Here is a 43,920-nt window from a genome sequence, read left to right as displayed (position 1 = left end):
CCGCCACGACCCGCGCCCTGGTCGGCGGACGCAAGGGCTCGGCACGCCTGCCCCGCCCCACCCGCACGGGCCGGGCCGCCCCTGCCGGAACGGGCCCGGGGGAACTGGGCCGCACCAGTCCTCGATCGGCCAGAATCGACATCGGAACCTCCTCGCAGTCCTGCTGCACTCGCCGCCGGGCCGGGACCCGGCATCAAGATCGAACACGCGTTCTATCGAACGCCCGTGCGAATGTGTACCACCTTCCACCGACAAAAATCGAGCGACACGGCGTGTCCATCGAACAGATGTTTGAAATCGTCGTCCCGGCGGGCTAACGTCGTTGACCAGGGCGTCTGCTGCGCGGACGCCGCCGGTGCCGTGGGCGGGGAAGATCGTCCGCCACCGGCGAAGACACGCGAAGTCGGTCCGGGCGACCGGACGTACTGGGAGGCGACGCAGGAGATGAAGGAGCGAGACGGTGGCTAAGGAGAGCAAGGCGGGGAACGCGCCTAGGGGCTCGGGCAAGGTGCGCGCCTTGCCCGAGGTCTACGAGGTGGACGAGACCCTGACCGTGCGGCAGCAGCAGGTGCTCGACGTGATCAAACTGTGGGTGAGCCGGTTCGGCTACCCGCCGAGTGTGCGTGAGATCGGCGAGGCGGTCGGGCTGACCTCCACTTCGTCGGTGTCGCACCAGTTGCAGGCCCTGCAGCGCAAGGGTTATCTGCGACGCGACCCGAACCGCCCGCGTGCGGTGGGTGTGCTCGCCACGACGGACGACAACCCGATGGGCATCGACGTCGAGCAGCCGCAGTCGGCCGCGAAGGCCGCGTACGTGCCGCTCGTCGGCCGGATCGCGGCCGGTGGCCCGGTGCTGGCGGAGCAGGCGATCGAAGACGTCTTCCCGTTGCCGAGGGAGATCGTCGGCGAGGGCGAGCTGTTCCTGCTCAGCGTCACCGGCGACTCGATGGTCGACGCCGCCATCACCGATGGCGACTGGGTCGTCGTGCGCCAGCAGCCCACGGCGGACCCGGGCGAGATCGTGGCGGCGATGATCGACGGCGAAGCGACGGTCAAGACGTTCAAGCGCAAGGACGGCCACATCTGGCTGATGCCGCACAACGAGGCGTACGAGCCCATCCCGGGTGACGACGCCACGATCCTCGGCAAGGTCGTCGCCGTTCTTCGCAGGCTGTAGCCCAGAGCCGGAGCACGCCGGGATCCCGGGTCAGCCGACCCGGGTCAGGCTCGGCAGCTTCGGCAGCCCTTTCGCTTCCCGGTCAAGCACGCCGCTTGCGCAGCCTGCCGACCAGGAGAAGGCCGCCGATCACGACGACCGCGGCGATACCGACCTGCACGTACGGGAAGTCGGACCCCTGGCCCGTGCCACCGGCCGCGGAGGTCCCGCCCGACGTGCTGCCCTCGGATTTCGCCGCGTCCACGGCGAGTGCCGCCGCGCCCTTCACAGCCCGGATCTGCTCGCCGACGCCCTCCCCGCCGGACAGCAGCGTCCCGTCCGGATCGAAGGCGATCGCCTCCCCCTGCTTCTCGTTCGGCAGGGGTACCCGCACGGGCTCGCGCTGCAGCGCGCTCTTGAGGTCTCCGTCGGTGACGGCGTAGAGATAGGCGTCGGTGTAGGTGCGCAACGCGACCACCGAGCCGTCGGCCATCGACGCCGCGCCGGTGACGGTCATCGAACCGATCGGCCCGACAGGTCCGCCGGGTGTCGACGTCTCCTTGATCTGCAGTGACCCCACCCTCTCCAGCGGGGTCGGCCCGGGACTGGCGAGCGGCCCCGTCGGCCGGTACACCTTCGCGTCGCCGAAGACGTCTTTGGTGATCAGGTACGGCGTGCCGGAGCGGTCCATGATCAGCGCCTCGACGTCGTGCTGCCCATCCGGGTACGTGAGCCGGTGCAGCGTCGCTTTGCCTTGCGGCGTCAGCGAGATCAGCGCGACCGTGTCCCGCCGCTTGCGGTTGTCGCCGGTGTCGGAAAGCCAGAAGGTGCCGTCCGCGGTACGGGCGAGGTCTTCGGGGTCGTACGGGTCCGTGGGCGCGGAAATGACCTTTTGGACCTTGCAGTCGCGGCCGAGGACGAGGACCTGCGTCTTGGTCCCGCCGTCGTTGAGGGCGTACAGGTGCTCGCCGTCGGAAACCAGCCCGGAAAGCTCGCTGAGCCGGGAGTCGCTGTTCTTGCACACCGGCTGCGGTGCCGGGACCTCCTGCGCCAGGGCGGGAGCCGTCCCGCCGATGAACGCCGCCAGCACGACCGTCGCCGCGACAATCCCCCGCACATCCACCTCCGTACCGTGGAACCCCTGAAGCCCCACACTACGGAGACGTCCGGGACGGCGCGCAGTTCGGTGCGGACGCCGAGATGGGGCGGAATGTCGTGAAGGCCACTTCCAGTGACCGGCCGCGGCGCCCCAACGCCTGGGTACGCGAAGGCCCCCTTCACTGCGTCTAGCGCAGTGAAGGGGCCTTCACGTACTTGTCTCTACAGAGCCGAACCGTTCGTCTGGAAGTCGCTCAGCGCCGCGGCCAGTTCGGGCCTGCCGCGGACGACCAGCCGGGTACCGGTCTCGACGTGCTCTTCCTCCAGCACCTCGCCGTCGGCGTGGGCGCGGGAGACGAGCTCGCCCCGCGAGTACGGGATCAGCACCTCGACCACGACCTCCGGCCTCGGCAGCCGCTCCGCGATCACCTCGGCCAGCTCCGTGATCCCGGTGCCGGTCCGCGCCGACACCTGCACCGAACCGGCCAGCTGGTGCCGCAACCGGGCCAGCGACACCTCGTCGGCGGCGTCGGCCTTGTTGATCACCAGCAGCTCCGGCGGGAGCGGCTCGGAACGGCGCTTCGTGATCTCGGCGAGCACTTCGCGCACCGCGTTGACCTGCTCCTCCGGCGTCGGGTCGGCGCCGTCGACGACGTGCACGAGCAGGTCGGCGCTCGCCGCCTCCTCCAGCGTCGACCGGAACGCGTCCACCAGCTGGTGCGGCAGGTGCCGGACGAAACCGACGGTGTCGGTCAGCGTGTAGGTGCGGCCGTCGGGGGTCTGCGCCCGCCGGGTCGTCGGATCCAGCGTGGCGAACAGCGCGTCCTCGACGAGCACCCCGGCGCCGGTCAGCGCGTTGAGCAGGCTCGACTTGCCGGCGTTGGTGTAGCCGACGATCGCGACGCTCGGCACCTCGTTGGCCACCCGGCGACCGCGTTTGGTCTCGCGGATGGTGTCCATCGCGGCGATCTCGCGACGCAGCTTGGCCACGCGCTTGTTGATCCGGCGGCGGTCGGTTTCGAGCTTCGTCTCACCCGGACCACGCAGACCCACACCACCGTTGGCGCCACCCGCGCGGCCACCGGCCTGCCGGGACAGCGCCGCACCCCACCCGCGAAGCCGCGGGATCAGGTACTGCAGCTGGGCCAGCTCGACCTGCGCCTTGCCCTCCTTGGAGCGGGCGTGCTGCGCGAAGATGTCGAGGATCAGGGCGGTGCGGTCGATGACCTTCACCTTGACCTTCTCCTCCAGCTGACGCAGCTGGCCGGGCGAGAGCTCACCGTCGCAGATCACCGTGTCGGCACCGGTGGCCGTCACGATGTCCCGCAGTTCCTTGACCTTGCCCGAGCCGATGTAGGTGGCGGGATCCGGGCGGATCCGCCGCTGCACCAGGCCTTCCAGCACCTCGGAGCCCGCCGTTTCGGCGAGCCGCGCGAGTTCGGCGAGCGAGGCCTCGGACTGGAGGGCGCTGCCCTCGGTCCACACACCGACCAGAACGACGCGCTCCAGGCGCAACTGCCGGTATTCGACCTCGGTGACATCCGCGAGTTCGGTGGACAGGCCCGCTACCCGGCGGAGCGAGGCGCGGTCCTCGAGCTCCAGTTCGCCGGTCGAAGGGTCCATGTCGTTCAGATCGTTGTGTGTCAGTTCCGTCATCGTGCCTCCATGGTCCCACGTTTCGGCGGCGGGACCGAACTCATTACCTGCTGGGATACTTCGACAGGTAGATGGCCGTGCGTTTCGCTTCCGGGTCGACCGGCCGGGACATGAAGTCGTCGACGAGTTCCATCAGCCGTGTTTCGAACTCGGTGATCTGCTCGTCCGGCACCTGGACGACCAGGCGCGTCTGCTGCACCTCGTCGAATCCCACGTCGGCGATCTCGGCCAGATAAGCCTCGAAGATCGCCTGATCGATCCCCCTGTCGCGGGAATCAAGATGCCATGACAACCCGGTCGAGCGATACGGAATTTCTTTCGCACCGCGCGTGCCGCGTCGTGGCGGAAGCGCTTCGAGGAAGCCGGTGTCGACGAGCTTGCGCACGTGGTGCAGCGTCGTCGCCGGATCGCGATCGAGCCGTTCGGCGAGCTCCTTGTTGGTCAGCGCCTCGGAGTAGGTCAACCGGATGATGCGCAGCCTTATTCCGGAGGCCATCGCGGCGATCTCGGCCTCGGTGGCGGCGCGTCGTGGAGTGGGCACCGGGACAGCCTAGAGCGATTAGTGATTGACAGTTTCCAATCACTCGCGCCAAGGTGGCGTCGTGCGCAGAGACTCCCTCTTCTTCCACGCGGACTTCCGGCGGCTCTGGGCGGGTGACACGGCCAGCCAGGTGGGTGCTTTCGCCGGTCACACCGTGATTCCGCTGCTCGCGGCCACAGTGCTGGCCGCGACACCGTTCCAGATGGGGCTGCTGACCGCGGCCGAGACCATCGCGTTCCTGATCATCGGGCTGCCTGCCGGGGTGTGGGTCGACCGGATGCGCCGCCGGGTCTTGATGCTGCGAGCCGACTTCGTCCGCGCGGCGCTGCTGTTCACCATTCCACTCGCGTGGTGGGCGGGAGTCCTGTCGCTGACGCAGCTGATCATCGTCGCCACGCTCGTCGGCGTCGCGACGGTGTTCTTCGACGTCGCGTACCAGTCGTATCTGCCGTCGCTGGTCGGCCGCGAGCATCTCCTCGAGGGCAACGCGAAACTCCAGGCGAGCCAGTCGGTCGCGTTCCTGACCGGCCCGGGCATCGGCGGCGGGCTCGTACAGCTGGCGGGCGCGGCCAACGCCGTGCTGATGACCGGCCTGGGTTTCCTGACCTCGGCCCTGTGCCTGCTGCGGATCCGCACCGTCGAAGAAGTGCCCGAGCGAAACGAGGGTGCGAAGCTGCTCCCCCAGATCGCCGAGGGACTGCGATTCGTCTTCACCGACGCCGCCCTGCGATCGATCGTCGCCTGCACCGCGACCGCGAACCTGTTCAACGGCGCCTTCACCGCGGTGGAGATCCTGTTCCTGAACCGGGAACTGGGCCTGTCACCGGCGGTCGTCGGCGTCGTCCTGGCGACCGGCGGCGTGGGCGGGATCATCGGGGCGATCCTGGCCGGGCGCATCACCCGGCGGATCGGGCAGGCGCGGTCGATCTGGTTCGTCCCGCTGCTGACGTGGCCGTTCCAGCTGCTGCTGCCGCTCGCCGCGCCGGGCTGGCGGATCGTGCTGTTCCCCGCGGCGCTGGCGATCGCGGGGTTCGGGATCATCGTCTACAACGTCGCGCAGGTGTCCTACCGGCAGGCCGTCTGCCCGGACCGGCTGCTCGGCCGCATGAACGCCAGCGTGCGCTTCGTGGTGTGGGGGATGCTGCCGCTGGGCGGGCTGATCGGCGGCGTGCTGGGCGAGGCGATCGGGATCCGGGGGACGCTCTGGTTCGTCGCGGTCGGCGAGACGGCCGCGCTGCTGTGGGTGGTCTTCTCCCCGATCCGGAAACTTCGCGACCTTCCCAAGGAGCCGATCGCGGTCGGCTAACCGAGCCCCGCCCACCAGGTTTCGTCGAGTTCCCCGCGGGCGACGATCTCCGCCGGGCCGGTCAGCGTGGACCCGCCGCGGCGGATCCCGACCACCACGCGGCCGCCGGGGATGTCGACGGTCGCTTCGCCGGTGTCGGTGCCCGCGAGGTGCAGGGCGGCGGCGACCGCGGCGACCGTGCCGGTGCCGCAAGACCGCGTCTCGCCGACGCCGCGTTCGTGGACACGCATCTTCAGCGCGTTGTCGCCCAGCAGGTTGATGAACTCGAGGTTCACGCCGTCGGGGAACACGTCGGAGTCGAAGTCGGGCTGGTCGCGCAGGTCGAGCACGTCGACGTCGTCGTCGACGACCGACACCAGGTGCGGGTTGCCGACGTTCACCGCGACCCCGGAGAAAGGCTTGCCCGCGACCACGGTGACCGAGGTGCCGGTGATCGCCGCCGGTCCCATCTGCACGGTCACCGAGCCGTCGGCGTGCATCCGCACCGGCCGGTCACCGGCGCGGGTGCCGATGACGAACTCGCGTTCGGAAACGAGCCCGGAATCGACGAGGTGACGGACGAAGACCCGGACGCCGTTGCCGCACATCTCCGCGATGGATCCGTCGGCGTTGCGGTAGTCCATGAACCATTCGCCCGCCGAACCTTCAGCCTCCACGCCCAGCGCCGCCGAGCGCACGATGCGCAGCACACCGTCGGCGCCGAGGCCGCGCCGGCGGTCGCACAACGCGGCCACCCGCGCTTCGGTCAGCTCGAGGCGGCCGTCAGGGTCGGGAAGCAGCACGAAATCGTTCTGTGTGCCGTGTCCCTTGAGGAATTCGATGCCGCCCATGGCCCCAAGATTACTGGGCCACCGCTTCGAGGACGCGCTCGGCCAGCCGCTCCGAACCGCCGTCAAACCACCGGATGCGCTTGTCCCGCCGGAACCAGGAACGTTGTCTCCGCACGAACCTCCGGGTGGCCTGTGCGGTGGCCGCCGACGCGGCCGGGAAGTCGCCGTCGCCGTCGAGCGCGGCGATCACCTGTTGGTAGCCCAGCGCCCTCGAAGCGGTGAGTCCGTCGCGGAGTCCTTGCCCCAGCAACGTCCGGACCTCGTCGACGAGTCCGCCTTCGAACATGAGCTCCACGCGGCGGTCGACGCGGGCGTCGAGTTCCGCCGGTTCGCGGTCGATGCCGATCAAGACGGTGTCGTAGCGCGCGGGCCCCGGTTTCGGCAGGTTCGCCGAGAACGGTTCGCCGGTGATCTCGATGACCTCCAGCGCGCGCACGATCCGGCGGCCGTTGGTCGGCAGGATGGCCGTGGCGGCGACAGGGTCCAGTTCCGTGAGCCGGGCGTGCATCGCGGCGACGCCGATTTCGTCGGTCTCGGCGGTGAGCCGGGCGCGCACGTCCGGATCGGTACCAGGGAACTTGAGGTCGTCGAGCACGGCTTGGACGTACAGACCGGACCCGCCGGTGAGGATCGGCACGCGGCCGGCGCCGAGGAGTTCCTCGACGCGCTGGCGCGCATCACGCTGGTACGCGGCGACGGAGGCGGTCTCGGTGACGTCGAGGACGTCGAGCAGGTGATGCGGCACGCCTCGCCGCTCCTCGACGGTCGCCTTGGCCGTCCCGATGTCCATCCCCCGGTAGAGCTGCAACGCGTCCGCGTTGACCACCTCACCCCCGAGGGTGAGGGCGAGTTCGACCGCCAGCGCGGTCTTCCCGGTCGCCGTGGGCCCGACGACCGCGACCGGCCGGATCACGCGCGTTCCCAGACCGCGACGTGGTAGCCGACGCCGAACGGCGCGGCCGAGTAGAGGACCTCGGCGGTCCAGTCCCCGTCCGCCAGACCGGCGAGGACCTGCCAGGGCGCGCGGCCACCGGCCCCGAGTTCGGCGGCCAAGGCGGGGTCGAGCGCGGCCAGCGCTCCCGTGTCGGCCTTGGCCAGGGCGTCGCGGACCCCGGTGTCGAAACCCTCGGCGCGCGCGTCCTCACCTCCGGGGGAACGGGGGCCGTGCCTGCTCGAACCGTCGCCGAAAACGAGCACGGCGGGGTGGTCACCCACCGCGCGGGCGAACTGTTCGCACTGGTCGGAGGGGGTGGCGGGATCCACGAGATGGACGCGGACGGAGGACGCGCCGCCCTGCTCGCGAAGCCAGCCGGCGACGAGTGCGGGCAACGGCAGCTCGGTTTCGGGGGCCGTCACCCGGCTGAGTGAGACGCCGAGGTCGACGCCGAAACCGCGGAACGACCCGCTCGCGTGTTCCGGCACCTCGGGGGCGCCGGTGGCCGCGCCGATGACGACCCAGTCCGGCGAAGCACTGGTCAGGCGCCTCGCCGCGGCGAGGCAGGCTTCGCGCAGCTCGGCGCACTCGTCCGCCGCTCCGGCGGCCAGTTCGGGGATGAGCAGCGGGGGTTGCGGGAGCACGGCGACACGGCGGATCACGGCCGCCGACGTTACCTTCCCCGCCACCTACCACCCGCAACCGACCGACACGGAGGGTCCTCCGGAAGTAGGATCACTGCCCTCTGGTGGTTCATCCGGTTCCACGGTGGACGCTGAGCTGCTTGAATGCCGCAAGGGGTTGATGCCCCCGAAGCAAGACGGCAACGCATTACCCGGCCCCGCCGCTAGGCGGGGCGCCCGCGCCAGCGGGCGTACAGGCGATAAGGAGCCTGCGATGGCCCAGGAGAACACGTCCACCGGTACCCCGGCACCGCACCCGGTACCGCACGCGCTCGGTGGCGGGCATCCCGCACCCCCCGTGCCGCCCGCCGAGCCCAGCCCGTCCGCTTGGGGCAGGGTCGACGAAGAAGGAACGGTCTACGTCACCACGGCCGACGGCGAGCGCGCGGTCGGTGTCTGGCAGGCCGGGAGCCCGGACGAGGGTCTGCTCCACTACGCGCGCCGCTTCGACGACCTGCGCACCGAGGTCGAGCTGCTGGAGACCCGGCTGGAGTCCGGCGCCGGCGACCCCAAGCACGCGCTGGCGACGGCGACACAGCTGCGTGACGGCCTCGCCGAAGCCGCCGTCGTCGGCGACATCGCCGCGCTGAACGGCCGCATCGAGCAGGTCATCGCCCACGCGGAGAAGGCGCTGGCCTCGGCCAAGCAGGAGCGCGAGGAGGCCCGCGCGGCCGCCGTCGTCCGCAAGCAGGCCCTCGCCGACGAGGCCGAGAAGCTCGCCGCCGAGTCGACCCAGTGGAAGGCCGCGGGCGACCGGCTGCGCGCGATCCTGGACGAGTGGAAGACCGTCAAGGGCGTCGACCGCAAGACCGACGACGAGCTGTGGAAGCGGTTCTCCAAGGCCCGTGAGGCGTTCAACCGCCGCCGTGGCTCGCATTTCGCCGAGCTCGACAAGCAGCGCGCGGGAGCCAAGCACCGCAAGGAAGAGCTGATCGCCGAGGCCGAATCGCTCTCGGAGTCGTCGGACTGGGGCGACACGGCGGGTCGCTACAAGGACCTGATGACCGAGTGGAAGGCCGCCGGCCGCGCCCCCAAGGACAGCGACGAGGCGCTCTGGCAGCGGTTCCGCGCCGCGCAAGACAAGTTCTTCGCCCGGCGGTCCGCGGTGTTCTCCGAGCGGGACGCCGAGTTCGCGACCAACGCGCAGCAGAAGGAAGAACTCCTCGTCGAGGCCGAGAAGATCGACCCCGCCGCGAACCTGGAGGCGGCGAAGCAGCACATGCGCCGCATCCAGGACCAGTGGGACGAGATCGGCAAGGTCCCGCGCGAGCGCATCCGCGAGCTGGACGGGCGCCTGAAGGCCGTGCAGGACGCGATCAAGTCGGCCGAGGACAGCAAGTGGCGGCGGACCGACCCGGAGGCGCAGGCCAGGGCGGCGCAGTTCCGCGAGCGGGTCGAGCAGTTCGAGTCGCAGGCGGCCAAGGCCCGTGCGGCGGGCGACGAGCGGCGCGCGAAGAAGGCGGACGAGCAGGCCGCGCAGTGGCGTGAGTGGCTCGAGGCGGCGGAAGCGGCCATCGCGGACCGGTAGGACTTCGGCGTCCTGTAGTGCCATGAAAGGTCCTTTCCTTGCAAATTTCGCAAGGAAAGGACCTTTCATGGCGTTCGGGGGCGGGCGCGCGCGTCACTCCACTGTGGAGGGACGCCTAGCACCTTCGTGCGTATTCGGGCGCTCTCCGCGCTCAACCGTGGTCGACTTCGATCATGAACCAGACACTGATTCCCCCAGCACGCCGGGCGTTCGCCGCCCTGGCGATCAGTTGTGCTCTGGTGGCCGGGCTCGCCCCGGCCGCGTCGGCGACGGCCGCCCCGGCACCGGCCCCGGTCTCCGCCGAAGCGGGCAAGAAGAAGGTCAAACTCGACGCCTCGCTCAGCAAGAAGCAGGCGAAGGTCAACGAAAAGGTCACCCTCAAAGGAACGCTGCAAGCCGCGGAGGGCGCCGACGGGACGGAGAGCCTCGAAGCGATCATCGTCCAGCAGCTTCAGGGCAGCGTGTGGGTGAACATCGCCGACACGACCTGCCGGCCCAACTCGACGTTCTCCCTGAAGCTGAGTTTCTCCTTCAGCGCGGTGGTCACGCTGCGGGCCTACCACCCCGAAACGACGCTCTACGCGAGCGCGTACACGTCCAGCAACCTCACCCTGCGGGTCGGCTAGCTGCGGGAGAAGGCCGCACGCATCCAGTAGATGGCCAGCGCGACGGTGGCGATCCAGGCGACGATCAGCCCGAAGCCCGGACCGCCACCGGCCGCGCCGGTCGCGTGCGAGGACTGCTGGGACCAGATCGCGAGCATCCCGTCGACGGAGGCGAACCAGCCGCCCGCGGCGCAGACCCAGGCCAGCCACCAGCGCCGGGTCACCAGCGCGACGGCGCCGACGAACACCCCGATCCCGGTGGAGGTCGCGGCGAACAGCTGCGGGATCCCGCCGCCCCGGCCGAGCAGCACCTCCCAGCCGGCGTGCTCGCCTACCCAGGGCAGCAGCTGAGCGATCAGCAGCACGAACACCAGCACGGCGATGGAGAACCCGCGCCTGCCCAGCTCGATCGTCTTGGCCGCGCGCTCACCGACCTCGTCGATCTCGGCGGCGAGTTCGTCGATCTTCGGTTCGGTCACAGTGCACACCCGCTCACCGGTTCCGGCGTGACGGCCGGGGCGCCGAAGCCCGGCAGGCCCAGCGTCACGCCGTTGGTCTTCGGCCGCAGCCCGGCCTCGGAGTTGTCCCCCGCCTTGGTGCGGCGGTGCGACAGCAGGTCACCGTCGGCGACGAGGTGGTGCGGCGCGCCGTAGGTCACCACGGTCTCGACGACGTCGCCCGGCCGCACCAGGCGGTCCACGAGCGGCCCCGTCGGCGTGAAGTGGACGAGCCTGCCGTCACGGGCGCGGCCGCTCATGCGCCGCGTCTCGGTGTCCTTGCGGCCCTCGCCGGAGGCCACCAGCAGCTCGACCCGCCGTCCGACGATCTTCTTGTTCTCGTCCCAGGAGATGTCGTTCTGCAGTTTCACGAGCCGCTCGTAGCGCTCCTGCACGACCTCCTTCGGCAGCTGCCCGTCCATCTCGGCGGCGGGCGTGCCCGGCCGGATCGAGTACTGGAAGGTGAACGCGCTGGAGAACCGCGCCTGCGCGACGACGTCGAGCGTCGCCTGGAAGTCTTCCTCGGTCTCGCCGGGGAAACCGACGATGATGTCGGTGGTGATCGCGGCGTCGGGCATGGACTCGCGCACGCGGTCGAGGAGCTTGAGGTACCGCGCCGAACGGTAGGACCGCTTCATCTCGCGCAGCACCCGGTCCGAACCGGACTGCAGCGGCATGTGCAGCTGGTGGCACACGTTCGGCGTCTCGGCCATCGCGTCGATGACGTCCTCGGTGAACGCCGCCGGATGCGGCGAGGTGAACCGGACGCGCTCCAGCCCCTCCACCGAACCGCAGGCGCGCAGCAGCTTCCCGAACGCGAGCCGGTCGCCGAATTCGACGCCGTAGGAGTTCACGTTCTGACCGAGCAGGGTCACTTCCAGCACGCCTTCGGCGACGAGCGCCTCGACCTCGGCCAGGATCTCGCCGGGACGGCGGTCGCGTTCCTTGCCGCGCAGCGCCGGGACGATGCAGAACGTGCAGGTGTTGTTGCAGCCCACCGAAATCGACACCCAGCCCGCGTACGCCGAGTCGCGCTTCGCCGGGAGCGTCGAAGGGAAGGTCTCGAGCGATTCGAGGATCTCGACCTCGGCCTCGGCGTTGTGCCGCGCGCGCTCCAGCAGCGTCGGCAGCGAGCCGATGTTGTGCGTGCCGAAGACGACGTCCACCCACGGCGCGCGCTTGACGATCTCGCCGCGGTCCTTCTGCGCGAGGCAGCCCCCGACGGCGATCTGCATGTCCGGCTTCGCGGTCTTCTGCGGGCGCAGATGACCGAGGGTGCCGTACAGCTTGTTGTCCGCGTTCTCCCGCACCGCGCAGGTGTTGAACACGATCAGGTCGGGTGTGGCCTCGCCGTCACCCGGAACGTAGCCGGCGTCCTCGAGCTGCCCGGCAAGACGTTCGGAGTCATGCACGTTCATCTGGCAGCCGAAGGTGCGGATCTGGTAAGTGCGCGCGCTCATCTCGCCTTCGAGGGTACGCGGGCGGGGTTCCATGGCACGATCGACCCTCATGAGGAGACCAGGGGTGCTGGCGGCGGTGATCGCCGTGGTCTGTGCCCTGGTCACCGGGTGCGGACCCGATCTGTCCGGGACGAAGGTGCGGATCGCGGCGGGGCTCAACGGCGGCGTCTACGACAAACTGGCCGAGGCGCTGGCCGACGCGTGGGCCGCCCAGCTGGACACCGAGCGGCCCGAGATCCAGGAGACGCACGGCTCCCCGGACAACGTCGACCGGGTGCGCGCGGGGAAGGCCGACGTCGCGTTCGTGGCCGCCGACGTCGCCGCCGCCGACAAGAGCGCCGGCCTGGCCGCGCTGGCCCGCGTGCACGACGACTACCTGCACGTCATCGTGCGGGCCGACTCGTCGATCAAGTCGTTCGCGCAGTTGCGCGGCCGCAAGGTCGCGATCGGCTCGCCGGACTCGGGGGTCGAGTTCCTGTCGAAGCAGTTGCTGAAGGCGTCCGGGCTCACCGGCGCGATCGACCGGCGCAACCTGGGCCTTCCCGAGGCGCTGCCCGCGCTGGAGAACCGGCAGATCGACGCCGTCATCTGGTCGGGTGGCCTGCCGACGCCGTCGATCACCGAGAAGGTGCACACGGTCGGCCTGCGGCTGCTCGACATCACGGACCTCGCGGACGCGCTGCGCGCCACCAGCCCGGTGTACCGGACCGCGACCATCCCGGTGACCGCCTACAACCTGCCGTCGCCGGTGACCACGCTCGTGCTGCCGAACTTCCTGGTGGTGCCCACGTCGATGCGCGACGACGTCGCCGAGGCGCTGGTGCGCGGGCTGTTCGACGCACGGGACCAGCTGGTCAAGGCGGCGGGCGCGGCGTTGTCGATCGACGTCCACCCCGCCATCGAGACCGCTCCGCTGCCGCTGCACCCTGGGGCGCTGCGCTACTTCCGGTCACTCAAGGACTAGCACCGTTCAAGGGCAGGGTCACCGTCACCTGCAGACCGCCGCCTTCGGGTGAACCGAGCCGCAGCGAACCGTCCGACCTGGCCAGGATCTCGGTGACGATCGCCAGGCCGAGGCCGGAGCCGGGCACGTTCTGATGCGCGGTGCTGCGCCAGAACCGGTCCGCCGCGCGGTCCAGTTCGTCGTCGCGCAGGCCGGGGCCGTGATCGCGGACGGCGATGTCCACCTTCCCGTCCGCGGTGGTGACGTCGACCCGCACCTCGGTCCCCGGCTCGGTGAACTTGAGCGCGTTGTCCAGGAGCGCGTCGAGGACCACTTCGAGGCCGCGCGCGGGCGTGAGCACCCTCAGCCCGCCGCCCAGCCCGGACGCGACCAGGGTGATGTCGCGTGCCGCGCCGACGACGGTCCAGTCGGCGACCCGTGCGCCCACCATCTCGTCGAGGCCGACCGGCACCAGTTCGCCGCCCGAGGATTCGGCCCTGGCCAGCGAAAGGAGCTCGTCGAGGATCTGGTTGAGCCGTCGCGCGTCGACGAGGGCGGCTTCGAGATCGGCCGCGGCCAGGTCGTCATCGACGTGCCCGTCGAGGTTGCCGAGCCGGATCTTCAACGCGGTCAACGGGTTCCGCAGCTGGTGGGAGGCGTCGGCGACGAACGCGCGCTGTGCCGACAGCGCCTCGTCGACGCTGGCGGCCATCCGGTCGAAGGAGCGTTCGAGCTGCCGCAGTTCCGGCGGACCGCCCGTCTCCCCCACCCGTTTGACCTCGCGGCCGCTGACCACGGAGGCGACCAGTTCGCCGGTGGCGTCGTCCAGCCGGCGGACCGGGCCCAGGATCCAGCGCACCACCGGCACCGCGACCAGCAACGCGAGCCCGAACGCCAGCACCGCGCCCGCCGCGATGAGCAGCCACCACCACAGCAGCGCGGTGCGGGCCTTGTCCGTCGAGGAGACGGTGATCACCGCGCCTCGCACCTCGCCGTCGATCAGGATCGGCTCGGCCAGCACCAGCGGCTCGGTGGACCACGGCAGCAGCAGCGGACCGGGTTCCGAACGCCGCCCGGCCAGCGCCTGCTGCAGATGTGAGGCGATGACGGGATCCTTGAGATCGATCCCGGCCGTCTCGCCCGGCCCTCCGGCGACGGATTCGCCGTCCTGGTCGACGATTGCCACCGGCACCCCGTAGACCTCGGTGTAGCGGCGGAGCTCGTCCTCGATCAGATCCGGCCGGTTCTCCACCAGCGGGCGCTGGGCCAGCGACGCGAACCGGGAGGTGTCGGTGAGCCGGTCGAGGAAGAGGTCGAGCTGCGCACTGGCCGCCACGCTGAGCGAGAGCGGGATGCCGAGGCCGAACACGAGCGCCGCGACCAGCGTCAGCACGATCGCCTGGAGCCGGACGCGCACCGGCTCAGCCCTCCTCGGCCGGGCCGTAGGCGCCGCCGAGGCGGTACCCGACGCCGCGGACGGTCTCGATCAGCGCGGGCCTGCCGAGTTTGGTCCGCAGGGTAGCGACGTGGACGTCGAGCGACCGGCTCTCCGCGGGGCCACGATGGCCCCAGACCTCGTTCAGCACGTGGTCACGGGCGCAGACCGCGCCACGGGCGGTGACCACCAGCGCGAGCACCTGGAATTCCTTGCGGGACAACGAAACCGGCTGTCCGTCGACCTGCACCTCATGGCGCCCGATATCGACGGAGACGTCACCCGCCCGGATGACGCCCGCCGGTTCGGGCGCGGCGGGCCGCTCCCCGCGGCGACGGCGCACGGCCTCGACGCGGGCGACCAGTTCGTCGACGTCGTAGGGCTTCACCAGATAGTCGTCGGCGCCGGACCGCAATCCCTGGATCCGGTCGTCGACCTCGCCCCGCGCCGAAACGACGATCACCGCGACGTCGCTGACCGCGCGGATCCGGCGGCACAGCACGATCCCGTCGATATCGGGGAGCCCCAGGTCGAGCAGCACGACGTCGACCTCGTGCACCAGATCGAGCACCCCGGCGCCGGAGGCCAGGCGTTTGATCGTCAGGCCGCGCCGGGTCAGCGCGGGCGTCAAGGCACCCGCGACCCGGTCGTCGTCCTCCACCAGCAGTACCCGCACCCGTGTTTCCCTTTCACGTCGTCCCCGCACCGCGACGACTTGAGGAACGACTCTATGGGGTGAGTCACCACTCGCGCTGCCCGTACCGCTGGGCCGGATGGCCCTGTGAGGGACCAGCTGCACGCGGTAATGGTCACGATGCGTCACAGATCTTGTGTGACCCCGGTTACGGGATACCCCCGGCTTGTCTAGGCTGATCAGCGCCGGACGGCGGCGGATCGGGCCGTCCGGTGGCTTGAGAACGATACGGACTTGAAACCCTAAGTATTGGTCAAGCCGTCTTTACAAGCGGTCCGACGGGAGTAGGTTTCCGCCATCGCGTGGTGCCTGACCCCGCAGTCCCCTGCAAACGAACGCTCCTGGAGGCCAGATGACCGCGGAGGTGGCGGCGCCGATGATCAAGGCGGCCGCCGTGAACAAGTACTTCGGCGACCTGCACGTGCTCAAGGAGATCAACCTCGAGGTGCCGCGTGGGCAGGTCGTGGTCGTGCTCGGGCCGTCCGGGTCTGGCAAGTCGACGCTGTGCCGGGCGATCAACCGGCTGGAACCCATCAACTCCGGCGAGATCGCGGTGGACGGTGTTCCGCTGCCCGCCGAAGGGAAGGCGCTGGCCGCGCTGCGCGCCGACGTCGGCATGGTGTTCCAGTCGTTCAACCTGTTCGCGCACAAGACGATCGTCGAGAACGTCATGCTCGCGCCGATGAAGGTCCGCAAGGTCAACTCGGCCGAAGCCCGCAAGACCGCGATGGACCTGCTCGAACGTGTCGGCATCGCCAACCAGGCCGACAAGTACCCCGCCCAGCTCTCCGGCGGGCAGCAGCAGCGGGTGGCGATCGCCCGCGCGCTGGCCATGCGCCCCAAGGTGATGCTGTTCGACGAGCCGACCTCGGCGCTGGACCCGGAGATGGTCCAGGAGGTCCTCGACGTGATGACCACGCTCGCCAAGGACGGGATGACGATGCTCGTCGTCACCCACGAGATGGGCTTCGCGCGGCGCGCGGCGAACCGGGTGGTGTTCATGTCCGACGGCGAGATCGTCGAGGACTCCACCCCGGACGACTTCTTCACCAAGCCGAAGACGGATCGCGCCAAGGACTTCCTCGGCAAGATCCTGACCCACTGAGGTCTTCCCCGCCGGCCGGCAAGGCTGGACAAGATTCGGAAGGAAACTGAGAACAATGCGGTTGAACCGAGTTCTGCGTATGAGCGCGGCCGTCGTGGCGGCCGGTCTCGCCCTCTCCGCCTGTGGCGGTGGCGGCGGGTCCGACGCCGGCAGCGGCTCCGGCGCCAAGAACGTGGTGGCGAAGGCCAAGAACGACAAGAAGCTGACCATCGGCATCAAGTTCGACCAGCCCGGCCTCGGCCAGAAGCAGGCCGACGGCACCTACGCCGGGTTCGACGTCGACGTGGCGAAGTACATCGCCAAGGAGCTCGGCGTCGAAGAGTCGGGGATCACCTGGAAGGAAGCGCAGTCGGCGCAGCGCGAGGACCTGATCAAGAAGGGTGAGGTCGACTTCATCGTCGCCACCTACTCGATCACCGACAAGCGCAAGAACGAGGTCTCCTTCGCGGGCCCGTACTTCATCGCCCACCAGGACCTGCTGGTCCGCGCCGACTCCACCGACATCACCGGCCCGGAGTCGCTGACCGGCAACAAGAAGCTCTGCTCGGTCAAGGGTTCGACCCCGGCGCAGAACGTCAAGGAGAAGTACGCCAAGGAGGTTCAGCTCCAGGAAGTCGGCAAGTACACCGACTGCGTCACCGCACTGCTGAACAAGACCGTCGACGCGATGACCACCGACGACGTCATCCTGGGCGGCTACGCCGCGCAGCAGCCCGGCAAGCTGAAGCTGGTCGGCAAGGGCTTCACCGACGAGAAGTACGGCATCGGCCTGAAGAAGGACGACGCCGAGAGCATCACCGCGATCAACAACGCGATCAAGAAGATGCAGCAGGACGGCGCCTGGAAGGCCGCTCTGGAGAAGAACGTCGGTCCGTCGGGCTACAAGATCCCGGAGCCCCCGGCCATCTCCTGACACCCGGCTCGCTGAGCCGCTGAACTGAAGGAATCGAACGGTGCGCCGTGTACCGCGGCGCACCGTTCCCATACCGAGGCTGGGTTGAGCACCTTGTTCGATTTCCTCGACAATCCCAATTACGACTTGCTCGGCGCCTTCTGGATGACGATCAAGCTGACCTTCTTCTCCGCGATCGGCGCCCTGATCTGGGGCACCATCCTGGTGGGGATGCGGGTCAGCCCGGTTCCGATCATGCGGGCGTTCGGCACCGCCTACGTCAACATCTTCCGGAACACCCCGCTGACGGTGATCATCGTCTTCACCTCGCTGGGATTGTCCTCCACCCTGGGGATCAACCTGGCCTCGGCGGACTCGACGACGTCGCTGGAGGACAACGCCTTCCGGCTCGCGATCCTCGGCTTCATCGCCTACACCGCCACGTTCGTCTGTGAATCGCTGCGCTCGGGTATCAACACCGTCCCGGTCGGCCAGGCGGAAGCGGCCCGCGCGCTCGGTCTCGGCTTCCTCCAAGTGCTGACGCTGATCGTGCTGCCGCAGGCGTTCCGCTCGGTGATCGCGCCGCTGACCAACGTCATGATCGCCCTGCTGAAGAACACCACGGTCGCCTCGATCATCGGTGTCGCCGAAGCCTCGCTTCTGATGTCGGACATGATCGAGAACGAGTCCGACTCGCTGCTCCTGGTCTTCCTCATCTTCGCCGTCGGGTTCGTCATCCTGGTCCTCCCCCTCGGCCTGCTGCTGGGCTGGGTCGCCAAGAAGGTCGAGGTCAAGCGATGAGCAGCACGCAGACCGTTCTGTACGACATCCCGGGCCCCAAGGCGCGGGTCCGAAACTGGCTCTACAGCGTGCTTTTCGTGCTCGTCCTGGCGCTGGTGATCTACTTCGTCTACACCGGCTTCGACGAGAAGGGCCAGTGGGCGGGGGCGCTCTGGAAGCCCTTCGTCGACGGTGCGACCTGGACGCAGTTCCTGCTTCCCGGCTTGCTCAACACGCTTAAGGCGGCCGGACTCTCGATCGTGATCGCGCTGCCGATCGGTGCGCTGCTGGGCATCGGACGGCTGTCCGACCACAAGTGGATCCGGCTGCCGGTCGGCTGGATCGTCGAGTTCTTTCGCGCCATCCCGGTGCTGCTGCTGATGGTCTTCGCGGCCGCGTTCTACTCGTTCTACACGGGCATCGACGCGGAGATCCGCCCGCTGTTCGCCGCGGTGACCGGACTGGTGCTGTACAACGGTTCGGTCATGGCAGAGGTGTTCCGGGCGGGCATCCTCGCGCTGCCCAAGGGCCAGGCCGAGGCCTCGTCCGCACTCGGTCTCCGCAAGACCCAGACGATGATCAACGTCCTGCTCCCTCAGGCGGTCACGCTGATGCTGCCCGCGCTGGTGAGCCAACTGGTGGTGATCCTCAAGGACACCGCGCTGGCCGGACAGCTGACCATCGGCTTCGACGAGCTGATCCGGGCTTCCGGCCCGCTCACCGGTCTCTACAGCAACACGATCCCGACGCTCATCGTCGTCGCGATCATCTTCATCGTGCTGAACCTGCTCCTGACGAAGTTCGCGAGCTGGCTGGAGAACAAGCTGGCGCGGCGGAAGAAGGCGCCCAAGGGCGCCAAGCCGATGCACGACGCACCCGCGTCCGTCGTCGACGCCACCGACTTCAACACCGGTCGGTCGCTCTAGCTCCGTAAGTACATGAAGGCCCCCTTCCTTGCGCTGAAGCACAGGAAGGGGGCCTTCATGTATGTCGAGATAGGCCTCTTGGTCCTGTCGGGGCAGCAGCCGCTCGGCTAGCGTCGGCCGTATGGCGGACCAGGCCGCGACGCTGCTCGAAGCGCTGCCGGACCTGGCGGGCAGGGCGGTCCTGGTCGTCGGGTGCGGCGATGGCCGCTATCCGCGCCTGTTCCGGCGAGAGGGCGCGCGCCGCGTGGTCGGTGTCGACGCGGATCAGGCATCGATCGCGGTCGCGCAACGCGAAGAGGAACGCGATCCCGTCGGGATCTCGTACGAGGTCCACCAGATCGCCCGGCTGCCGGTGATGGGGGCCTTCGACATCGTCGTCGCCTTCCTGGAGTCACCGGCCCATCTCGGTCGCGTCGCCGCGAGCCTGGTGACGGGCGGGCTGCTGGTGGTCGTCGCCACGAACGGGCTCAACCTGGAAGAAGGTCTGCGGGACAACGGTTTCCAGGATCTCGTCCTGCGCCGTCACGAGAGCGGCGACGTGCACAGCGCCCGCAAGACGGGCTGAGTCGCGCACCCTGGTGTCGAGCCAGGCTGGCCGGGGCTATGAATCCCGGCCGGTCGCCGGACCGTGCGCGTCTGGCGGTATGGGACACACGGACCCCACACCGCCGCACCGGTACGACGGAACAGGTTTCCCCGCCGTGCCGGGGCGTAGCGCGTGTGGGAGTCGAACCCACGTCACCGGGGTGAAAACCCGGTATCCATTCCGCTGGACCAACGCGCCTTGGCCTGGAACACAGTCCGGCACGCATCGCGCACCGGACTGCTTCGTTCCAGAAATCAGGGTCACCGCAAAGAAAAAGCCGCCCGGTTCGGTTTCCCGAAGGGCGGCTCCACGTGTGCGACGTCGTGCTAGGACATCGGCCGGGAGCCGCGTTCTTCTTCCATACCAAGGGCCATGGCGTAACAACGTCGCGTCATGTGTCCTCCTCGGTCGGTGTGCGGGTAAGTGTGCGACAGGCATAGGAGCGGCGGCAACCGATTTAGGCTCGTGAGTGGCAAGGACGGTTAGAACCGTCCTTGCCACTCACGAGGCCTGCGCTACTTGTCTCGCCGGAACAGTTTGTTCCCCAGCCACACGATGGGGTCGTACTTCCGGTCCGCGACGCGTTCCTTCATCGGGATCAGCGCGTTGTCGGTGATGTGGATGCCCTCCGGGCACACGTCCGAGCAGCACTTGGTGATGTTGCAGTACCCGAGCCCGTGCTCCTCCTGCGCCTCGTCACGCCGGTCGGCGACGTCAAGGGGGTGCATTTCGAGTTCGGCGATCCGCATCAGGTACCGGGGCCCGGCGAAGGCCTCCTTGTTCTCCTCGTGGTCACGCACCACGTGGCAGGTGTTCTGGCACAGGAAGCATTCGATGCACTTGCGGAACTCCTGCGAGCGCTCGACGTCCACCTGCTGCATCCGGTACTCCCCCGGCTTCAGCTCCGGGGGCGGCGTGAACGACGGGATCTCGCGGGCCTTGGTGTAGTTGAACGACACGTCGGTCACCAGGTCGCGGATCACCGGGAACGTCCGCATCGGGGTCACGGTGATGACCTCGTCCTCGGTGAAGGTCGACATCCGCGTCATGCACAGCAACCGCGGTTTGCCGTTGATCTCCGCCGAGCACGAGCCGCATTTGCCCGCCTTGCAGTTCCACCGCACCGCCAGATCCGAGGCCTGGGTGGCCTGCAACCGGTGGATGATGTCGAGGACGACCTCGCCCTCGTTGACCTCGACGCTGTAGTCCTGCAGCTCACCCGAATCGGCGTCGCCGCGCCAGACCCGGAAACTCGCCTTGTAGCTCATGCCGGACTCCCGGGGTGCGAAGCCAGTTCTTCGTCGGTGTAGTACTTCCCCAGCTCGGACAGTTCGAACAGCTCCAGCAGGTCCTGCCGCAACGGCGTCTGCGCCTTGACCTCGACGCCGATGTCCGGCACCACCGGGTTGTCGCCCGCGGTGGCCGAGCAGACCAGGAGTTTGTTGCGCCACTGGGCGTCCATGCCCGGATGGTCGTCCCGCGTGTGCCCGCCCCGGCTCTCGGTCCTGGTGAGCGCGGCCCTGGCGACGCATTCGCTGACCATCAGCATGTTCCGCAGGTCGACGGCGAGATGCCAGCCGGGGTTGAACTGCCGGTGCCCTTCGACGGTGACCCGCTTGATCCGCTCGCGCAGCTCGCCGAGCTTCTCCAGCGCCCGCTCGATCTCCTCCGCCTTGCGGATGATGCCGACCAGGTCGTTCATCGACTGCTGCAGTTCGGTGTGCAGGCTGTACGGGTTCTCCTCGACGCCGTCACCCGGCGGGTCGAACGGCGCGAGCGCCATCGCCGCGGCGGCGTCCACATCGGACTGACTGACCTTCGGGCGATCCTTCAGCTCCGCGACATAGGACGCGGCGCCGAGGCCCGCACGACGGCCGAAGACGAGCAGATCCGAAAGGGAGTTGCCGCCGAGCCGGTTCGACCCGTGCATCCCGCCCGAGCACTCACCGGCGGCGAACAGCCCCGGCACGCTCGACGACGCGGTGTCCGGGTCGACCTCGATCCCGCCCATCACGTAGTGACAGGTGGGGCCGACCTCCATCGGTTCCTTCGTGATGTCGACGTCGGCGAGTTCCTTGAACTGGTGGTACATCGACGGCAGCCGCTTGCGGATCTCCTCCGCGGGCAGCCTGCTGGCGATGTCGAGGAAGACCCCGCCGTGCGGCGATCCCCGGCCCGCCTTGACCTCCGAGTTGATCGCGCGCGCCACCTCGTCGCGCGGCAGCAGATCCGGCGTGCGGCGGTTCTTCTCCTGGTCGGTGTACCAGCGGTCGGCTTCCTCTTCGCTGTCCGCGTACTGCCCCTTGAAGACGTCGGGGACGTACTCGAACATGAACCGCTTGTCCTCGGTGTTCTTGAGGACCCCGCCGTCACCTCGGACGCCTTCGGTGACCAGGATCCCCTTCACACTCGGCGGCCAGACCATGCCCGTCGGGTGGAACTGGACGAACTCCATGTTGATGAGCGTCGCCCCGGCCCGCAGCGCCAGCGCGTGCCCGTCACCGGTGTACTCCCACGAGTTCGAGGTGACCTTGAAGGATTTCCCGATGCCGCCGGTCGCCAGCACCACCGCCGGCGCCTCGAACAGGATGAACCGGCCGCTCTCGCGCCAGTATCCGAAGGCGCCGGAGATCCGGCCGTCTTCGGTCAGGAGCTCGGTGATCGTGCATTCGGCGAAGACCTTGATCCTCGCCTCGTAGTCACCGGTCTCCTTGAAGTCCTCTTGTTGCAGCGAAACGATTTTCTGCTGCATCGTGCGGATCAGTTCGAGCCCGGTGCGGTCGCCGACGTGCGCCAGCCGCGGGTACGTGTGCCCGCCGAAGTTGCGCTGGCTGATCCGGCCGTCGGCGGTGCGGTCGAACAGCGCGCCGTAGGTCTCCAGTTCCCAGACCCGGTCCGGCGCCTCCCTGGCGTGGAGTTCGGCCATCCGCCAGTTGTTGAGGAACTTCCCGCCACGCATGGTGTCGCGGAAGTGCACCTGCCAGTTGTCGTTCGAGTTCGCGTTGCCCATCGACGCCGCGCAGCCGCCTTCGGCCATCACGGTATGTGCCTTGCCGAAGAGCGATTTGCACACCACCGCGACGCTGAAGCCGCGTTCACGGGCTTCGATGACCGCGCGGAGGCCGGCACCGCCGGCACCGATCACCACCACGTCGTAGCTGAGCCGTTCGACCTCGGTCATGAAAAGAGCCACCTCGAAGCTTGTCGCCGGGGACGGGAGATTCCCGCGCCGCTAGTTGATGAACCGCAGATCCGAAATCGCACCGCTCGCCACGAGCATCACGTAGAGGTCGGTCAGCACGAGCGTGCCGAGCGTCGTCCACGCCAGCGCCATGTGGCGGGTGTTGAGTTTCGTCACCTGGGTCCAGATCCAGTAGCGGACCGGATGTTTGGAGAAGTGCTTGAGCCTGCCGCCGGTCACGTGACGGCACGAGTGGCACGACAACGTGTACGCCCACAACAGGATCACGTTGCCGAGCAGCACGATGTTGCCGAGCCCGAAACCGAATCCGCCGGTCTTGCCGTGGAAGGCGGTGATCGCGTCGTAGGTGTTGACCAGCGAGACGACCACGGCCACGTAGAAGAAGTAGCGGTGGGCGTTCTGGATGATCAGCGGCAGCCGGGTCTCCCCGGTGTACTTCGCGTGCGGTTCGGCGACCGCGCAGGCGGGCGGCGAGAACCAGACGGCCCGGTAGTAGGCCTTGCGGTAGTAGTAGCAGGTCAGCCGGAAGCCCAGCAGGAACGGCAGGACCAGGAAGCCGAGCGGGATGAAGCCCGGCAGTTCGCCGATCCAGGCCCCGAAATGCCGGGAGCCTTCGACGCAGGATTCCGAGACACAGGGCGAATAGAACGGCGTCAGGTAGTGGTACTCGGGCACCCAGTACGCGGTGCGCACGAAAGACCTGATCGTCGCGTAGATGATGAAGGCGGAAAGGCCGAGGACGGTCAGCAGCGGGGACAGCCACCATCGGTCGGTGCGCAGCGTTCTTTCGGCGATCCGGGCCCGCGACGGCGCGCGGACCCCCGTACCCCGTCCGGCTTCAAGCTCGCCGGGGGCGCTCACCGCTGGTCGCGCTTGTAGCCGCCGACGCCTTCGTCATCGGCGCCTTGCCAGAGCGCCGGGTCGTAGGGCGTATCGGGAACTTGGACACGATCGGCGGCCTTCGCCTGCGCGGGCACCGCGTTCGGGGTCGTGTCGAGGTCGGTCGCGTCGATGTCGAGGCGCTCGACGTCGTTCGCCAGGCGCCGTACCGCCGAGGCGTCGCCGTACCGGGACCGCAGCGCGCCGACGCACTGCCTCAACTGACCGATGGCTCGCCGAAGCTCGGCGATCTCTGTGGTGGACATCGGTACCTCCCGATGGTCGGTTCGGTTGGCCGCTTGAGCCTTCGAGGGCAAGCGATACCTCGCCATGCCGACTCTGCCGCGCGTTGTGCAATGTGACAAGTAGCACAGTAGACCTCAGTGGCGTGACGGAGGTCACGCGAGTCGATCTTCTGTATCGATTTTGATTCGGGCTTTCCCCTGGGTTACTGTGGCCACTGTCACGACCCAGCGACGTCAGCGTTGCCGTCCCGCGGACCACCACGACCAGTGATCCGGAGCCGGACAATGAGCACCGCCCCGAACGTCCACCCCATCATCGCCGAAGTCACCGAACGCGTCGCCGCCCGCAGCGCCGAAACCCGCGCCGCGTACCTCGAGCGCGTCGCCGCCGCCCACGAGGAAGGGCCGGTGCGGCGCGGCCTCGACTGCAGCAACCTCGCCCACGGCTTCGCCGCGATGGAAGGTGTCGACAAAGCGGCACTGCGCGCCGCGCGGGCGCCGGGCGTCGCGATCGTCTCCTCCTACAACGACATGCTTTCGGCGCACCAGCCGATGCAGGAGTACCCCGCGATGCTGAAGGGCTCGGTCCGCCAGGCGGGCGGCGTCGCCCAGTTCGCCGGCGGCGTGCCCGCGATGTGCGACGGCGTCACCCAGGGCCGCCCGGGCATGGAGCTGTCGCTGTTCAGCCGCGAGGTGATCGCGATGTCGACCGCGATCGCGCTGTCCCACGACATGTTCGACGCGGCGCTGCTGCTCGGCGTCTGCGACAAGATCGTGCCCGGCCTGCTGATCGGGGCGCTGTCCTTCGGGCACCTCCCGGCGATCCTGGTGCCCGCCGGGCCGATGAACTCGGGCCTGCCGAACAAGGAGAAGGCGCGCGTGCGCCAGCTCTACGCCGAGGGCAAGGCGACCCGCGAAGACCTGCTGGACGCCGAAGCGGCTTCGTACCACTCGGCGGGAACGTGCACGTTCTACGGCACGGCCAACTCGAACCAGATGGTCGTCGAGGTGATGGGCCTGCACCTGCCGGGCGCCAGCTTCGTGCAGCCGAACTCGCCGCTGCGGAAGGCGCTCACCGAGGAGGCCGGACGCCGTGTGGTGAAGTTGTCGCGCGGTGAGGAGTACACCCCGGTCTCGCGGGTGATCGACGAGAAGGCCGTCGTCAACGGTGTCATCGCACTGCTCGCCACGGGCGGTTCGACCAACCACACGATGCACCTCGTCGCGATCGCCGCCGCCGCGGGCATCCAGCTGACCTGGGACGACTTCTCCGATCTGTCGTCGGTGATCCCGCTGCTGGCCCGCGTGTACCCGAACGGCAGCGCGGACATCAACCACTTCCACGCCGCCGGGGGCATCCAGTTCCTGGTCGGCACGCTGCTCGAAGCGGGTCTGCTGCACGAGGACGTCCAGACCGTCGCCGGTCCGGGCCTGCACCGCTACCGGCAGGAGCCGATCCTTTCCGAGGGCGAACTGGTCTGGCGCGACGTCCCGACACGCAGCCTCGACGAGGACGTGCTGCGCCCCGCGTGGCGGCCGTTCGCCGCCGACGGCGGGCTGCGGATGGTCGCGGGCAACCTCGGCCGCGCGGTGATCAAAGTGTCCGCGGTGGCGCCGGAGCACCGGATCGTGCAGGCCCCGGCGCGGGTCTTCACCGACCAGAAGTCCTTCAAGGACGCTTTCGAGGCCGGCGATCTGGACCGCGACGTCGTCGTGGTCATCCGCCAGCAGGGCCCCCAGGCCAACGGCATGCCGGAACTGCACGGGCTCACTCCGGCGCTCGGGGTGCTGATGGACCGCGGGCACCAGGTGGCGTTGCTCACCGACGGCCGGATGTCGGGCGCGTCCGGCAAGATCCCCGCGGCGATCCAGGTGACCCCGGAAGCCGCCGCGGGCGGCCCGATCGCGCGGATCGCCGACGGCGACGTCGTCCGCCTCGACGCCAAGGCCGGGACGCTCGACGTCCTCGTGGGTGACGAAGAACTCGCCCGCCGTGAACTGGTGGATTCCCCGCCTTCGGAGGCATCCTGGACCGGCACCGGCCGGGAGCTGTTCGCGGCGCTGCGCCGCGCGGTCGGCCCCGCCGATCGGGGCGCGAGCGTGTTCGGACCGCTCACGCCGGAACACTTCGGCGCTCCGGCGCACACGTTGACCCCTGTGGAGGTAACCCAGTGACCACCGGCGCCGACCTGCTCGGCCTGTCCCCCGTGATGCCCGTCGTCGTGCTCGACGACGCCGCCGACGCCGTGCCCACCGCGCGGGCCCTGCTCGCGGGCGGGATCGGCGTGATCGAGCTGACCCTGCGCACCCCGGCGGCACTCGCCTCGATCGAGCGGATCGCCGCGGAGGTCCCGGAGATCGTCATCGGCGCCGGGACCGTCACGGCGCCCGAACACGCCAAGCAGGCGGCCGACGCCGGCGCGAAGTTCCTGGTGACCCCCGGCTGCACGGACGCCGTGCTGGACGCCGCGTTCGACACCGGCCTGCCGTTCCTGCCGGGCGCGAGCACGGTTTCGGAGGCGATGCGGCTGGCCGAACGTGGGCTGACCGCGCTGAAGTTCTTTCCCGCCGAGGCCAGCGGCGGCGTGGCGTACCTGAAGTCGATCGGCGGGCCGCTGCCCGGGCTGAAGTTCTGCCCGACCGGCGGGATCACCGTGAAGACCGCACCGGACTATCTCGCGCTGTCCAATGTGGGCTGTATCGGCGGTTCCTGGCTGACGCCGAAGGATGCCTTGGCCGCCAAGGACTTCGGGAAGATCGAGGCGTTCGCGGCGGAGGCTTCGAAGCTCTGATCCGACTCGGTGAGGGCCACTCGGGTGACGGGTGGCTCACTGTCTTCACAGTGGCAACTGGTACTGGATGAAGCCCCGGTTGACCGCGACCCGGTCGTACAGGCGGCGCGCCGTCGCGTTGGATTCCTTGGTGTGCCAGTAGACCCTGCCGCACTCGCGGGAACGCGCCCAGTCCGCGACGGCCTCGATCAGCGCCCGCGCAACCCCCTTGCCGCGGGCTTCCGGCGCGGTGAACAGATCCTGCAGGTAACAGACGTCGGTGAGCGCGGAAGTGCTGGGGTGCACCAGGAAATGCACGATCCCGGCGAGCTCGCCGCCCACGTGGGCACCGAGCGCGTGCATCCGCTCCCCCGTTTGGAACTCGCGCCAAGCCCGGTCGTAGACCTCTTGCGGCGCAACACGTTCGTAGAAGGCGATGTACGCGCGGAACAGGCCTTCCCAGGCTTCGCGGTCTTCAGGCTTCAAGGGCTCGATGGTGATCATGTGCGTCCTCCCAGTGATCACCCGAGCCTAGGGTTTCCCCTCCGTCCCGCGTGTGGCCACTCACGCGGTAAAGCGGGCTGCCACTCCCGTCAGCTGACGGCTTGCTTCAGCAGGCTGGCGATGCGCTGCTCCACATCGGGCGTGACGCCTGTCAGCGCGAAGGCGGTCGCCCACATCGCGCCGTCGTCCAGCTGAGCCGCGTCGTTGAAGCCGAGCGTCGCGTACCGCGTCTTGAACTTGGCCGCGGGCTGGAAGAAGCAGACGAGCTTGCCGTCCAGCGCGTAGGCGGGCTGGCCGTACCAGAGCTTCGGCGCGAGCATCGGGGCGTTGGCCTTCACGACGGTGTGGACCAGCTCCGCCAGCGCCCGGTCCTCATCGGACATCTCGGCGATCTTCGCGATCACGTCCTGTTCCGCGGCCGCCGCTTTGTCGGCGGCCGAGCTGCGACGCGCCGCCTTCTTCATGTCCTGGGCGTGTTCCTTCATCGCGGCCTTCTCTTCGGCCGAGAATCCTTCGTAGGTCGTGGTCATGGCGTTTTCTCCTTGATAAGCGGCGAGCGGGGGCATCCGGAAGTGGCACATCAGGACTGGGCGGCGAGCGCCGAGGTCTCCCAGGCGAATCCGTCCGGGTCGGTGAACGGGGCGGCGCCGCAGATCGCGATGCGGTGCGAGCCGGTGCCCTCGGGGGAGACGCCGGCGTCCTTGGCCAGCGCCTTGCGCTTGTACAGCGCCAGCTTCACCGGGCTCGAGCCGGCCTCGAACTCGACATACACGCGGCCGAAGCTCTTCCCGACCGTGAGCCCGTGCTCGACGTAGAACTTCTTGCTCGCGGCCACGTCGGCGACGCCCAGCAGCAGCACGATGGCGTCGATCTCGCGGGTGGCCGGCGCGGTGTTCTTCTTCGCCGAGGTGGCGATCTTCCAGATCGCGCCGTCCGGAGCCTGGACGGTTCCACCGTAACCCCACATCGACTTCGCGGCGGGCTTGATCACGGTCGCCCCGGCGGCGACGGCGGCGTCGATGAGCGCGTCCGCGTTGGCGGGCTGGGAAACCGTGAGGGAAAGGGTGTAGCCGCGGAAGCCGGTGGAGGGCTCCTGCGACGCCCGGAAGCGAAGCTCGGAGCCGAGCCCGAAGGCGGTGGTGTAGAAGCGTTCGGCGGCCTCGGTGTCGGCCACTTCGAGGGTGATGGCGTCGATGAAGTTCATGCCGGTAACGCTATTTCGCGGCGGGCTTCCGGCGCTTCTCGATTCCTGATCGGTCGTATCGGCGCTGTTCAGAGGCTTGGCGGAGGGTTGGCGGAGGGCGATCTGGGCCGCGCGGGGTTCCCGTGGCGGCAGGCCCGTGGTCACCGGGGTGCGCCCAGGCGGCACTTTCGCGTGACTGAGCGGACGGCGCGTGTGATCAGACGGACGACACACGTGATTGGACGGACGACACGCGCGTAGCCGGGATCTGTCCCGAGCCGTCCGTCTGGACACGCGTGTCGTCCGTCTGGACACGCGTGTCGTCCGTCTGGTCACGCGAAACCGCCCGGAAACGCAAACACCGGCCGCGCGGGCAGGTGTGCCCGTACGGCCGGTGAGCTGGTGTGGTGCGGAAGCTCAGTCGAGGGTGGCGTCGTCCAGCAGTACCGACTCGGCGCCGAACTCGCGGAGTTCGTCGCGGATCACGGTGTAGGCCAGCCCTTGGGGATAGCCCTTGCGGGCGAGGAAGCCCAGCAGGCGGCGGATCGCCGTCTGCTCGTCGACGTTGCCCAAGGAGCGCATGCGCTTCCGTACCAGCTCTCGGGCGCGCTGCTCCTCTGCCTCTCGGTCCACCTCTTCGGCGGCCTGGACGGCGATATCCCCATCGATTCCTTTGCGTTTGAGTTCGGCTACGAGGGCGGTCCGTGCCAGGCCCATGTTGGCATGACGGGAACGCACCCACATCTCGGCGAACTCGGCGTCGTTGATGAGCCCTGCCTGGTCCAGCTTACCGAGCAGGGTCTCCGTCGTCTCCTCGTCGAAGCCCTTGCGTTTGAGGGCCTGACGCAGTTCCTCCGTGGAACGCGGGCGCGCGGCCAGGAGATCGAAGCAGATCTCCTTGGCCTTCTTCCTCCGCTCGTCCGGCGGCAGCTCCGCCGGATCCACTTTGGGCGCACGCATTCAGCTCTCACTCCAGTCGAAACGGCCGATCGGCGACTTCACCCCGTCGGCGGGGCTCCGGAACTCAGAAGTCGACCGGCGCGGGGGCGGCTTCGGCGTCGACGGCGGCACCGATGCCGAGCTTCTCCTTGATGCGCTTCTCGATCTCGTTGGCGATGTCCGGGTTGTCCAGCAGGAACTTGCGGGCGTTCTCCTTACCCTGGCCCAGCTGGTCGCCCTCGTAGGTGTACCAGGCGCCGGACTTGCGCAGGATGCCCTGGTCGACACCCATGTCGATCAACGAACCCTCGCGGGAGACACCCTTGCCGTAGAGGATGTCGAACTCGGCCTGCTTGAAGGGCGGCGCGACCTTGTTCTTCACGACCTTGACGCGGGTGCGGTTGCCGACGGGCTCGCCGCCGTCCTTCAGCGTCTCGATCCGGCGGACGTCCAGGCGGACCGACGCGTAGAACTTCAGCGCCTTACCACCGGTCGTGGTCTCCGGGGAGCCGAACATGACGCCGATCTTCTCGCGCAGCTGGTTGATGAAGATCGCGGTGGTGCCGGAGTTGTTCATCGCACCGGTCATCTTCCGCAGCGCCTGGCTCATCAGCCGGGCCTGCAGACCGACGTGGTTGTCACCCATCTCGCCCTCGATCTCGGCGCGCGGCACGAGCGCGGCGACCGAGTCGATGACCAGGATGTCGAGCGCGCCGGAACGGATCAGCATGTCCGCGATCTCGAGCGCCTGCTCACCGGTGTCCGGCTGGGAGACCAGCAGCGCGTCGGTGTCGACGCCGAGCTTCTTGGCGTACTCCGGGTCCAGCGCGTGCTCCGCGTCGATGAACGCGGCGATGCCGCCGTTCTTCTGCGCGTTGGCGACCGCGTGCAGGGCGACGGTGGTCTTACCGGAGGACTCCGGACCGTAGATCTCGATGACCCGGCCGCGGGGCAGGCCGCCGATCCCGAGCGCGACGTCGAGTGCGATGGCACCGGTGGGGATGACCTCGATCGGCGCGCGGCCCTCTTCGCCGAGGCGCATGACCGAGCCCTTGCCGTACTGCTTGTCGATCTGGGCGAGGGCCAGTTCGAGCGCCTTGTCCTTGTCGGGTGCTGCTGGTGCCATGGAGTCCACCTCGTTGGTTGAGCCGGGTAGGGCTTGATTCAGTTCTGAGCTGTCGGGTCCGACGCTACGGGCGACCACCGACAATTCCAGGCCTCGCGCCCAAGCTGTGGATCGCTGACCCCGTTGTGGACAACACCATAGACGAACGTGTGTTCGAGGCCGTCTCCGACACGCCGTTGCGCTAAGGTTCTTGCCCGTTCTTCGAGGTCAGCGCCGCTCGGGTGGGACCTCGAAGGCGTCGCAGACCGCCCGCCAGACGTCCTTGGCCGAGGTTCCCGCGTCGAGGGCCTGTTCGACGGTCCGGCCCCCGAGTTCACCGAAGACGTGATCCCTGGAGAGGGTTTCCGCACGTCCTGGACCGAATTCGTCGGCCATCAGCCGCCGGAAAACCGTGATACGCATCGAGCGGAGTCTAGCCCCGGCACTCGGCGGGAAACGCGTGAAGGCCCCCTTCACGCGGCTGAGCCGAGGGAAGGGGGCCTTCACGCGCGAAGAGGGCTATTCGCCCGGCTGGACGCTCTTCTCGAAGTAATCGGCCAGCTCACCCGGCGTCGGGGTCTGTCCTTCGGCAGGCACCTGGTAGATGAAGCCGACCAGCGGCCGGTCGGTCACGGTGAACACCAGCACGGCGGCGTTCCGCCCGGCGGCCGAGGAGTACTGGCCTTCCAGCGCGTTGCCGACCCACTTCGCCTCGGTGCGGTCCCCGCCGGCCGACTTGAGCAGTCCGTCGGTGTAGGCCTTGAGCTTGTCCGCCGAGTCGCTCTGCAGATAGGTCACCTGGGTCCCGGCGCGGCCCGGAGCGGAGCAGGTCGACGTCACGCCGAGGTCTTCCGCCGGTTTCGCCGGCCCGTTGCCCATCCCGGGTTTGCAGTCCCCGGTGTCGGCGATCTTCCCCGCGAGCTGGCGAAGGCATCCGGTGAGGCCCTTGTCGTCGGCCGCGCCGGGCACCTTGCACTCGTCGGCCGTGTAGGTCGTCGACGAAGAGGACGTCAGGAAGAACGTGAGCCCGGCGGCGAGCAGCACGACCACGGCCACGATGGCGCCGATGACGAGCGGCTTCTTCTTGCTCGTGGGAGCCTTCTCGGCGGTGGTCTGCCCGGCGAGGGAGTACGTCGGGAAATTCGTCGGCGCGGGCTGCTGCGCCTGCTGCGGGCCGCTGTTCGGATAACCCGACTGGGGGAAGCCGCCGGACTGACCGGGGCCCCCGCCCGAGTAGCCGGGGATCGACGCGACCTGCTGCGGCGGCGCGTACGGTCCCGACGCGCCGGGGCCGACCTGATGCGCCCCGGTTCCCGCCGCGACCTGCCCTTCGACGCCCTGCGTACGCGAGCTGATGCCGTCGGAAGCGACGTGCTGGGCGCCGAGCGCCACCGCGGTCTCGGGCTGGTCGAGACTGCCGGGGACGACGCCGAGCTTCTCCGCGATCAGGCTGCCGACCAGCGGGAGACGGCTCGAACCGCCGACGAGGTAGATACCGGCGAGCCGGTCGGGGGTCATACTCGCCGAGCGGACCACCCGCGACATCAGCTCGACACTGCGCAGCATCGACGGCCGCACCAGCGCTTCGAGTTCGCCTCGCGTGACGAGGACGTCCTCGAACGGCTCCGGCATCGGGACCTCGGTCTGCGGGTGCCGCGAGAGGGCTTCCTTCGCCGCCTTCACGTCCTCCTGCAGCGCCCGCCGCGTACGACGGTCCGGAGTGGACTCGGGCCGCAAAACCCGCTGCCAGCGCTGAGGGTCCCTGTGCGAGACCTCGCGGCCGACGTGCACCAGCAGCGCCTGGTCGACATCGAGACCACCGAGGTCGGGAAGGCCGTCTTCGGCGACGACGGTGAAGCCGCCGTTCGGGGTCGCGCCGACGATCGCGACGTCGAAGGTGCCGGCACCGAGGTCGTACACGGCGAGCGCCTGACCCGGCGCGAGCGTCTTGCCGGGGAACGACGCGAAATGCGCGGCCGCGGCGACCGGCTCGGGGACGAGCACGAGGTTGCCGCCCATCCCGGCGAGCCGGGCTGCGGACAGCAGCACGTTGCGGCGGGTCTGCCCCCACTGCGCGGGGTGGGTGAGCCGGACCTCGTCGGGCAGTTCGCCGCCGAGCTGGCGGGTGGTCTCGTCGAGGACGCGGCGCAGGATCGCGGCCAGCACCTCGGTGACCGGGATGACGTCCGTGCCCAGCAGGAGCGTCTGCTCGTCGATCCGGCGTTTGGGGTTGGGCTCGAAGCGGGTCGGGTCGAGCCGGGCACGGCGTTCGGCGTCGCGGCCGACCATGATCGTGCCCTCCTCGGTGGCGAACACCGCGGACGGCATGTTGGCCGAACCGTCGACCTCGACCACCCGCGGCGGCCTCCCGTGCGCCGATAGGACGGCCACGGTGTTGGACGTCCCGAGGTCCACCGACAGGATCCGCACAGCTCATACCCCTTCAACAGACGAACGGCGGCCGCCCCAGTACAGATCCGGCCGCGCTGGCCGTGATGCTCCCATGAGCGAGGTCACCGCACGTGCGGAACCCGCCGATCTCGTCCCGACCGGGTGCCTCGTCACAGCCCTCGGAGCGAAACTGTCGGTGGTCCGGCGCACTATGGAGGGCGTGGCAGACGTACTCGACCTCTTCTCCCCCGCGACCAGGGACTGGTTCACCGGGGCCTTCGCCGCGCCCACCCGCGCGCAGGAGGGGGCGTGGCGTGCCGCGCACGCGAAGGAACACGCGCTGGTCGTGGCCCCGACAGGCTCCGGTAAAACGCTGTCGGCCTTCCTCTGGGCACTGGACAGGCTGTCGGTCGAGCCGCCGCCATCCGAGCCGCGGAAACGCTGCCGCGTCCTCTACGTCTCGCCGCTGAAGGCGCTGGCGGTCGACGTCCAGCGCAACCTGCGAGCACCACTGGCGGGCATCTCGCAGGCCTCGCGGCGGCTGGGGCTGCCGGTGCCGGACATCGGCGTCGGCATGCGCACGGGTGACACCACGGCCGCCGAGCGGCGCTCGTTCGGCAAGACGCCTCCGGACGTGCTGGTCACCACGCCGGAGTCGCTGTTCCTCATCCTCACCTCCTCCGCCCGCGATTCGCTGCGCGGCGTGGAGACGGTGATCATCGACGAGGTCCACGCGGTCGCGGGCGGCAAACGCGGCGCGCATCTGGCCTTGTCCCTGGAGCGGCTCGACGCCTTGTTGGAGAAGCCCGCCCAGCGGATCGGGCTGTCGGCGACGGTCCGGCCGATCGACGAGGTCGCCTCGTTCCTGGCCGGCGGCAGGCCGGTCACCATCGTCCAGCCGAAGCTCGCGAAGACGATCGAGGTCCGTGTCGAGGTCCCCGTCGAGGACATGTCCAATCTCGACGGTCCGCAGGGGCCGAAGCAGAACGAAGACCTCGACGCGGGCCTCGCGCGGTTGCCCGGCTCGCTGGAGGACATCGACGGCGCACCGCGACGGCCGTCGATCTGGCCCGCGGTGGAGGAGCGGGTCCTCGAACTCATCCAGGCGCACCGGTCGACCATCGTGTTCGCCAACTCGCGGCGGCTCACCGAGCGGATGACGGCCCGGCTCAACGAACTCGTGGCGGAACAGAGCGAGCTGGAGCCGGATCAGCGGTATCCGGCCGAGGCGATCGGCCAGTCCGGGCTCACCACCGGCGCGGCCCCGGTGATCGCGCGGGCGCACCACGGCTCGATGTCGCGTGAGCAGCGCACGCATGTGGAAGAGGAGCTCAAGTCCGGGCGGCTGGCGTGTGTCGTGGCGACGTCCTCTTTGGAACTGGGCATCGACATGGGCGCGGTCGATCTCGTCGTGCAGATCGAGGCGCCACCGACGGTCGCTTCGGGCCTGCAGCGGGTCGGCCGGGCCGGGCACCAGGTCGGCGCGGTGTCGAGCGGGGTGATGTTCCCGAAGTTCCGCGGTGACCTCGTCTCCTGCGCGGTGGTGGCGGAGCGGATGGCGTCCGGGGCGATCGAGGCGGTGCGATATCCGCGGAATCCGCTGGACGTGCTCGCGCAGCAGGTCGTGGCGATGGTGGCGCTCGAATCCTGGACGGTCGACGAACTCGCCGCGCTGGCCCGCCGCGCGGCACCGTTCGCGTCCCTGCCGGACGACGCGTTGCTGGCCGTGCTCGACATGCTCGCCGGCCGGTACCCCAGCGAGGAGTTCGGTGAGCTGCGCGCCCGGATCACCTGGGACAGGGTCAGCGGCGAGCTGCACGGCCGCCCCGGTTCGCAGCGGCTGGCGGTGACCTCGGGCGGCACGATCCCCGACCGCGGCCTGTTCACCGTGATGACGCCGGGCGGCGACGACAAACCCGGGTCGCGCGTGGGCGAGCTCGACGAGGAGATGGTCTACGAGTCCCGCGTCGGCGACACGATCCTGCTCGGCACCTCCTCCTGGCGGGTCACCGACATCACCCACGACCGGGTGATCGTGGTCCCCGCGCCGGGTGAGCCCGCCCGGATGCCGTTCTGGAAGGGCGACGCCCCGGGCCGCCCGCTGGAGCTGGGGCGGGCGCTGGGCGCGTTCGTCCGCGAACTGTCCACTTCGGAGCCCTCGGCGGCCAGGGAACGGGCCGCCGTCGCCGGGCTGGACGAGTACGCCTGCGACAACCTGCTGGCGTACCTGGAAGAGCAGAAGTCGGCCACCCGGCATGTGCCGAACGACAAAACCGTGCTCCTGGAACGGTTCCGCGACGAGCTGGGCGACTGGCGCGTCATCCTGCACTCGCCGTTCGGCGCGCAGGTCAACGCGCCGTGGGCGCTCGCGATCGCGGCCCGGCTGCGGGAGAACCGCGGGGTCGACGCCCAGGTGGCGCATTCCGACGACGGCATCGTGCTGCGGCTGCCCGAGGCGCTGGACATGGACGGCGCCGAGGTCACCATCGGCGTCGAAGACGTGCTGCTCGACCCGGAAGAGGTCGAGCAGCTGATCGTCGCCGAGGTCGGTGGCTCCGCGCTGTTCGCCGCGCGGTTCCGGGAATGCGCGGCGCGGTCGCTGCTGCTCCCCCGCCGGGATCCGCGCCGTCGCACCCCGCTGTGGCAGCAACGGCAGCGCGCGTCCCAGCTGCTTTCGGTCGCGGCCAAGTACGAGCGGTTCCCCGTCGTGCTGGAAGCGATGCGGGAAGTCCTTCAGGACGTGTACGACGTCGGCGGGCTGCGCGAACTGATGACCGACGTCCGGTCCCGGAAGGTCAAGCTGGTCGAGGTCGAGACGCCGTCCGCGTCCCCGTTCGCGCGCAGCCTGCTCTTCGGCTACGTCGGGATGTTCCTGTACGAGACGGACGCCCCGCTCGCGGAACGGCGCGCGGCGGCGCTGGCGCTGGATTCGACGCTGCTGGCCGAGCTGCTCGGCACCGAGGCGATCCGGGAGCTGCTGGACGCCGAGGTCGTCGCCGAGGTCGAGCGCTCCCTGCAGCGGCTCGACCCGGACAGGCACGCCCGCAACGCCGAAGAAGCCGCGGATCTGTTGCGGTTCCTCGGCGATCTCTCGATCGAGGAGGCCGCCGCGCGCGGGATCCAGCGGGAATGGCTGGAGGAGCTGGAAGCCGCGCGTCGGGTGATCCGGGTACGTATCGGTGGCGGCGAGCGTTTCATCGCCATCGAGGACGCGGGCCGGGTGCGGGACGCGCTGGGCACCGCGCTGCCGGTCGGTGTGCCGGAGGCGTTCACCGAACCGGTCGAGGATCCGGTCGGAGACCTGCTTTCCCGCTATTCGCGAAGCCGTGGCCCGTTCAGCGCCCGCCAGGCCGCCGAGCGGTTCGGGCTCGGGACGGCCGTGGTCACCGGCGTGCTGGACAGGCTGACCACACAGGGCAGGCTGGTCCGGGGAGAGCTGAGCCCCGTCGGGCATCCGGAGACCCACGGCGTCGGCATCGAGTTCTGCGACGCGTCGGTGCTGCGCAGGCTCCGGCGGGCGTCGCTGGCCCGGCTGCGGGCCGAGGTCGAGCCGGTCGAACCGGCGGCACTGGGCCGGTTCCTGCCGTCGTGGCACGGTATCGGCGCGCGAGTGCGGTCGGCGCCGACGGCGGATGACGTGCTGTCCGTGGTCGAGCAACTGGCCGGAGCCCCGCTGCCGGCGAGCGCGGTCGAGTCCCTGATCCTGCCGAGCAGGCTGCCCGGCTACACCCCTTCGCTACTGGACGAGCTCACCACCGCGGGCGAGGTCACCTGGTGTGGTTGCGGTTCCCTGTCCGGCGGGGACGGCTGGCTGGCGCTCGCGCCCACGGACGTCGCCGATCTGCTGTTGCCGGATCTCGACGACGATCTGCCCTCCAGTCCGCTCCACGAAGCCATTCTGTCCACTTTGGAGGGCGGGGCGCAGTTCTTCCGGCAGCTGGTGGATCGCGCGTCGCCGTTGGTCGAGACCCCGCCCAACGACGGCGAAGTCGTGGCCGCACTATGGGATCTCGTGTGGGCCGGGCTGGTCACCGGCGACACACTGGGCCCGCTACGGGCACAGGTCTCCGGCTCCGGCGCGGCGCACAAACCACGGCGGCAGGCTCCTCGCGGCCGGTACGCGCGGCTTCGGGCCGGTCGTCCGGCGATGCCTTCGCGCACCGGGCCGCCGACGGTCGCGGGACGCTGGGCCCTGCCCCCCGATCGCGAACCGGATCCGACCAGGCGCGCGCACGCGCGGACCGAGGCGTTCCTGGAGCGGCACGGCGTCCTCACCCGCGGAGCTCTCGACACCGAACGCGTCACGGGCGGTTTTTCCGGGATCTACAAGGTTTTGCGCGGGATGGAGGATTCGGGCCAGGTCGTCCGGGGGTACGTGGTCGAAGGGCTCGGCGCGGCGCAGTTCGCGGCGAAGGGCGCCGTCGACAGGCTGCGCGCGCAATCCGGGAACCAGCGCACGACCACCGAAGGCGCCGTCGTGCTCGCCGCCGCGGATCCGGCGCAGCCCTACGGTGCCGCGTTGGCGTGGCCCGCCGCGACGGGCGACACGAAGCACCGCCCGGCAAGGAAAGCGGGCGCGCTGGCGGTACTCGTGGACGGTGTCCCGGCGATGTACGTCGAGCGGGGCGGCCGGTCGTTGCTGAGCTTCACCGAGGATCAGGAGACGTTGCGGTCGGCCGCGCGGGCGCTGTCCACGGCCGTGCGGGAGGGCTGGCTCGGCCAGCTCGCGGTGCAGAAGGCGGACGGCGAAGTGGCGCTCACCTCGGAGCTTTCGGCCGTCCTCCAGGAGGCGGGTTTCCGGGCGACTCCCAAGGGACTGCGGCTGCGGGCCTAGAATCACCGCTCAGAGCCTGTTGGCGGAGCTGAGATTTTGTCCGGAAGGTGACCGTACGCCATCAGCACCCGCCGCGACCTGGAAGACCAGATTGCGCCCTGCCGACGCGATCGCGGACGCGGGTTCACCAACAGGCACTCAGACCTGCGGAGAAGGACGTTCGACCATGGTGATGCGCGACCTGCGCTATTTCGGGGATCCCGTGCTCAAGACCGTATGCGACCCGGTCACGACATTCGACAAGAAGATCGAGTCGCTGGTGACCGATCTGATGGACGGGGTGAAACCGGCCGGGCGCGCGGGGCTGGCGGCGCCGCAGATCGGGGTCGGGCTGCGGGTGTTCAGCTACGACGTCGGCGGGCTGAGCGGATACGTGATCAACCCCGAGATCGTCGAACTGTCCGAAGAGACACACGAGATCGGCGAGGGCTGCCTGTCGGTGCCGGAGCTGTGGTTCCCGGTGGTGCGCGCGAAGCACGCCGTGGTGCGCGGTGTCGACCTGCGCAACGAGCCCGTCGAGGTCGAAGGGGGCGACGTGCTCGCCCAGTGCCTGCAGCATGAGACCGACCACCTCGACGGCAAGCTGTACCTGGAGCGGCTCACTCCCGAGCGTAAGAAGCGCGCACTCGGCGAGGCCCGGGGCAAAGACTGGTTCTGGAACCGCTGACCTCCTCCCGCGTTTCGTCCTCTGAATGCGGTGGTCGGTAACGCGAACGACCGCATCCAGAGGACTAAACGCGGGGGTCGGGGAGCGTGAAGCTCAGGGTGCCGGAGTCTCCGGTGACGCGTTCGGGGCGGAGCCCCACGCGGACGGCGGTGCGGTACAGGGAATCGTCGCCGGGCAGGCAGACGGCGGTGAGCTCGCGCTCCCCCTTGGCCAGGGCGAGCGTGGCGAGCCGGGACAGCAAAGCCGTGCCGATGCCTTGGCGCTGCCAGGAATCCTCGACCAGGAGCGAGATTTCGGCCGCGCCGCCGTCGGCCGACGGGATCAGCTGACCGAGGCCGATCACGTCGCGGCCGCAGACCGCGAGCAGGCTGATCCCGCGCGGCGGCATCAGGAGCCGGTGCAGCCAGCGACGCGGTACGGCACGCATTCCGGTGTGATAGCGGTGGAAGAGCGTCGTCATCGAGCATCTCTGATGCAGCGCGGACACCGCTTCCGCGTCACCGGGGACACCCTTGCGCAGCACGACCGCGGCGCCGTCGGGCCGGTCGAGCACGATCGGGCCGGTCACGTTGTCGCGGACGGCGACGACCAGGCCGGTCAGCGCGACGGCGCGGCTCAATTCCAGTTCGACGAACGGCGACCACCGGCGGCGGGCGACGAACGCGGCGCCGTCCCCCGCGGGGAACACCGCCCGGTGCCCGCCTTCCGTGCGGGCCGGGTTCGACTCGATCGACGGAACCTTCGTGACGACGTCGGCCGCCAGGACGCCGCGGAGCACCTCCGCGAGTCCGTTGGGCTCCTCGACGGCACGTTTGGCCGCGGTGAGGGTCGCGGTGGCTGGATCGACCAGTTCCGCCAGATCCGCGTCGACGACGGCGGAGCATTCGCAGCCTTCGTCGCGGATCGCGTCGATGAGCAGCTGCCGCGGCAACCCGGTGGCCGGCCGCAGGACGATTTCGTCGAGCACGCCGCCGGGCACCGGCAGCACCGACAGCCCGAGGATGTTGCACTCGAGGTCGGCCAGCCGGATCGCGATCCTGGCCAGCGTGCCGGGCCGGTCGTCCACGCGGATCCGGACACGCCAGGCCGAAGCGGCCACCGTCTCTTCGCCGGGATGGACCAGGGCGGGCCGGGCTCGATAGGTCTCCATGACCTCAACGGTCCCGGCCGGTTGTTGCCTGCCCACGGCGCGGGTGTTTCGCTCAGGTCAGCGTTCGACGCCGCCGCGCAACCGGGGCGAAACACTCAGCGGGGCGTGAGCACGCTGAACTCGTTGCCCTCCGGATCCACCAGGGACACGGCGCCTCGGCTCGCCGTACCGCGCCCTAGCGCGCCCAGCCCCAGCAGGCGCCGGACTTCGGCCGCCCGGCTCCCGCCCGGCCCCGGCGCGATCTCGAAGCGCAGCCGGTTCCGCTCCACCTTGTCCTCTTTCGTGGCGAGGAACTCGACCCAGGGGCCGCGACCGTCCGGCGGCCGCAGGCCCACGATCGTCTCTTCCCGGACGCCGATCTCCCAGCCCAGCGCGGCCGCCCAGAACCGCGCGAGCCGCTCCGGATCGAGGGCGTCGACGACGACCGCCGCGAGCGCGCCGGTGCCCTCGTACTGCTCTCGATGCTCGAGGACACAGAACTCGTTGCCCTCCGGATCCGCTAGCACCACCCACGGCACCCGTTTCTCCTCCGGCGGGCCCTGGCCGATGTCGATGTGCCGTGCGCCGAGGGACAGCGCACGGTCCACCAGCTCGGCCTGGTGCCCGGGCGAACGGCTCGCCAGATCCAGATGCAGCCGGTTCTTGCGCCCTTTGGGCCGCGTTTCGGAACGAAACGCCGGCTCGAACGGCGCGTCCCAGCTGAACAGCCCTTCCCAGAAACCCGCCAGATCCCTGGGAAGGGCCGAATCGAAGACCAGGTTCACCAGATGTGCCACCACACCGTGAACCTAGACGGCACCACCGACATTTCTGACCGGTTTGGCTTCCCCACCGACCGGTCATCGGGTCGCGAGCCGCAGAAGGGCCCAGAGTTGTCCCGCCATGTCCTGGTCTCCGCTGACCGTCACCGCCGTCGGACCCGCCCGGCCCCAGAGCCAGCGGTAGATCTTGTCCGGCTTCCCGGTGATCAGATCGTCCGCGCGCTGGGCTTCCTCGGCCGAGCACCGCCAGGCGACCGTCTCCGTGGGCCCGGCCCTGGCGATCCAGGTGTGGCCCGCGGTGCGGACGCCGACGGATCCGGTCTTGGTGCCGGACAGCCCGAGCAACGGCAGCCGCTGCCCGAACCAGAGCACCAGCGCCTCGTCGATCCCGTCGACCGCCACGTCTTCGGGGATCTCCGACACCTCCCGGCCGGCCGCGCTCTCCGCGTCGATCCGGTGGATCGTCGTCTCGTGCGCCATCCGGCGCCGCCAGAACCCGTAACTGCGGTCCGCTGGCCACCAGGTCGGTGCCAGTTCGTCCGGATCGTGCGCGGACAGCTCGGCGACGAGCTCGTCCCGGCCCTCGCGGAAGTACTCATCCAGGGTCTGCCCCGGCCCCGGTTTGCGCTGCCAGTGCTCGGGACGCCGCCCGTCGGTGATCCAGCGGCGGGTGACCCGGTACACGCTGCCCACGTGCCGGAGGACCTCGCCGAGTGTCCAGCCGGGGCAGGTCGGGACCGGCGCGTCGGCGGACGCGGTGTGCGCCACCTGAGCCATCAGCTCGGTTTCGGCGCCGATCACCTCCAGGAACCTGCCCTGGTCGATCATGGCCTGCCCGGCCATCGGGCACCCCCTCTCCCCGGTGATTCAGGCGACATGCGCCGAATCACCCATCGGCAGCCCGTGCACCACCCGTCGCACCAGTTCCAGGAACACCGTGGCGGCCCGCGTCAGCTCGTCCGCCAGTTCGACGGTGACCTTGCCGGTGATACCCGCCTGCGCGGCTGCCCGCGTCGCCGAGTTGGCGGCGAAGAACGCCGCCCATTCCTTCAGCTCGGGCGCGACGGAGTCGAGCAGCACCCAGCCGCTCGCCGGGCGGGCCCGGCCCCGGTGCGGACGGCCGCGGGCCTCCAGTACCGCCGCGGCGCCCCGCAGCGCGGCGAGATAGGCGCCGATGAACCGCTCCGCGGGATCGTTTTCCCGCTCTGCTTCGGCGAGCCCCCGCCTCGCCTGCGCGTACAAGGAGACCGCCGCGGGTGGTGCCGGCGGGCGCAACGACATGGGCAGGGCGGGCTGCGCGGTGCCCCCCGGCCTCTCGGCTTCGTCGGGGGACACGACCGAAACGGACATGACGACCCTCCTCCTGTACGTGAGCGCCGGCCGGTGCCCGGCGCCGAGGCGCTTCCCCCGCCCCCGCGCCGGGCACCTACCGGTGCGCGCTCACCGAATGTCGAACGTCTGTTCGAACAACTCCAATGTAACCCTGAAGTGCTCATTTCTTCAACCCCGTAGCGGGGTGATCGCCGCATGTGGTGCGGGACACGGCATCGGCCACGTGATCTCATAGGCGTATGAGCACCATCGACCATCCCTCGGTGGCCAAGGTCGCGGCCGCGCTCGCCGAGGCGGGCCAGCAGGCCGCCGCGGACGGGATCCGGATCCTCCCCGCCGAAGTCCGCACGGCCGCCCAGGCCGCCGAAGCACTCGGTGTCGAGGTCGGCGCGATCGCGAACAGCCTCGTCTTCCGCAGCCGCACCGGCGGCACCGAAACGGCCCTGCTCGCCCTGACCTCCGGCGCGCACCGCGCCGACACCGGTCTCCTCGCTTCGCTGACCGGCGCCGACGAGATCGGCAAGGCGGACGCGGATTTCGTCCGCGCGCACACCGGGCAGCCGATCGGCGGCGTCGCCCCGGTCGGTCACCCGAAGGCGTTGACCACCCTCGTCGACACCGCGTTACGCGCCCACGAAGTCGTCTGGGCGGCCGCCGGCCATCCGAAGTCGGTGTACCCCACGACGTTCGACGGCCTCGTCGCGCTGACCGGGGGCACTCCCGCGGACGTCGCGGGCGACAGGCAGGATGGGCGCCCGTGACCGCGATGTCCTCGGAATGCACCCGCTACGTCCAGCTGTCCGCGGACGAGTTCCGCGCCCGGCTCCCCGAGGCGCTGACCATCTACGTCAACGCCATGCGCTACCCCGAAGGCACGGCGGAGCAACGCGCGCCGATGTGGCTCACGCACGCGCTGCGCGAAGGCTGGCGCTGCATGGCCGCGCTCGACGCGGACGGCGTCCTGCTCGGGCTCGCCTACGGCTACAAGGGCCGCGGCGGCCAGTGGTGGCACGAACAGGTCCGCCACGGCCTGACCCGTCGCGAGGGCCAGGCCGCCGCCGAGCACTGGATGTCCGACTACTTCGAGCTCACCGAGATCCACGTCAGCCCCGAAAGCCAGGGGAAACGGATCGGCGAAGACCTCCTGCGACGGCTGCTCGACGGCGTGCCCAGCGCCCACGTCCTCCTTTCCACGCCGGAAGGCACCAGCCGGGCCTGGAACCTGTACCGGCGCGTCGGATTCGTCGATGTGCTGCGGGACTACCACTTCGCCGGGGATCCGCGGCCCTTCGCGATCCTCGGCCGGACGCTGCCGCTCTAGGGTTTCGTGTAGGCGACCGCGAGCGCGGCGATGAGCACCACCGCGCCGCACCAGCCCACGGCGCCGAGCCGTTCCCCGAGCACGGCCATGGACAGCAGCGCGGCGGTCAGCGGTTCGAGCAGCGCGGACAACGCGGCCAGGACCGGATGCGCGCTTTCGAGGCCACGGAAGTACGCGGCGTACGCCAGCGCCGTGGGCACGACGCCGAAGTAGACGACGAGCGCGAGCACGTCGGCCTGAAACGGCACGGCCATCCCGAACCACAACGCGGCGGGAGTGAGCGCGGCGCCGCCGATCAGGCAGCCGAAAGCCGTGGTGGGCAAGGGATCCAGCCCCTCGACGCGGGTCGCGGTCACGAGTGTCAGCGCGGCGAACCCGGCCGCGGCGAGCAGGGCGAACAGCACTCCGGCGACGTCGGCTTCCTGCCCTGGCGTCCATTGCAGCAGCGCGAGCCCGGCGAGCGACCCGGCCAGGGACACCGCCGTCCACGCTCCGGGCAGGCGGCGGGTTTTGACGACCGTCGCGACGGCGAGCAGCACCGGCGCGCTGCCGATGGTGGTCATCGTCGCGACGCTCACGGAACTCAGCGAGACCGAGGCGAAGTAGCTGGTCTGGAAGAGCGCGAACAACCCGCCGACCGCCAGGAGACGGCGACGGGCCTGTGGCGTGCGGGGAAGGCCGCGAAGGCCTCCGGTGAGCCAGAGGTAGCCGGTGGCGATCACGCCGCCGATGAGCAGCCGGTACGCGGCGACGCTCAGCGGATGGAGCCCCGCCCGGGAGGCGAGCAGGGATCCGGCGAGGCCGCCGGTCCCCCAGAGGACCCCGGCGAGGACGAGCGCGGCCGACGATCGGGCGCGCGTGGGTACGGCAACGGACATGGGGAAACGCTCCTGCGTCTGTGTCTGTCGGAAAGGACGTCGACGACGCGGGGTGCTTCAGTGCAGCACGGATCGGCCGGGCGGCGGGAACGCCGCGCGGCCG

At 69.6% G+C, this 43,920-nt stretch carries 42 protein-coding genes and 1 tRNA gene; 16 read left to right on the top strand and 27 right to left on the bottom strand.

Annotated features, from left to right (window positions below; translation table 11 throughout):
- The first annotated feature begins 460 nt into the window (after positions 1 to 460).
- Complete coding sequence (gene lexA, locus ACSMFO_RS32465; protein ID WP_037343289.1) at positions 461 to 1,177, top strand: transcriptional repressor LexA; 717 nt, start codon at positions 461 to 463, stop codon at positions 1,175 to 1,177.
- 82 nt (positions 1,178 to 1,259) lie between these two features.
- On the opposite strand, the gene ACSMFO_RS32460 is transcribed toward lexA, so the two are convergent.
- From ACSMFO_RS32460 to ACSMFO_RS32450, 3 genes are all read right to left on the bottom strand, one after another.
- Complete coding sequence (locus tag ACSMFO_RS32460) at positions 1,260 to 2,273, bottom strand: hypothetical protein (RefSeq protein WP_436461617.1); 1,014 nt, start codon at positions 2,271 to 2,273, stop codon at positions 1,260 to 1,262.
- A 203-nt stretch (positions 2,274 to 2,476) separates the two neighbouring features.
- Positions 2,477 to 3,910, bottom strand: coding sequence for a GTPase HflX (gene hflX, locus ACSMFO_RS32455; protein ID WP_125737815.1), 1,434 nt, complete (start codon positions 3,908 to 3,910; stop codon positions 2,477 to 2,479).
- A 43-nt stretch (positions 3,911 to 3,953) separates the two neighbouring features.
- Complete coding sequence (locus ACSMFO_RS32450) at positions 3,954 to 4,451, bottom strand: ArsR/SmtB family transcription factor (RefSeq protein ID WP_038516315.1); 498 nt, start codon at positions 4,449 to 4,451, stop codon at positions 3,954 to 3,956.
- Between the two features lie 61 nt (positions 4,452 to 4,512).
- Between ACSMFO_RS32450 and ACSMFO_RS32445 the strand changes: the two genes are divergently transcribed.
- A complete protein-coding gene (locus ACSMFO_RS32445) occupies positions 4,513 to 5,757 on the top strand; it encodes an MFS transporter (RefSeq protein ID WP_436461616.1) in 1,245 nt (414 codons plus the stop codon).
- Here ACSMFO_RS32445 and dapF read toward each other — a convergent pair.
- Genes dapF through ACSMFO_RS32430 form a run of 3 tightly spaced genes read right to left on the bottom strand, consistent with a single transcriptional unit; the run spans position 5,754 to position 8,183 of the window.
- Positions 5,754 to 6,587, bottom strand: coding sequence for a diaminopimelate epimerase (gene dapF, locus ACSMFO_RS32440; RefSeq protein WP_436461615.1), 834 nt, complete (start codon positions 6,585 to 6,587; stop codon positions 5,754 to 5,756). The genes ACSMFO_RS32445 and dapF overlap by 4 nt on opposite strands.
- Before the next feature lie 10 nt (positions 6,588 to 6,597).
- The gene (gene miaA, locus ACSMFO_RS32435) at positions 6,598 to 7,500 is read right to left on the bottom strand and encodes a tRNA (adenosine(37)-N6)-dimethylallyltransferase MiaA (RefSeq protein WP_436461614.1); all 903 of its coding nucleotides are present in this window, start codon (positions 7,498 to 7,500) and stop codon (positions 6,598 to 6,600) included.
- Positions 7,497 to 8,183 carry a class III extradiol dioxygenase subunit B-like domain-containing protein gene (locus ACSMFO_RS32430; RefSeq protein WP_436461613.1) on the bottom strand — a complete coding sequence of 229 codons (687 nt, stop codon included), beginning with the start codon at positions 8,181 to 8,183 and terminating at the stop codon, positions 7,497 to 7,499. Before ACSMFO_RS32430 ends, miaA begins: the two co-directional genes overlap by 4 nt.
- A 235-nt stretch (positions 8,184 to 8,418) precedes the next feature.
- On the opposite strand from ACSMFO_RS32430, the gene ACSMFO_RS32425 reads away from it, so the two are divergent.
- Positions 8,419 to 9,732 carry a DUF349 domain-containing protein gene (locus ACSMFO_RS32425; RefSeq protein ID WP_350583388.1) on the top strand — a complete coding sequence of 438 codons (1,314 nt, stop codon included), beginning with the start codon at positions 8,419 to 8,421 and terminating at the stop codon, positions 9,730 to 9,732.
- Between the two features lie 173 nt (positions 9,733 to 9,905).
- Entirely contained in the window at positions 9,906 to 10,358 is a 453-nt protein-coding gene (locus ACSMFO_RS32420; RefSeq protein ID WP_436461612.1) for a hypothetical protein, read from the top strand.
- On the opposite strand, the gene ACSMFO_RS32415 is transcribed toward ACSMFO_RS32420, so the two are convergent.
- Both ACSMFO_RS32415 and miaB read right to left on the bottom strand, forming a co-directional pair.
- Positions 10,355 to 10,816: an Rv2732c family membrane protein gene (locus tag ACSMFO_RS32415; protein WP_038516326.1), complete on the bottom strand. Its 462-nt coding sequence runs from the start codon at positions 10,814 to 10,816 to the stop codon at positions 10,355 to 10,357. The genes ACSMFO_RS32420 and ACSMFO_RS32415 overlap by 4 nt on opposite strands.
- On the bottom strand, positions 10,813 to 12,327 hold the full coding sequence (gene miaB, locus ACSMFO_RS32410) for a tRNA (N6-isopentenyl adenosine(37)-C2)-methylthiotransferase MiaB (protein WP_436461622.1): 1,515 nt from the start codon (positions 12,325 to 12,327) through the stop codon (positions 10,813 to 10,815). The genes ACSMFO_RS32415 and miaB overlap by 4 nt, the downstream gene beginning before the upstream one ends.
- 16 nt (positions 12,328 to 12,343) lie before the next feature.
- Here miaB and ACSMFO_RS32405 point away from each other — a divergent pair, with 16 nt between their 5' ends.
- Positions 12,344 to 13,258, top strand: a complete 915-nt coding sequence (locus tag ACSMFO_RS32405) for a TAXI family TRAP transporter solute-binding subunit (protein WP_038516329.1) — start codon at positions 12,344 to 12,346, stop codon at positions 13,256 to 13,258.
- Here ACSMFO_RS32405 and ACSMFO_RS32400 read toward each other — a convergent pair.
- Entirely contained in the window at positions 13,248 to 14,654 is a 1,407-nt protein-coding gene (locus tag ACSMFO_RS32400; protein WP_436461611.1) for a sensor histidine kinase, read from the bottom strand. The genes ACSMFO_RS32405 and ACSMFO_RS32400 overlap by 11 nt on opposite strands.
- A 4-nt stretch (positions 14,655 to 14,658) precedes the next feature.
- Positions 14,659 to 15,348: a response regulator transcription factor gene (locus ACSMFO_RS32395; RefSeq protein WP_038516335.1), complete on the bottom strand. Its 690-nt coding sequence runs from the start codon at positions 15,346 to 15,348 to the stop codon at positions 14,659 to 14,661.
- Between the two features lie 394 nt (positions 15,349 to 15,742).
- Here ACSMFO_RS32395 and ACSMFO_RS32390 point away from each other — a divergent pair, with 394 nt between their 5' ends.
- From ACSMFO_RS32390 to ACSMFO_RS32370, 5 genes are all read left to right on the top strand, one after another.
- Positions 15,743 to 16,471: an amino acid ABC transporter ATP-binding protein gene (locus tag ACSMFO_RS32390; protein WP_007029281.1), complete on the top strand. Its 729-nt coding sequence runs from the start codon at positions 15,743 to 15,745 to the stop codon at positions 16,469 to 16,471.
- 55 nt (positions 16,472 to 16,526) lie between these two features.
- Positions 16,527 to 17,384, top strand: a complete 858-nt coding sequence (locus ACSMFO_RS32385) for a glutamate ABC transporter substrate-binding protein (protein WP_350583375.1) — start codon at positions 16,527 to 16,529, stop codon at positions 17,382 to 17,384.
- A gap of 84 nt (positions 17,385 to 17,468) precedes the next feature.
- Positions 17,469 to 18,164 carry an amino acid ABC transporter permease gene (locus tag ACSMFO_RS32380; RefSeq protein ID WP_350583373.1) on the top strand — a complete coding sequence of 232 codons (696 nt, stop codon included), beginning with the start codon at positions 17,469 to 17,471 and terminating at the stop codon, positions 18,162 to 18,164.
- Complete coding sequence (locus ACSMFO_RS32375) at positions 18,161 to 19,069, top strand: amino acid ABC transporter permease (protein WP_436461610.1); 909 nt, start codon at positions 18,161 to 18,163, stop codon at positions 19,067 to 19,069. Before ACSMFO_RS32380 ends, ACSMFO_RS32375 begins: the two co-directional genes overlap by 4 nt.
- Before the next feature lie 121 nt (positions 19,070 to 19,190).
- Positions 19,191 to 19,634 carry a class I SAM-dependent methyltransferase gene (locus ACSMFO_RS32370; protein ID WP_436461609.1) on the top strand — a complete coding sequence of 148 codons (444 nt, stop codon included), beginning with the start codon at positions 19,191 to 19,193 and terminating at the stop codon, positions 19,632 to 19,634.
- Positions 19,635 to 19,781: 147 nt separating this feature from the next.
- Here the strand turns inward: ACSMFO_RS32370 and ACSMFO_RS32365 are convergent.
- The 5 genes from ACSMFO_RS32365 to ACSMFO_RS32345 all read right to left on the bottom strand — a co-directional run bounded on the left by ACSMFO_RS32365 (position 19,782) and on the right by ACSMFO_RS32345 (position 24,002).
- Positions 19,782 to 19,853: transfer RNA gene (locus ACSMFO_RS32365), tRNA-Glu, on the bottom strand.
- Positions 19,854 to 20,170: 317 nt separating this feature from the next.
- Positions 20,171 to 20,923 (bottom strand): succinate dehydrogenase/fumarate reductase iron-sulfur subunit, encoded by a 753-nt coding sequence (locus ACSMFO_RS32360; protein WP_005164720.1) that lies wholly within the window; start codon positions 20,921 to 20,923, stop codon positions 20,171 to 20,173.
- Positions 20,920 to 22,836, bottom strand: a complete 1,917-nt coding sequence (locus ACSMFO_RS32355; RefSeq protein WP_436461608.1) for a fumarate reductase/succinate dehydrogenase flavoprotein subunit — start codon at positions 22,834 to 22,836, stop codon at positions 20,920 to 20,922. The genes ACSMFO_RS32360 and ACSMFO_RS32355 overlap by 4 nt, the downstream gene beginning before the upstream one ends.
- Before the next feature lie 51 nt (positions 22,837 to 22,887).
- Positions 22,888 to 23,718 carry a hypothetical protein gene (locus ACSMFO_RS32350; RefSeq protein WP_436461607.1) on the bottom strand — a complete coding sequence of 277 codons (831 nt, stop codon included), beginning with the start codon at positions 23,716 to 23,718 and terminating at the stop codon, positions 22,888 to 22,890.
- Complete coding sequence (locus tag ACSMFO_RS32345) at positions 23,715 to 24,002, bottom strand: hypothetical protein (protein WP_016332714.1); 288 nt, start codon at positions 24,000 to 24,002, stop codon at positions 23,715 to 23,717. The genes ACSMFO_RS32350 and ACSMFO_RS32345 overlap by 4 nt, the downstream gene beginning before the upstream one ends.
- 264 nt (positions 24,003 to 24,266) lie before the next feature.
- On the opposite strand from ACSMFO_RS32345, the gene edd reads away from it, so the two are divergent.
- Both edd and eda read left to right on the top strand, forming a co-directional pair.
- Positions 24,267 to 26,156 carry a phosphogluconate dehydratase gene (edd, locus tag ACSMFO_RS32340; protein WP_436461606.1) on the top strand — a complete coding sequence of 630 codons (1,890 nt, stop codon included), beginning with the start codon at positions 24,267 to 24,269 and terminating at the stop codon, positions 26,154 to 26,156.
- A complete protein-coding gene (gene eda, locus ACSMFO_RS32335; RefSeq protein ID WP_016332712.1) occupies positions 26,153 to 26,773 on the top strand; it encodes a bifunctional 4-hydroxy-2-oxoglutarate aldolase/2-dehydro-3-deoxy-phosphogluconate aldolase in 621 nt (206 codons plus the stop codon). The genes edd and eda overlap by 4 nt, the downstream gene beginning before the upstream one ends.
- Positions 26,774 to 26,818: 45 nt before the next feature.
- On the opposite strand, the gene ACSMFO_RS32330 is transcribed toward eda, so the two are convergent.
- The 7 genes from ACSMFO_RS32330 to ACSMFO_RS32300 all read right to left on the bottom strand — a co-directional run bounded on the left by ACSMFO_RS32330 (position 26,819) and on the right by ACSMFO_RS32300 (position 32,913).
- Positions 26,819 to 27,256: an N-acetyltransferase family protein gene (locus ACSMFO_RS32330; protein ID WP_436461605.1), complete on the bottom strand. Its 438-nt coding sequence runs from the start codon at positions 27,254 to 27,256 to the stop codon at positions 26,819 to 26,821.
- An 89-nt stretch (positions 27,257 to 27,345) separates the two neighbouring features.
- Positions 27,346 to 27,786 carry an iron chaperone gene (locus tag ACSMFO_RS32325; RefSeq protein WP_436461604.1) on the bottom strand — a complete coding sequence of 147 codons (441 nt, stop codon included), beginning with the start codon at positions 27,784 to 27,786 and terminating at the stop codon, positions 27,346 to 27,348.
- Positions 27,787 to 27,836: 50 nt separating this feature from the next.
- Entirely contained in the window at positions 27,837 to 28,460 is a 624-nt protein-coding gene (locus tag ACSMFO_RS32320; RefSeq protein ID WP_378410865.1) for a glyoxalase, read from the bottom strand.
- Positions 28,461 to 28,856: 396 nt separating this feature from the next.
- The gene (locus ACSMFO_RS32315; protein WP_436461621.1) at positions 28,857 to 29,384 is read right to left on the bottom strand and encodes a regulatory protein RecX; all 528 of its coding nucleotides are present in this window, start codon (positions 29,382 to 29,384) and stop codon (positions 28,857 to 28,859) included.
- 79 nt (positions 29,385 to 29,463) lie between these two features.
- Positions 29,464 to 30,504, bottom strand: a complete 1,041-nt coding sequence (recA, locus tag ACSMFO_RS32310) for a recombinase RecA (protein ID WP_005164741.1) — start codon at positions 30,502 to 30,504, stop codon at positions 29,464 to 29,466.
- 207 nt (positions 30,505 to 30,711) lie between these two features.
- Positions 30,712 to 30,906 (bottom strand): DUF3046 domain-containing protein, encoded by a 195-nt coding sequence (locus ACSMFO_RS32305; protein WP_038516362.1) that lies wholly within the window; start codon positions 30,904 to 30,906, stop codon positions 30,712 to 30,714.
- A 96-nt stretch (positions 30,907 to 31,002) separates the two neighbouring features.
- Positions 31,003 to 32,913, bottom strand: coding sequence for an Hsp70 family protein (locus ACSMFO_RS32300; protein ID WP_436461603.1), 1,911 nt, complete (start codon positions 32,911 to 32,913; stop codon positions 31,003 to 31,005).
- 172 nt (positions 32,914 to 33,085) lie between these two features.
- On the opposite strand from ACSMFO_RS32300, the gene ACSMFO_RS32295 reads away from it, so the two are divergent.
- Together ACSMFO_RS32295 and def are read left to right on the top strand one after the other, a co-directional pair.
- A complete protein-coding gene (locus tag ACSMFO_RS32295) occupies positions 33,086 to 37,708 on the top strand; it encodes an ATP-dependent helicase (RefSeq protein WP_436461620.1) in 4,623 nt (1,540 codons plus the stop codon).
- A 166-nt stretch (positions 37,709 to 37,874) separates the two neighbouring features.
- Positions 37,875 to 38,375, top strand: coding sequence for a peptide deformylase (gene def, locus ACSMFO_RS32290; RefSeq protein ID WP_436461602.1), 501 nt, complete (start codon positions 37,875 to 37,877; stop codon positions 38,373 to 38,375).
- A gap of 64 nt (positions 38,376 to 38,439) precedes the next feature.
- Here the strand turns inward: def and ACSMFO_RS32285 are convergent, their stop codons facing one another.
- From ACSMFO_RS32285 to ACSMFO_RS32270, 4 genes are all read right to left on the bottom strand, one after another.
- Positions 38,440 to 39,525: a GNAT family N-acetyltransferase gene (locus ACSMFO_RS32285; RefSeq protein ID WP_038516368.1), complete on the bottom strand. Its 1,086-nt coding sequence runs from the start codon at positions 39,523 to 39,525 to the stop codon at positions 38,440 to 38,442.
- A gap of 95 nt (positions 39,526 to 39,620) precedes the next feature.
- Entirely contained in the window at positions 39,621 to 40,304 is a 684-nt protein-coding gene (locus ACSMFO_RS32280) for a VOC family protein (protein ID WP_038516371.1), read from the bottom strand.
- A gap of 60 nt (positions 40,305 to 40,364) precedes the next feature.
- Complete coding sequence (locus tag ACSMFO_RS32275) at positions 40,365 to 41,129, bottom strand: maleylpyruvate isomerase family mycothiol-dependent enzyme (RefSeq protein WP_436461601.1); 765 nt, start codon at positions 41,127 to 41,129, stop codon at positions 40,365 to 40,367.
- A 24-nt stretch (positions 41,130 to 41,153) separates the two neighbouring features.
- Entirely contained in the window at positions 41,154 to 41,636 is a 483-nt protein-coding gene (locus tag ACSMFO_RS32270; protein ID WP_007029300.1) for an SAV_6107 family HEPN domain-containing protein, read from the bottom strand.
- 221 nt (positions 41,637 to 41,857) lie between these two features.
- Between ACSMFO_RS32270 and ACSMFO_RS32265 the strand changes: the two genes are divergently transcribed.
- Positions 41,858 to 42,379 carry a YbaK/EbsC family protein gene (locus ACSMFO_RS32265; RefSeq protein WP_436461600.1) on the top strand — a complete coding sequence of 174 codons (522 nt, stop codon included), beginning with the start codon at positions 41,858 to 41,860 and terminating at the stop codon, positions 42,377 to 42,379.
- Entirely contained in the window at positions 42,376 to 42,939 is a 564-nt protein-coding gene (locus tag ACSMFO_RS32260) for a GNAT family N-acetyltransferase (RefSeq protein WP_016332697.1), read from the top strand. The genes ACSMFO_RS32265 and ACSMFO_RS32260 overlap by 4 nt, the downstream gene beginning before the upstream one ends.
- Here the strand turns inward: ACSMFO_RS32260 and ACSMFO_RS32255 are convergent.
- Complete coding sequence (locus ACSMFO_RS32255) at positions 42,936 to 43,817, bottom strand: DMT family transporter (RefSeq protein ID WP_038516381.1); 882 nt, start codon at positions 43,815 to 43,817, stop codon at positions 42,936 to 42,938. The two genes, ACSMFO_RS32260 and ACSMFO_RS32255, sit on opposite strands and share 4 nt — an antisense overlap.
- Positions 43,818 to 43,920: the final 103 nt, after the last annotated feature.

This window comes from Amycolatopsis sp. w19, assembly GCF_051373225.1.
In the GTDB taxonomy this organism is placed as follows: Bacteria; Actinomycetota; Actinomycetes; order Mycobacteriales; family Pseudonocardiaceae; genus Amycolatopsis; species Amycolatopsis japonica.
Note: the sequence above shows the minus strand (reverse complement) of the source record. Positions and strands in the feature narration are given on the sequence as shown.

Bases quoted from the DNA above. Each gene is read 5' to 3' on its own strand.
- ACSMFO_RS32320 (WP_378410865.1), bottom strand. From the start codon at position 28,460: ATGAACTTCATCGACGCCATCACCCTCGAAGTGGCCGACACCGAGGCC.
- ACSMFO_RS32360 (WP_005164720.1), bottom strand. From the start codon at position 20,923: ATGAGCTACAAGGCGAGTTTCCGGGTCTGGCGCGGCGACGCCGATTCG.
- miaB (WP_436461622.1), bottom strand. From the start codon at position 12,327: ATGGAACCCCGCCCGCGTACCCTCGAAGGCGAGATGAGCGCGCGCACT.
- ACSMFO_RS32305 (WP_038516362.1), bottom strand. From the start codon at position 30,906: ATGCGTATCACGGTTTTCCGGCGGCTGATGGCCGACGAATTCGGTCCA.
- ACSMFO_RS32330 (WP_436461605.1), bottom strand. From the start codon at position 27,256: ATGATCACCATCGAGCCCTTGAAGCCTGAAGACCGCGAAGCCTGGGAA.
- recA (WP_005164741.1), bottom strand. From the start codon at position 30,504: ATGGCACCAGCAGCACCCGACAAGGACAAGGCGCTCGAACTGGCCCTC.
- ACSMFO_RS32355 (WP_436461608.1), bottom strand. From the start codon at position 22,836: ATGACCGAGGTCGAACGGCTCAGCTACGACGTGGTGGTGATCGGTGCC.
- ACSMFO_RS32255 (WP_038516381.1), bottom strand. From the start codon at position 43,817: ATGTCCGTTGCCGTACCCACGCGCGCCCGATCGTCGGCCGCGCTCGTC.
- ACSMFO_RS32295 (WP_436461620.1), top strand. From the start codon at position 33,086: ATGGAGGGCGTGGCAGACGTACTCGACCTCTTCTCCCCCGCGACCAGG.
- dapF (WP_436461615.1), bottom strand. From the start codon at position 6,587: ATGGGCGGCATCGAATTCCTCAAGGGACACGGCACACAGAACGATTTC.
- ACSMFO_RS32285 (WP_038516368.1), bottom strand. From the start codon at position 39,525: ATGGAGACCTATCGAGCCCGGCCCGCCCTGGTCCATCCCGGCGAAGAG.
- ACSMFO_RS32325 (WP_436461604.1), bottom strand. From the start codon at position 27,786: ATGACCACGACCTACGAAGGATTCTCGGCCGAAGAGAAGGCCGCGATG.
- edd (WP_436461606.1), top strand. From the start codon at position 24,267: ATGAGCACCGCCCCGAACGTCCACCCCATCATCGCCGAAGTCACCGAA.
- ACSMFO_RS32420 (WP_436461612.1), top strand. From the start codon at position 9,906: ATGAACCAGACACTGATTCCCCCAGCACGCCGGGCGTTCGCCGCCCTG.
- ACSMFO_RS32370 (WP_436461609.1), top strand. From the start codon at position 19,191: ATGGCGGACCAGGCCGCGACGCTGCTCGAAGCGCTGCCGGACCTGGCG.
- ACSMFO_RS32270 (WP_007029300.1), bottom strand. From the start codon at position 41,636: ATGTCCGTTTCGGTCGTGTCCCCCGACGAAGCCGAGAGGCCGGGGGGC.
- hflX (WP_125737815.1), bottom strand. From the start codon at position 3,910: ATGACGGAACTGACACACAACGATCTGAACGACATGGACCCTTCGACC.
- ACSMFO_RS32405 (WP_038516329.1), top strand. From the start codon at position 12,344: ATGAGGAGACCAGGGGTGCTGGCGGCGGTGATCGCCGTGGTCTGTGCC.
- ACSMFO_RS32375 (WP_436461610.1), top strand. From the start codon at position 18,161: ATGAGCAGCACGCAGACCGTTCTGTACGACATCCCGGGCCCCAAGGCG.
- ACSMFO_RS32265 (WP_436461600.1), top strand. From the start codon at position 41,858: ATGAGCACCATCGACCATCCCTCGGTGGCCAAGGTCGCGGCCGCGCTC.
- def (WP_436461602.1), top strand. From the start codon at position 37,875: ATGGTGATGCGCGACCTGCGCTATTTCGGGGATCCCGTGCTCAAGACC.
- ACSMFO_RS32390 (WP_007029281.1), top strand. From the start codon at position 15,743: ATGATCAAGGCGGCCGCCGTGAACAAGTACTTCGGCGACCTGCACGTG.
- ACSMFO_RS32425 (WP_350583388.1), top strand. From the start codon at position 8,419: ATGGCCCAGGAGAACACGTCCACCGGTACCCCGGCACCGCACCCGGTA.
- ACSMFO_RS32275 (WP_436461601.1), bottom strand. From the start codon at position 41,129: ATGGCCGGGCAGGCCATGATCGACCAGGGCAGGTTCCTGGAGGTGATC.
- ACSMFO_RS32345 (WP_016332714.1), bottom strand. From the start codon at position 24,002: ATGTCCACCACAGAGATCGCCGAGCTTCGGCGAGCCATCGGTCAGTTG.
- ACSMFO_RS32385 (WP_350583375.1), top strand. From the start codon at position 16,527: ATGCGGTTGAACCGAGTTCTGCGTATGAGCGCGGCCGTCGTGGCGGCC.